We start from the raw sequence: 48420 nt of genomic DNA, 5'->3' as shown, positions 1-48420 counted from the left end.
CGGAGCCGCAACGCCGCCGGTCGTCGTCTGGACCCGCCGCAGGCCGGCCACCCTTTCCAAACAGGCGCTGGGGGGACAGCCGGGCCGGGTGGGGATTCCCACCCGGCCCGGCCGTGTCCGTGTTGCTCCGTGTTGCGCTGTTAGCCGGTTCGGCAGGTGACCGTGGGCCAGGTCCAGTTGCCGTTGGCCATGATCGTGACGCCGAAGTTGTTGCCGCTACCGTTTGGCCTCGCGGTGATCGATCCGCTGGTGCCGCTGACGGAGGCGTTCCAGCTGTTCTGCAGCGTCTGGCCGCCGTTGAGGTTCAACGTGACGATCCAGTTCGTGGCGCCGCTGACCGCGACGTTCAGGTTGAACCGGTCGCCGAACTGCTGGCCGGCCGACAGCGTCGCGTTGCAGTTGCCGCCGCCACCCGGGTTGGTGGGCGTGCCGGGGTTGCCGCTGCCGCCCTCCCACACGGTGAGGTCGGAGCTGCCGCTGCTCTGGTAACCCTCGGTCGCCAGGATCTGGTAGGCGTGGTTGCTGCCCAGGTTCAGGCCGGCGCGGGCCCAGGCGTCGAAGTGGTTGGCGGTGGTGATCGTGCCGCCGGTGCGCTTCTGCTGCCGCACGCTCCAGTACTGGTAGAACGTGGCGGTACCGTCGATCGACGGCTGGTTGACCCGCTGGGTGCGGTAGATGTCGTACGTGCTGCCGTCGGTGCTGACCGAGCCCATCCGGGTGGCGCCCGTGCTCGGGTTGTAGGTGCCGAAGTTCTCGACGACGTAGTACTCGATGAGCGGGTTGCGCGTCCATCCGTACAACGCCAGGTAGCTGTTGCCGTTCGGGTTGTAGCTGCCCGAGTAGCTGACGGTCCGGCGGCTGCCGGTCGCCCAGCCCTTGCCGCCGACCCAGTTGTTGGTGCTGTTGTTCCAGCTGCTGCTGTACCGGCCGTCGGCCCGCAGCGTCACGCTGGCGCTGCCGCTGTCCTTCCAGAAGGAGAAGTAGTAGCCGTTGTGGGTGCCGGTGGTGTTGGAGCTGACGGTCCGGTCGGCCTCGGCGCGGGCGGCGGTGGCCGTCACTGCGCCGACGGTGGCCAGCACGGCGGCGCACGTGGCGCCGACGAGTAGACGCCTGGGGGTGCGTTTCATGTGCGCGCTTCCTCCTCGAAGGACGGGGGCGGGGAGGCACCCGGGCCCGTGGCGGGGAACCCGGATCAACGGTTCGAAGCCCGTCGATGGCGACAACATTGGGGCGCGCGGGCGCCGATGTCAACGACTTTCGAAGAACTTTCGCGTGCTGAATGCGCTGCGGTGCCCGAAACTTTCGCAGAAACCCTATGCGGTGCGCTTGCGAGTCGACCTTGCAGTTGTGTTCGCTTGAAATCGGGACGAATCACTACGAAAGGGCGAACACAACTGCAAGATCGACGGGGGAGGGCGGCCTGGCGGGGTCAGCGGGGGAGGGGGCGGTGCATGGCCACCCGCGGCCAGCGGTCGAGGCCGTGATCGGACTCGGCCCGGATCAGCGCGCGCAGGGCCGGCTCCGGGTCGGGCATCACCCGGAAGCCGCAGCGTTCGTAGTACGGGGCGTTCCAGGGGACGTCGGTGAACGTCGTCAGGGTCAGGGCGGGCAGCGCGTGGTCGCGGGCGTAGGCGGCGGCGTGCTCGATCAGGTCGCGGCCGATGCCCCGACGGGCCGCCCGCGGATGCACGGATACCTGCTCGATGTGCAGGTTGCCGTCGACTACGTCGGCGATCAGGTAGGCGACCGGCCGGTCGTCGGGGTCGACCGCCACCCAGGCGCGTCCGGCCGCGGCGTAGGCCGCCAGCGCGTCCACCGGAAGGGGTTCGTCGTCGGCGATCTCGGGCATGCCGATCTCCCGGAACGCCTCGCCCGCGGCGCGTTCGATCTCTTGCAGGACAAGGAGATCGGCGTCCACGGCCGCCCGGATCACCGGGACGCGCCCACGATCGCGCGGACCGCCGGCGGCAGCGGGTAAGGGCTTTCCGGCGGGAGCGACGCCGTCGCGAGGTCGTCCTTTCCCTGTCGCACAAGCTCGTGGACGCGGTGCGCCCGTTCGGTGACGTCGGTGATGCCCACGGTCCACTCGTCGACGTAGCGCGGCACCGCCGGGCCGGACAGTCCCACCTGCAGCGACCGGTGCGGCAGCGGCGCCAGCCGGATCGACCGCTCCGGATCCCACTGGACGCGCACCGGGCTCACCCGCAGCCGCTCCTGCCACGCCCCCGCGTCGGGGTAGACGTCGCGGTCGTAATGGCTCAGGCAGGCGTTCGCGAGCGCCCACTCGAAACCGGAGCGGGTGATCTCGATTGCGAGCACGTGTTCCTGGCCGGGCTTGGTGCCCCATCCACAGCGGTACATCATCCACCGGAACGACGGCTTGATCCACGTCATGCGGTCGGGCTTGAACGGCGGCACGAACCGCTGGGCCGCCACGGCCGGCAGCGCGATCTCGGCCGGATACGCCTGGTACACGGTGACCGTCCGGACGGTATACGCCGCGCGCACCTGACGCTGGGGAACACTCACGGCCGCGATGATCCCCTATGCTGCCCCGCCGTGACCGCTGAATTTCCACCCGGCTACCGGGTCATCACCGCCGACGAGGCCGAAGAGCGTTTCTCCGTCTCGGACGCGATCTGGTACCCGTACCAGGAGTTCACCGACGAGCAGGAGATCCGCCTGTACGAGGGCGGCCTCCGGACCCCGGACGGCGTGAAGTCGTACCCGGACGCCGACTGGTCCCCGTTCAACGTCATCGTCGACGGCGACCTCGTGACCGACGGCGACGTCGAGCTGTTCGACTACTCCGGCGGGCACTTCCTCGTGGTGACCGGCGACCTGTGGGCCCGCAACGTGCTGCTGGAAGGCTGCCCGAACGTCGTGGTCAACGGCGACCTGACCGTCACCGGTGGCGTGCTCGGGCGCCGCGGCGAGGACGGTGGCGTGCTCGTCGTCCACGGGCGGACGCGCGCGCCGCTCGTCATGAACTTCCTGTACTTCAACATGGAGTTCGGGCAGCCGCCGGAGGCGGTGGTGTGCGGCGACCCCCACCGCATGAACTGCCCCGTCGACTTCGAGGACGACGACGACCTGGTCGCGGCCGCCCGGCCCGAGGTGGTCGGCGCCGACGGGTCGGTCGACGACGGGCTGGTCGACCAGGCGTTGACGGAGGGCCGGCCGGTGCTGCGTCCCGACGCGCTGCCGCCGCACCTCGCCGCCGAGGCGGAACTCGACGCGTTGCTGGCGCGCGCCGACGAGGTCACCGAGCTCGATCTGAGCGAACGGCGGCTGCGCGCGTTCCCGGAGAAGGTACTGCGGTTCCCGAACCTGCGCCGGCTGTCGCTCGCCGGCAACGACGAGATCGGCACGGTGCCGGCGGACATCGCGACGCTCACCGCGCTGGAGGAGCTCGACCTTAGCCGCACCGGGCTGACCGCGCTCCCGGCGACGATCGGCGCCCTGCAACGGCTGCGCGTGCTCGACATCTCCCGCAACAGGTTCACCGAGCTGCCCGACGCGCTCGGCGACCTGGCCCGGTTGAGCGAGTTCCGGGCGCATCACCTCGGCACCGGTTTCCCGACGATGGTGACGCGGCTGCCCGAACTGCGCTCGCTCGACCTCAGCATGTCGGTGCTCGACGAGCTGCCCGACGACCTCCTCCAACTGTCCACACTGGAGGAACTGCGGCTCAACGGTTCGCTGGGCGAGGTCGACCGGCTGCCCGATCTGGCGAAGCTGCCCCGGTTGCGGGTGCTGCACGTGGACGGGCGCAGCGGCAACGCCGGCCGCTACCCGAAGCGGGAACTGCTCGCCGGGATCTGGGACATCACGACGCTGGAGGACCTCGGCATCGACCGCTGGGGCGAGCAGAAGGGCCGGCCCGCGCTGGCATTGCCGGCCGACGCGTTCGCGCGGCTGCCCCGCCTGACGCACGTCGACCTGTCGTTCAACGCCTTCACGACGCTGCCCGAGCCGTTCTACCGCCTGGCGGACCTGGAGTTCGTCGACCTGCGGTACACCAAGCTCACCGGCGAGACGCTCGACCGCATCGGCGCCACGTTCCCGCGGGTGCGGATGGACCTGCGCAACATCGACGCACGGTCCGATGTGGACGATCCGGGCTTCCAGCGGATCCACACGATGGTGAAGGACGGCGCGCGCACGGCGGCGGACGGCGACTACGAGCAGTCGGTGGAGACGCTACGCGAGGCGCTGGCCCTGTGCACGCCGGGCGCCCGGTACGCCGAGTACGACCGGCTGTACGCGCTCTACTCCATTGTGGACTCGCTGGGTCGGCTCGCCAACGATGCCACCGGCGACCGGTGGACCGCGCTGTCCGACCAGCTGGTCGGGTACGCGGAGGCGGCGCTCGTCGAGGTGCCCGACCAGATCTGGCACTTCACCGATTTCGGCGCGTTCCAGGAGGAGGTCGTGCGCCGCTGCGGCAACGCGCTCGCGTGGCACCTCATGCAACGCGGCGACCTCGGCCGGGCACTGTCCATTGTGGAGCGAGCGCTCACCGTCGCGGAGAGCGGCGACCACGACTACATCCGCGACACGAAGGTCCGCATCCTGTTGAAGGCCGGCCGCGACCACGACGCGTACGTGATCGTCGACCAGGTGCTGGCCCGCGCCCCCGGCTTCGGTGACTTCGCCGATCTGCGGGACGCGCCGGAATACCTTCGGTGGAAGGAGACAGCCTCAGCCGAAGGCGGCGTCGCGTAGGTCGCGGGGGAGGGCGCGCGTCAGGTAGGTGCTGGTGCCTGCGTCGAGCAACTCACGCGCCGCCGTCACCAGCGCCCCGTACGCGGCCCACGCCAGCGCGCCACCGGTCGACACGCGGCGCACGCCCGCGCCGGCGAGTTCGGGCACCGACGGACCCTTCGGCAGCGCGAGGACGTTCACCGGCGCGCCGGTCTCGTCGACGACCCGGGCGATGTCGGCGAGGTCGGTGAGGCCCGGCGCGTACACGCACCCCGCGCCGGCGTCGCGGTACGCGTTCAGACGCGCGATCGTGTCGCCGAGATCGGTGACGCCGTACAGGTGGTTCTCCGCGCGCCCGGTGAGCACGATGCCGTGCTTCACGCAGACCTCGGCGGCGGCGGCGATCCGTTCCGCGGCCGCGTCGAGCGGATAGAGCGCGCCGTTGTCCGGGTCGTAGTCCTCGATGGACAGTCCGCTCGCGCCCGCATCGGCGAGCAACGACACCGTTTCGGCGACCCCGGCCGGGTCGGCGGCGTAGCCGCTCTCCGCGTCGACGTTCACCGGCACCGTCACCGCGGCCGTGAGCGCGGCGACGTGCGCGACCAGCTCCTCCCGCGTCACCTCCTGATCCTTGCGGCCGAAGGTTGCCGCGAAGCCGGAACTGGTCGTGGCGAGCGCGACCGCACCGACGTGTTCGAGCAGCTTGGCGGAGCCGACGTCCCACGGGTTGGGGAGCAGGAACGTGCCGGACTCGTGCAGGGCGCGGAACGTGCGGCGGGCATCAGTGGTCACGGAAGGATCCTAGCTAGGATGATCCTCATGCTTCAGCGCTACGACGAGCGCAATGCCGACATCCGGTACTGGGTCAACGGTGTGCTCCGGCACCGCGAGGAGCCCGGTATCTCCCCGTTCGACTCCGTGGTGCAGGGCGGTGACGGAGTGTGGGAGGGGCTGCGGGTGTACGCGGGCCGCATCTACGGCCTGCACGAGCACCTGGCCCGGCTGCGGCGGTCGGCGGTGGCGCTCGGGTTCGCCGGGGTCCCGTCCGATCAACATCTTGTTGACGCGATCAGCGCGACCCTGCGCGCGAACGCCATGGAGGACGGCGTCCACATCCGCCTCACGCTCACGCGCGGCGTCAAGGTGACCAGCGGCATGGACCCGCGCCTCAACCAGGCCGGGTGCACGCTGATCGTGCTCGCCGAGCACAAGGCACCGGTCTACGACACCTCCGGGCTGAAGCTGGTGACGTCGAGCGTGCGCCGGCCGGGGCCCGACGTGCTCGACCCGAAGATCCACCACAACAATCTGTTGAACTCGATCCTGGCCAAGATGGAGGCCAACGTCGCCGGCGCCGACGACGCGCTGATGCTCGACGGGCGTGGCTTCGTGGCCGAGACCAACGCCACCCACCTGTTCGCGGTCGTGGGCGAGACGCTGCACACGCCGTTCACCGTCGCCTGCCCGGAGGGGATCACCCGGCAGACGGTGCTGGAGCTGGCCGCCACCAACGGGATCCGGGCGGAGGTGCGCGACATCTCGTTGACCGAGATGTACACGGCCGACGAGGTGTTCTGCACCGGGACGATGGGCGAGATCGCCGGGGTCACCGAGATCGACGGCCGGCCGATCGGCACGGGGAAGGTCGGCCCGCTGACGCTGCGGGTGGCGACGCTGTACCGGGAGCACGCGTCCGCTTCGGGAGTGCCCGTTCTCTAAAGTTTGGCGGCGGCGAGCTCGTCGTAGTACGGCTGCGCCTGCTCGACCAGGTGGCGCAGCCGGTCCGGGACCACCGCCGGGGTGGGGTCGTACGGGGCGAACCCGGTCGACTTCTCCACCGACGCGTACCAGTGCGGCGCCCACACGCCGTCGGTGGCGCGGCGGCCGGGCGGCCACGACAGCATCACCGGATCGAACGGGATGCCGACCGCGGCGCAGAGCCGTTCGAGCACACCGGGCGGATCGCGCAACAGGTCGGCGGCGTCGACCACCGGGCCGCCGTAGGCGCGGAAGATCTCGACCTGCTGGGCGTAGCCGAGATCGGCGAGGGTCGGCTCGCCGCGCACCTTCGAGTAGGACGCCACCACGCTCTCGGGCGCGCGGATCAGGAACGCGTTGCACAGCTTGCCGATCCAGTCGCGTCCGATCTCCGGCAGCAGGTGGTGCGTCATGTGCTTCTGGTAGTACACCGCGACGCCCGCCGGCAGCGGACCGGTGAGCCCGGCGGCGACGGCCTGCCACCGCGTGGGCTGGCTGGCCATGATCTGCTCGCGGCCGGGGTGGTCGAGGCCGGTGACCGCGAGATAGTGCGCGTAGAGGGGCTCGTCGACGACGAGCGTGTCGGCGCGGGCGCCGAAGCTGCGCAGCAGCGCGGTGGACACGTTGCGGGGCCCCGACCACATCGCCACCCGTACCGGTTCCACGCACGGATACTAATGCACGGGTAGCCGTGCCCGGTGGTTCGGCGACACCGCGACGGCGCCGGCAAGCAACGCGATCGAGACGACGAGCAGCGTGCGGACCGCCTGATCGTGGAACAGCCGCACCGGTTGCAGCGGCAGCAGGGCCGCTCCGGCGGTCGCGACGACGATAGCGGTCGCCCAGAACCTGGCCGGCCTTCTCCGCACCGGCACCGGCGCGCCGTGCCACCGCCGCAGGAGCCGCGACCGTCCGATGTGGACGGCGAGCACGGCCGCGAGCACGAACCCGATGAGGTCGGACAGCCGCGAGATCACCAGCCACCACGGCCGGCCCGCCAGCGCCTCCGACGTGAGCGGCGGGAACGGGACGCGGCCGCCGTCGACGGTCGGGTGCGTCACCGCGTCCCACAAAATGTGGGTGACCGCGCCGAGCGCCGCCGACCACGCGGTGACCCACCACCGGTGCGTCGACCGCGACAGGACCCCGTAGTCGCGCAGCGCCAGCGGTCCGCCGTGCGGAAGGTGGGCGGCGACGGGCGCGGCCGCCCATCGCACGAGCGGCGCGAGGACGAGCGTCAGCGGCACCGCCCACCACAACGGCGCGTGCCACGCGTGGCTGTGGATGGTGACGCCGTAACCGTCCGCGGCGTAGGCGAGATCCGGCGCGATCGCGCCGAGCGTGAGCCCGACGCCGTCGAACCACCGCGGGCGCCAGAGTTTCAACGGGGCCACGGCGAGCGGATGGGTGGGAAGCGTCAACGGCACACCACCGACCGTACGAACGCGCTCCGGACAACCGGTGGTGGTGCTGTGAAGATTTATCCCACCGGCAGCAGGCGGTTCGGGTTCGGCAGCTCCACGCCCGGCAGCCAGCCGTTCGGGATGTCGGTGACGCGCCACGTGTTGACGCACAGCCGCACCACCTCGACCGGCGTGGCCAGGAAAGGGCTTGCCTGGGGCACTTTCGCGAGCAGGAGGTCGCGGGAGTAGTTCGCGGCGGCGCCGGAGAGCTCCTCGGCGTCGGCGGTGGCCTGGAGGAACGGGTCGCCCGGCGAACCGGTCGACACGATCACCGCCACGCGGGGCTGTGACCGGACCGCGGCGATCGTCCGGCCGTCCCGTTCCAGCACGAGCGAGAGCGTGAACAGGTCGTCCTCGGCGAAGTAGACCCCGTTGACCCACGGCCCCGCCTCACCGGCGGTGGCGAGGAACAGCGAGGCGTGTGCCGCGAGGGTGTCACGGACGAGGCGTTCGACGTCGGCCTGGCGCATGGCGACGATCATTCCGGGCGGTGACGCGCCGTGTGAACACGCGGTGGCGTTGTCCACCCGTACGTGTTTCTAGTTCCTTCAGGGAACTTGGCCGGGTACATTTGACGCATGCAGCGCACCCGGTTCTCCGACATGGCGTGTTCCATCGCCCGGACCCTCGACGTGATCGGCGAACCGTGGTCGCCGCTGATCCTGCGCGACGTCTACGTGGGGATCTCCCGCTTCGACCAGATCCAGCAGGATCTGGGGATCTCCCGCAAGGTGCTGGCGGAACGGTTGGCCTGGCTGTGCGAGCAGGGCGTGCTGGAGCGGCGGGAACCGCGCGGCGCCGGGTATGCGCTTACCTCAAAGGGTTTGGAGCTGTGCGACCTGCTGCTGGTGATGGTCCGCTGGGGCGACCGCTGGACGGCGGGCGAGGCCGGCCCGCCGGTCCTGCACCGGCACCGGGCGTGCGGCGAGACCGGCCACGTCGACCTGCGCTGCCCGACCTGCGGCGAGCCCATGCGCGCGGCCGACGTCGACGTGCTACCGGGACCCGGTGCGCGTCTTTGATTTTTCTTAAGTCGACATTGAGGGCGTGGCGGGCATTCCGGCGTCGTTGCTAGCGTGCCCCGATGATCACCGGACGCCCCAACCACATGCCTGACCACGTGCCGTCCGACCGCCGGTCGAACGTGCAGTCCGCGATGGCGTCGGCGTCCGAACACAGTCGGTCCCGTACGTACGGCGCGCGTTAGTCACTTTTCGAGCGCGCGTCAGTCGCCTTTCGAATAGGCCGCGCGCGCCGCCGCTATCTCCGGGACAGCGCTTTCCAGCAACTCCACCAGGTCGCGGACCTTCGCCGCGACCTGGATGCCGAGCGGCGTGAGCGTGTACTCCACCCGGGGCGGGATCGCGGTGACCACCTCGCGGTGCACGATGCCGTCGCGCTCGAGCGCCTGCAGCGTCTGCGACAGCATTTTCTCGCTGACCCCCGACACCCGGCGGCGCAGCGCGTTGAACCGGTAGGCACCCTCGCCGAGCGCGAGCAGCGCCAGCAGCCCCCACTTGCCCGCGACATCCTCCAGCGCCGCGCGTGACGTGCAGCCGCGCGCGAAAACGTCTGCGATCAGCTCGTCGGTGGGCCCGGTGTGATCCGTCACCCCTTGATCATACGGCACTACCTGTTATGTTGGCGCTGTGGAATAGTTAGTGCCTGCAAATCGACAGCATCGCGGAGGACTGCACATGACCACCATCGGCGTCACCGGCGTTACCGGACACCTCGGCCGGTTCGCGGCCGAACAGCTCATCGCGGCCGGCACCGACAGGATCGTGGGCCTCGCCCGCAGCCCGGAGAAGGCGACCGTTTCCGGCCTCGACGTGCGCACCGGCGACTACGACCGGCCCGAGACGCTGGTCGAGGCGCTCAAGGGCGTCGACGTGCTGCTGTTCGTCTCGGGCAACGAGGTGGGCCGGCGGATCGGGCAGCACACCAACGTGGTCGAGGCGGCGAAGGCGGCCGGGGTCGGCCGGGTCGTCTACACGAGCGCGCCGCGGGCCGACGCCACCGAGCTCGTCGTCGCTCCCGACCACAAGGCCACCGAGGAGCTCCTCCGTGCGTCGGGCCTCGAGTGGACGATCCTGCGCAACAACTGGTACGTCGAGCTCTACACCGGCCAGCTCACGCGGTACCTGGCCGACGGGGCGATCGTCAGCGCCGCCGGCGCCGGGCGCGTGGGCGTCGTTCCCCGCGCCGACCTCGCCGCCGGTGCGGTGGCCGCGGTCACCGGCGACGGCCACGCCGGCCGGATCTACGAACTGGGCGGCCCGCCGATCACCCTCGACGACCTGGCCGCGACGATCACCGAGGTCACCGGCACGACCGTCACGCACCGGTCGGTGAGCCCGGCCGAGCTCGTGGCCGCGCTGCGGGCGGGCGGCCTCGACGAGGGCACGGCCGGATTCGTGGCCGCCATCGACGAGGCGATCGCGCGGGGCGACCTCGACGTGCCGAGCGAGGACCTGCCGAACCTGCTCGGTCGCCCGGTCACCCCGCTCGCCTACTCGATCCGCGCCGCGCTCACGCCGTGAGTGTCGGGGCACATGTTGTGAGCGCGGGGCTCTCGGTTGAGCGCGGGGCTCTCGGTTGAGCGCGGGGCTCTCGGTTGAGCGCGGGGCTCACGGTTGAGCGCGGGGCTCACGCCGTGAGCCACCAGGGGCTCGTGTAGGCGACGCCCCAGTCGTTGCACGGGTGTCCGGCCGGGCCTGGGCTGGCGTTCGCCTGGGTCGGGTCGGAGATCCGCAACACCACCCACGGTCCGTCGTCCAGGCTGAGCGGCACCGTGAACTCGGCGACCTGCCCGGCGAGCGTGTCGACCACGAGCGGCACCGTTGGCGCGTTCGAGCCCGGGCGCAGCACCTGGATCTTCAACGGTTTGTTGAGCCACTCCGGACCCCGGTCGAGGTCAACCCGGAACCGTACGTCGCCGCCGACCGTGGTGCCGCCCATGCGGACGCCGTTCGCTGTCGCGTCCAGTCGAAGCCCCGACACGCGTGTCGCGAAGAAACACCGCGACCGCATCGCGGCCTGGACCTGCCCCCGCGTGTTCTCGGTGACCCACACTCCCGTGCGGCCCTTGCCCTCCGGGAAACCCCAGTCGGTGCCGTGCTCGTCGGAGACGCCGGTGAGCCCGGTGCGCCAGCCGGCGTTGAGGCAGCGGTTCAGCGGCGAGGACTGGCCGTTGCTCCAGCCGTCGAAGAGGTAGTCGTCGCCGCGGTTGAAGATCTCCATCCCGACCATCGGGTCGCGGGCCGCGGCGTTGAACCGGAAGTCCTCGAAGCGGACGAGTTCGCGGCCGGGGTGGTTGAACCCGGCGATGCCGCCGGAGCCGGTGATCCAGCTGTAGAGGCGGCTCATGCTCGACGACCCGCCGAGGTCGGTGAAGCCGGGCGTGAACCAGACGTTCACGTGGCCCAGCAAGGGATGCGACCACTCGAAGCCGCGGATCGCGGTGTAGTTGCCCGGGTCGTCGGCGGCGTCGGCGAGCGCGCCCACACGGTCCCACTCCCGGCTGCTGAGGCCCTCGATCGCGAACAGCGTGGTGTGATCGGTGATCGCGGCGACGTCGAGGCCGGCGGAGCGCATCGACGCGAACGCGAGCGCGGGATCGCCGTCGCCGTCCGAGAGGAGCGTGTGGTTGTGCAGATCGGCGTGTACCAGCGTGGTGCCCTGCGTGATCCGGGACGCGCGTGCCGCGCCGGTTGCCGCGTCCGCGGTCGTCGTGCGCCTGGCCCGAGCGGTGCCGGGCGCCGCCGCGAGCATGAGCAGACCACCGCTCACACCTGCGAGCAGTGCTCTCCGTCCGACATTTCCGTGAGCGTGATCCGTCATCCCGTCAGTTGACCCGACCGGGGGCAACGTGTCGAGACATCGACATTAATTGCGGGTGTACCAGACCGCACCGGAGACGGTCTCGAACCCGAGCGACTCGTAGAGCGGACGGCCGGCGTCCGTCGCGACGAGCGTCCACGGCCGGTCCGGCCCGGTCGCGAGGGCGGTGGCCAGGACCGCGCGACCCAGGCCGGCCGATCGGTGCTCGGCCTGCGTGGAAAGCCAGTAGACGCCCACCGCGTCGCCGTCGTCGAACGTGTACCCGGCCGCCGCCGGCTGCCCGTTCCGGTAGCCCAGCCAGACGTCCCACCCGGGCGTGTCGAGGAGGCGGGGCGGCAGGGCGGCGCCCCGGGTGAGCGGCTGGAACGAGCGCAGCGGGAACCCGTCCACCATCACCCGTTCCGCCGCGGCGAGTTCATCGGCGTCACCGACCCTGACGACGCGGACGCCGGGCCGCCCGACCACCTCGACCGGACCGGGCCGACGCACCATGAGCGGCATCCGCAACACGTCGAACCCGTTGAGCGGCAACGCTTCCGCGCCCCACGAGTCCTCGACCGTGACCCGCGTGCCGGCCGGCACCGACGCTGCCAGTTCGCCCACGACGGCGATCGCGCCCGGCTCGGTGAGGATGATCCGGGTGGCTGTCGGCAGGTCGGCCCGGAGGTGGGTCGGCGCTTGCTCCGAGGCGGGAGCGAGGCCGGCCCACATCGCGACGGCGTTCGTGACGTAGGTGCCGGGGTTCATCACGGGTCGAGTCTAACGATCTTGCGCCTTGTCCTACGTGCTCGGCGTCTTTTACGCGCTCGGCACCTTGTCGAGGAAGCCGAGCACCCTCGCGATCCGCCCGTCGGGGGCGAACTCGACGACGTCGAAGCCGACGACCAACGGCTCGTCGCCGGGCCGGCCCAGATGCCAGGTGAACCGCGCCTGTTCGTGGTGCGCGTCCGTGGCCCCGCCCGGCGTGAACGTGAGGCCGGCGAACTGTTGCTGCACCGCGCCGATCAGCCCGTCGACCGCGTCCCGTCCGGTGACCGCGGCAAGCGGGTCGACGTACCGGACATCCGGCGCGCACACCTCCTCGACGAGCGCCCGCCGCGCGGCGGCGTCGGTCTCGTTCCACATGTCCAGGTACCGCGCCACGGTGGTGTCGGCGTCACTCATGACCACTCCCTCAGTCGATTGCTGGTTGCGGGAGTAACTCTGGCGCGCGCCGCGCACCGCGTCGATTACGCCGGAGGTAATGCCGTTCGCTTCAGGTCGCTTCAGGTGATGAGCGGCAGGCGGACGTGCGCGTCGGCGAGGCCGGCCTCCGGCCAGCCGACCACCAGGTCGAGGAAAGCGCTTGCCGGGCGGTCGAACGCATACTCGGCGCGGCCGGAGAACGTGTCCTCGCCACCGGCGGTGGTGCCCTTGGCCGGCATCAGCCAACTCGCCCCACCGCCGCCGATCGCGGCCCGGTCCGCCGTCTCGCCGATTGCGGCCCGGTCCGCGGTGTCGCCGATTGCGGCTCCGTCTGTCGCGCCGTCGGTGTCGGATCCGTCCGTCGCGTCGCCAGTGTCGGATCCGTCTGTCGCGGCGGGGTGGAGGAGGGCGATCGACGCGCCGACGCCCGGATCGCGGGGGTGCTCCGGCTCGATCCGGCCCGTTCGGGTCGGACCTTCCGGCGGGTTCTCCGCGTGCGAACGGTGGCGCGGGCCGTACATCGCGGCCATCGTCGCGACGCCGCCCGGCCGGCCGCGGGCGATGCTGTGGATATCCAGGGACAGCGCCGGGCCGACCAGCGTCAGCCGGGTCAGTACCACCACCGCGTGGTCGCCGCGGTGCAGGACGCGCGGGCCCGACAGGATCAGGCCCGCCTCGGCGTCGACGTCGAGTGAGTGCAGGGTGGTCGGACGGAAGGCGAGTCCGGTCGGGACGGGCCGGGCGTCGACCGGCGCGGTCCAGACCGAGACCTCGGCGTCGGTGACGGCTTCGCGGTCGGGCAGCGGCAGCGTGACCACGGCCTCCGGGAAACCGATTTCCGGCCACGCCAGCACGATCCGGGCCCGGTCGAACATCGGCGGGAGGAGCATTCTGGTCTGCAGGACGGTGCCGTTGAACGGGTAGCCGGTGCTCACGTCGACCGAGCCGTACTCCCAGTGCGGGCGGTCGTCGGCGTCGAGCCAGGCGACGCGCAGGTTCATGCCCTCCTCGTAGCGGGGGAGCAGGACGCGCGGGGCCGGCGGATCGGTCATCGAGTCGGGGTTGCGCGGGCTGCGGGCGACGAGTTCCAGTTCCAGGCCGTCGCGTCGGCTGATCGCCGCGACCACACCGACCCGCAGCCTCGGGTGGTCGACCAGGATGCCGCCGGGGTGACCGAGGAGGCCAAGTGTCTCGTCCACAACGTGCCGTCCGTTCATCGACGTCGATCCGCCGCTCACCGTACCGGAGCCGGGATCGTGTTCCGTTTTGTCCGCGATCGTGCTTGCGTTGTCAACGATCGTGTTTGCGATCGCCGTCGATGTGGTAGTTGGCCTGCGGGTTCTCACCGGCTCAAGGAGGTCGGTCGTGTCGATTCTCTCCGCCCTTGATCGACAGCACACCGTCGCCCCACCGGGATACAGCCGGTGGCTGATCCCGCCCGCCGCTCTGTCGGTACACCTGTGCATCGGCCAGGCGTACGCCACGAGCGTCTACAAGAACTCGCTGATCGCGCACTTCGACGTCAGCCAGACCGCGATCGGCATCATCTTCAGCATTGCGATCGTCATGCTCGGCCTGTCGGCCGCCCTCGGCGGCACGTGGGTGGAGTCGAACGGACCGCGCAAGGCGATGTTCGTGTCGGCCGTGTTCTGGGCAAGCGGTTTCCTGGTCGCCGCGCTCGGCATCGCGACGAAGCAGCTGTGGTTGGTGTACTTCGGCTACGGCTTCCTCGGCGGCATCGGGCTCGGCATCGGCTACATCTCGCCGGTGTCGACGCTCATCAAGTGGTTCCCCGACCGCCCGGGTCTGGCCACGGGACTGGCCATCATGGGCTTCGGTGGCGGCGCGCTGATCGCCAGCCCGCTGTCGCGCCAACTGATGTCGTTCTACGACTCCGGCTACGACCCGAACAACGCGGCGTCCGTCGCCGACGGGCACGCGTTGGTGCTCCTGTTCGTGACGCTCGGCGTCCTCTACTTCATCATCATGATGTTCGGTGTCGTCAACGTGCGGGTGCCGGCCGAGGGCTGGAAGCCGGAAGGATTCGACCCCGCCACGGTGGCGGCGAAGCCCTTGGTGACGACCGCGAACGTGTCGGCCGCCAACGCCATCAAGACCCCCTCGTTCTGGCTACTGTGGACGGTGCTTTTCTGCAACGTCACCGCCGGCATCGGAATCCTGGAACAGGCCAGCCCGATGATCCAGGACTTCTTCCGGGAGGGCGGCACGTCGACCGTCACGGTGGCGGCGGCCGGTGGTTTCGTCGGTGTGCTGTCGTTGTTCAACATGGCCGGCCGCTTCGTGTGGTCGTCCACATCGGACGTTGTCGGCCGCAAGCCGATCTACATGCTGTACCTCGGCGGCGGCATGGTGCTGTACACGTTGGTGGCCACCGTCGGATCCGCCGCGACCGCGCTGTTCGTCGTGATGACAGGCGTGATCCTGTCGTTCTACGGCGGCGGGTTCGCGACCGTTCCGGCGTACCTGCGCGACCTGTTCGGCACGTTCCAGGTCGGCGCGATCCACGGCCGTCTGCTCACGGCGTGGTCGGCGGCCGGCGTCGCCGGCCCGCTCATCATCAACGGCTTCCTGGACGCGCAGGGCAAGCCCGGAACGCTCACCGCCGAGGCGTACCGGCCGGCCCTGTTCACGATGGTCGGCGTGCTCGCCGTCGGTTTCGTCGCGAACCTGTTGATCCGGCCGGTGGCGGAGAAGTACCACGAGGAGCACGGGCAGGAACTGTTGGAAGGGAGCCCGCGATGAACCAGACGATGCGGTTGGTCGTGTCGTGGCTGTTGGTCACGGTGCTGCTCGGGTACGGCGTGATCCAGACGGTCAGGACGGCGGCTAAGCTCTTCACGTGAAATTCTCGTTCTGGCCCGGTGCGGCGCAGTCGTTCGACGAATTCCTCGACGCCGCACGGCATGCCGAGGCCGGCGGGTGGGACGGCGTGTACGTCGCCGACCATTTCATGCCGAACAACGGCGCGGGTCCGGTGCTGGAGGCGGGCGCCGTGGTCGCGGCGCTCGCCGCGCTGGTGCCCCGCGTCCGGATCGGAACGCTGGTGCTGGGCAACACGTACCGGCACCCGGCGGTCGTCGCGAACATGGCGGCGACCGTCGACCGGATCAGCGGCGGCCGCCTGGTGCTCGGTGTCGGGGCCGGCTGGCAGGTCAACGAGCACGAGCAGTACGGCATCACGCTGCCGCCGGTACGCGAACGGCTCGACCGGTTCGAGGAGGCCGTGCAGGTGCTGCGCGGTCTCCTCACCCAGCAGCGGTTCAGCTTCGCCGGCGAGCACTACACGCTCACCGACGCGACCTGCGAGCCGAAACCGGTGCAGTCGCCGCTGCCGATCCTCATCGGCGGTGGCGGCGAGAAGCGCACGCTGCGGATCGTGGCGCGGCACGCCGACGAGTGGAACACGTGGGGCACGCCGGAGACGTTCGAGCACAAGAGCGCGGTGCTCGCCGAGCACTGTGCGGCGGTCGGCCGCGACCCGTCCACGATCGTCCGGAGCGCGCAGGCGGTGGTGTTCCTCGGCACCGAAGCCCCGGAGGAAAGCCGTTTCCCGGTGATCGCGGGCGAGCCGTCGCGTCTGGTGGAGACGCTGCGACGGTACGAGGCGGCCGGGCTCGACGAGTTCATCGTCCCCGGCTTCGGGCTCACGGAGCGGGACGAACGCCGTCGCTGGATGGACACGTTCGTCGAGAAGGTGATTCAGCGCCTCGCCGAGTAGCGCGGCAGCCACACGGCCATGATGACGGCGGACAGCCCGGACACCACGCCGAGCGACGCCACTGCGGGTGCCAGTGCGACCGCCGCGATCCCGCCGACGAGCAGCGGCCCGAGCCCGTTGCCGATGTCGCTGAGCAACCGCCACACGCCGAGGAACGTGGGCCGGTTGTCCGGCGGTGAGACGTCGGCGCTGATGGTCATGTTGATGCCGCTGCCCATGCCGTTGAACAGACCCATCACCGCGCCGACGCACATCAGCGCGACGAAGCCGTTGGTGAACGGCAGCAGCAGGTACGCCGCCGCGAGTCCGATCGTCGACATCAGCACGGTGAACAGCCGCCCGTACCGGTCCATGAGGAAGCCGGCCGGGTAGAACACCAGCGCCTCGATGCCGCCGGACACGCCGAAGATGAGGCTGGTCTGCGCCGCGTCGAGGCCGAGATGCTCGGCCCACAACGGGATCGCGACCGGACGGCCGGCACGTACCGCGCTGAGCAGCAGTGCGCCCATGGCGAGCGTCCGCAGCACGGGGAGGTGCCGCCGGACCGTGTCGAGCGTCCCGGACGGCGTCTCCGGCGTGCGGCTGGCGCGTCCCGTCGGCGGCTCCGGAAGCGCGAGCATGACCGCACCCGCGATCACCACGACCACGACGTGGATCCCGTACGCCGCGCCGATTCCCCACACGCTGACCGCGCCCGCGGACAGGAACGGGCCCACGAACAGGCCGATCCGCTGGGTGCCGCCGAGTGTGGACAGCGCGCGGGCGCGCAGGTGGTACGGCATCACGTCGGTCAGGTACGCCTGGCGGGCCAGTCCCCAGACGGCCTGCGCCAGCCCGAGCCCGGTGACGCCGGCGCCGAGCACCCACACGGCCGGCGCGAACGCGCACACCACGAGCGAGGCCAGGGCGATGACGATCGCGACGAGCATCGCCCGCCGCTCGCCGACGCGGTCGGCCAGGATGCCCGCCGGCACGTCGGCGACGATCTTTCCGATGCCCATGAGCGCGACCACGAACCCGGCCACGGCCAGCGAGGCGCCCAGCTCACGGGCCGACACGACGAGCACCGGGACGACCGCGCCCTGCCCGATGCCGAACAGCAGCGACGGAAGGTAGACGGTCGATCCGACCGACCGCAGGCTCGTGACCTGACCTGTCATGTCGGTCGACTGACCTGTCACGCCGGGTCACCTGACCTTTCGCCACCATCAATCCGGCCGACCGCGAACATAGCAAACCGTACGTCCGTCTTGCTAGAGGGGAGTGATGTTCGTGCGGCTGTGGGTAGACACACATCTATGACGACCGGTGTCGCGCCCACCGCCCCTCGTGAACGCACGTTCTTCGGACAGCCGCCGGCGCTGGCCAACCTGTTCGGCGTCGAGCTCTGGGAACGGTTCTCGTTCTACGGCATGCAGGGGATCCTGCTGATCTACCTGTACTACTCGGCGGCCGAGGGTGGCCTCGGCATCGACAAGGCGACGGCGACCAGCATCGTCGGCGCCTACGGCGGCCTCGTGTACCTGTCGACCGTGCTCGGCGCCTGGCTCGCCGACCGCGTGTGGGGCGCCGAGCGCGTCCTGTTCTACAGCGCGGTGACGGTGATGGCGGGTCACATCGCGCTCGCGCTGCTGCCCGGCCTCGCCGGCGTCGGGGTCGGCCTGGTGCTGGTGGCGTTCGGCAGCGGCGGGGTCAAGGCGAACGCGACGTCGCTCGTCGGCTCGCTCTACGCGCCGGACGATCAGCGCCGCGATGCCGGGTTCTCGCTGTTCTACATGGGCATCAACATCGGCGCGCTCATGGGTCCGCTGCTCACCGGGCTGCTTCAACAGAATGTTGGCTTCCACTACGGGTTCGGGCTCGCGGCGGTCGGCATGGCCCTCGGGCTGACCCAGTACACCCTCGGCCGGCGCCGGCTCGGCGACGTCGGCCGCGACGTGCCGAACCCGTTGCCGGAGAACCGCCGGCTCATGGCGGTGGGGATCGGCGTGCTCATCGTGGTGGCCGTCGCGCTGCTCGCGATCGCCGGGCTGCTGCCGGCGCGGCGGCTGTCGACGATCGTCGTCGTGGTCAGCGCGGTCGCGGCGGTCGCGTACCTCGCGGTGATCCTGGCCGACCGGCACCTGAGCCGGGTCGAGCGGCAGCGCGTGGTGGCGTTCATCCCGCTGTTCGTGACCAGCGCCGTGTTCTGGTCGCTGTACCAGCAGCAGTTCACGGTCGTCACGATCTACTCCGACACCCGCCTCGACCGCGACCTGTTCGGGTGGGAGATGCCGGTGTCGTGGGTCCAGTCGATCAACCCGGTGTTCATCATCGTGCTCGCGGGCGTGTTCGCCGCCCTGTGGACACGGCTCGGCGACCGTCAACCGTCGACCCCGGTCAAGTTCGCGGCCGGAACGATCATCATGGGGCTGGCGTTCCTGCTGTTCCTGCCGCTGGCCGGTGGCGGGGAGAACAGCGCGCCGCTGCTCGCGCTGGTCGGGATCCTGCTGGTGTTCACCGTCGCCGAGCTGCTGATCTCGCCGGTCGGCCTGTCGGTGACCACGAAACTGGCGCCGGACCGCTTCCGCACCCAGATGGTCGCCCTGTTCTTCCTGTCGATCGCGCTGGGTACGGCGATGAGCGGGACGCTGGCCCGCTACTACAGCGAGGATCGGGAAAGCGCTTACTTCGGGGTGCTCGGCGCGGTGGCGATCGCGTTCGGCATCGCTCTGTTGGCGCTGATCCCCGTGATCCGCCGGCTCATGCACGGGGTGCGGTGATCGTCGGCTGTTGTACGACGCGGCGCGGATCCGGCCCGACCTCTGGTAGGAATCAGGTACCGCTGTCTTCAGCCAGAGGAGCCTGGAGTCCCATGACGACCCTTAGCCCGGCCGACCTGTACGAGCGCCACCGCGAACTGCTGGATCGCGCCCGCACGGCACTCGACACCCGCGAGTACTGGAGTCCGTTCCCCGAATCGCCGAGCAAGTCCGTGTACGGCGAAACGGCCGCCGCCGACGGCGAGGCCGCGTTCCGTGCCCTGCTGGGAAAGCCCTTTCCGGTCGAGGTGCCCGGCGCCACCGGTCAGGTGAGCACCGAGCGCTCCCCGTACGGGCTCGACCTCGGCGTCAGCTACCCGCGGGCGAACGCCGAGGCGCTGCTCGCCGCCGCGGAGAAGGCCCTGCCGCAGTGGCGGGCCGTCGGTCCGCAGGGGCGGGCCGGCGTCGCCGTGGAGATCCTGCGCCGCATCAACGCCCGCAGTTTCGAGCTGGCGCACGCGGTGCAGCACACCACCGGACAGGCGTTCGTGATGGCGTTCCAGGCCGGCGGCCCGCACGCGCAGGACCGCGCGCTCGAGGCGACCGTCCAGGCGTTCACCGAGTCGGTCCGCATCCCCGGCGCGGCCCGCTGGGAGAAGCCGCAGCGCGGTGGCGACCCGCTCGCGATGGACAAGACGTTCACCGTCGTGCCGCGCGGGGTGGCGCTGGTGATCGGCTGCACCACGTTCCCCACCTGGAACGGCTACCCGGGACTGTTCGCGAGCCTCGTCACCGGCAACCCGGTGATCGTCAAGCCGCACCCGGGCGCGGTGCTGCCGCTGGCGATCAGCGTTCAGGTGGCCCGCGAGGTGCTGGCGGAGGTGGGCGTCGACCCGAACGTCGTCACGCTCGCCGCCGAGGAACCGGGTGACGCGATCGCGGCGACCCTCGCCACCGACCCGCGCGTGCGCGTCATCGACTTCACCGGATCGAGCGAGTTCGGCAACTGGCTGGAGCACAACGCCCGCCAGGCCGTCGTGTACACGGAGAAGTCCGGCCTCAACACGGTGATCGTCGACTCCACCGACGACTACAAGGGCCTGCTTCGCAACCTCGCGTTCTCGCTGTCCCTCTACAGTGGACAGATGTGCACCACGCCGCAGAACCTGCTGGTGCCGTCCGGCGGCATCGGCACCGACGCCGGTCACAAGAGCCCCGACGAGTTCGGCACCGACCTGTCGGCCGCGCTGGGCAAGCTGTTGGGCGATCCGGTCAGGGCAGCGGGCACGCTCGGCGCGATCGTCAACGACGGTGTGAAGTCACGCCTGGAGGAGGCGCCGTCGTACGGGACGGTGGTGCGTGCGTCCGAAAAGGTCGAGGACCCCGCCAACCCCGACGCCACGATCCGCACGCCGTTGGTGGTGAACCTGTCGGCGGGCGACGAGAAGGTGTTCACCAGCGAATGGTTCGGCCCGGTCAGCTTCCTCATCACCACCGGGTCCACCGAGGAGAGCCTGCGCATCTTCCGGGACACGGTGCGCCGGCACGGCGCGCTCACCGCGTCGGTCTACTCCACCGACGACGCCGTGATCGGCGCGGCACGCGAGGCCGCTCTCGACGCCGGCGTGCACCTGTCGGAGAACCTGACCGGCGGCGTGTTCGTCAACCAGACGGCCGCGTTCAGCGACCTGCACGGCACCGGCGCCAACCCGGCCGCGACGGCGGCCTATGCCGACGCCGCGTTCGTCACCGGTCGGTTCTTCGTTCTGCAGTCGCGCCGCCACGCGTGATTTCCGCGGCGGTCCCGGCAGCCGGGACCGCCGCGGCCTACGCGCTCCAGGCCACCGGACGCACGGGATCCGGTGTGTAGACACACGTCGTCCCGGTCGCGACGGTCTCGTCGAGCAGGGCCGCCAGGGCGGGTTCGGACTCGCCGATCTCGGTGATCGCGCGCTTGATCGCCTTACGGACGGCGGTGCGGGCCCGCTCGCCGGCGTCGGCGAAGCGCCGGCTGCGCCCGCCCCGGCCGGTGCTGCGGCGCAACTCGTCGAGCAGGGTGTCCAGCTCCTTGCGCAGCGCGGCCGCGGCGGTCGTGTCGCCGGCCGCCTCCGCCGCGCTTTCCCGTGTCGTGAGGTCGGCGACCCGCCGCCGGTATTCGGTCTGGGCGCGCTCGTCGATGACCGGTTGGGCCGGTGCGCCGATGGCGTCGTCGACGCCGGTGAGCCGCAGCGCGGAGATCGGCCGGCCGGGACTCGTCAGCAGTTGGGCCAGGTACCGCACACCGACCCGATCGGCGACCACGGCCCGCTTCCCGTCGAGAGTGAGAACCCACTGCCGGCCGGTCCGCACGATCGTCGCCGCGGTCTCGGTGAGGTCGGCCAGCGCGTCACCCCATTGCGCCGCGCGTCGATCGAGCCCCATCGCCACGGCCTCGCCGTGGGCCGACGCGAGGAGCCCGGCGGCACGGGCGCGATCGCCGGGCGCGTTCCGGGCGACCAGCGCGAGGGCGAGATCAGCCGTGTTGACCGCGGTCATGGGACGGTTTCCGAGCAGCCGCGTCGCGTCGACCGCACGCTCGAAGGCGGCCACCGCGCCGTCCTGATCGCCACGGGTCAGCCCGGTGAGCGCGAGGATCCGTTCGGCGGAGCCGAGACACGTCACGGCGAGCGACGGCGTGATCGGCAGGCCGGCGAACGGTTCCACGAGTTCCTCGACCTGCCGGGCGAGGCCGGCGTCGCCGATCCCGTACGCCGCGTCGGCGAGCGAGAGCATCCCGATCAGCCACGTGCTCGACTGCGGCAGCGCGGCGAGCCCCGGCGCCGTCACCTGATCGAGCATCGTGCGGGCGCGGCCCGGGTCGCCGGCGCGCACCGCGAGGCAGGCGGCCGTCGCCTGGAACGAGAACTCGGCCGGGTTCAGCGTCGGCGAATCCGCGATCTCCGCCGCGGTGTCCACCAGTTCGGCGTCGCGGCCCTGAATGAACCGGATCGTCAACAGGTGTGCGCCGTAGAAGCCGAGCGCGTCGGCGTCGCCCACCTCGTCGCCGAGGCTGAGACAGGCGCCCGCCATCTTCTCCGCCTCGTCGAGGCGGCCGGCGCGGATCAGCAGCATCACCTCGATCGAATCGACGACGTAACGGATGCTCCGGCAACCCAGCACGTCGCACCGGTCGCGCAGTTCCGCGAGCAGTTGTGTGGCATGGGAATCGCCGACGTGGAAGGCGTCGACGGTCCGCCAGCACAGACCCACCAACGCGAGCATTCCCGCGCCGGCCGCCGACGCGACCGCGATCTGCTCGTCGGCCAGCGCCGGCCGGTCGTACGTGTGCGGCGGCGACAGCAACGCGTGGTGGCACAACGACAACGCCTCCGCGAGCGCGACGCCGTCGTCGAGCCGCCGGGTGGCGGCCAGGGCCGCGACCACCGGACCGATCGGGCCGCCGCGGTACACGTCCTCGACGGCCAGCCGGGTCACGAGCCGTTGCCGTAGAACGGTTTCGGAGTCGGGCAGGCCGGCCAGCGCTCGGCGCTGCAGGCCCACGACCCGTTCCCACTCCAGGCGGGTCCGGTGCTCGTTGACCCACACGCCGCCGATGCCGATGGCCGCGTGTGCCAGCGTCACCGGGTCGTTCTCGGCGTCGGCGGTGGTCGCGGTCCGCTCGTAGAGGCGGCGGGCCTCCGTCAACAGTCCACATTGGAGGACGGCGTCGGCGTGCTCGGCCAGCAACGGCGCCAACGGGGACGAGAGGCGGGCGACCTCGTGCGCGTCACAGGCCGACGCGAGGAGCGCCGCCGCCTGCTCGTAGGCGAACGCGGCGACCAGCGCGCGGGCGGCGTCGCGGCACGCGGTCACCGCGTGTTCGGCGTCCGCTGTGGACCGTGACGCGGCCTGCAACGCGTGGTAGGTGTACCGGGTCAGCCGGTCCGGACGCACGGAAGCCGTGGACCGCAACGCCTGCGCGGCCCGCGCGTGCGCGTCGACCCGCTCCTGCACCGGCATCTCTCCGAGCAGCACCTCGCGCACCAGTTCGTGGCTGAACGCGAAGCGCTCGACGTCCTCGATGTCGACCAGACCGGCGGCCGTCGCCGACGCGAGGGCCGTACGCACGACAGCGGCCGGGACCACGGCCACGGTCGACACGTCGGCGACGGCCGGACCGGCGCCGAGAACCGCGGCACAGCGCAGAATCCGGCTGGTCTCGGGTGCGAGCCCGGCCAGCGCGCGGTCGATCACCGCGCGGAGGCTCGTGTGCGCCGCGCCCGCCCGCACGGTGTGGTGCAGGTGCAGCGGATGCCCGCCGGTCAACCGGTGCAGGGCGCGGGCCTCGGTGTCGGCGGGTGCCGGAGAACCGCGCGACCGGAGGAACTCCGCGGTCTCCGCGACGTCGAACGGGCCGAGTGTGACGAGTGTCGCGTCGCTCCCGTCCCAGACGGGACGGTCAACTATCCGACTGCTCAGCAGGAGCAGCAAGGGTTGCCGGATCAGCGAGCGGGCGACGAACCGGGCGAGCAGCATTGCGCCGGGGTCGGCTGCATGCGCGTCATCGATCATGAGGAGAACGGGGGAGCGGACGCACGCGGCCGCGACCAGATCGGCCACGGCGGAGAACCGCGCGAACCGTTCCGGGCCGGCGCCGGTGCTCTGCGGATCGGGCGGAAGCTCGGCATCGAGGCTGCTCAACATGGGTTGCCACGGCCACAACGGCGGCGCGCCACCGTCGGGCCAACATGATCCCCAGGCGACCGCGAAGCCGGCCGCCTCGGCGCGGGCGGCCGCTTCGCGGCACAGCCGCGTCTTGCCGATGCCGGGTTCTCCGGTGACGAGTACCACACAGGACTCGCCGTTCCGGGCGACCGTTCGGGCCGTCTCCAGCATGGCGAGTTCCCTTGTACGACCGACGAATCCACCGATCACCCGTCGAGTGTGCCATCACGTGGCACACAGATGCCCCACGATGTCACGCCTTTGACGGTGGAGGGGGGATCGATGACGGAAGTGTGTGTGCGGCTGGTGGGCCCTGTGGCAATCTGCCGTGACGGGCGTCGATACGCGGGCGGGGATCTGGGCAGTCGCAAGGCCCGGACGTTGATCGCGTTGCTGAGTGTGGAACCCGGCCGGTTGGTGAGTATGGACCGCATCGTCGAGATGTTGTGGGGCGACTGTCCGCCGCGGCGTCCACCGGCGAACGTGGCGACGTTGGTGAGCCGGTTGCGGTCGACGTTCGGCCCCGACCTGATCGTCGGCGGCCGGGCGGGTTACCGGCTCGGCGACGAGGTCACCACGGATCTCGACGAGGCGGCGGAACTGTTGGTGGCGGCCGGAACCCGGTTGGCGGCGGGGTATCCGGTGCGTGCGCTCGGCGCCGCGACCGCGGCGCTGGGCCTGATCGGCGCGGAGTCGGTGCTCGCCGACGAGCCGGACGCGACGTGGACCGAGGTGGCCCGCGTCGCGCACCGGGAACTTCTGCGGCGGAGCCGCCACATGGTTGCCCAGGCGGCGATCCGTGCCGGCGATCTCACGACGGCGGTGACGGCGGCGAGAGCCGGGGTGGCCGCCGATCCGCTCGACGAGGCGGCGTGCCGGTTGTTGATGTCGGCGTACTGCGCGCTCGACGAACCGGGACGGGCGCTGCGGGTGTACGAGAATCTGCGCGCGACGCTGGCGGGGGAGTTGGGGTGTGACCCGGCCCGCGTGACGCGGGAGATGCATCTGGCCATCCTGCGCGACGATCAGAGTTCCCTGACGGCTTGACGACTCTCATTCTCTCCGGTGGCGCGGGATCTGCGCGGCCGCGACGCAGGCAACGGCGCCGAGCAGCGGCGGGGCCCAGCCGGGCACGTACTGGATGGTGAGGACCATGAGCCAGCCGAGGGCGGCCACCAGCACAAGAGTGGCCGCCCGGCGACGTTCCACCCGGCGGACGGTGGCCGCGACAACGACGCACTCCGAGAGCGGCACCAGCGCGACGGCCGTGGCGACCGCGGCGGTGTGGCCGAAGTCGTGCCAGGAACCGACGGTCCAGTCGTTCACGTACACGGCGACGAGCCAGGTCGCGGCGCCGGTGCCGGTGAACGCGGTGAGGAGCGGTCGCCAGGCGCCGGCCGGCGAACCGGTGACACCCGCCGCGAGCCCGACGACGATCAGCACGGCCATCGTCGCCAGCACGTACGGCGGCGGACCGGTGCCGGCGCTTGGGGACGGGCCGGTGATACCCAGGTAGGAAAGCGCTATCCAGGACGCCAGACCGGCGGCCGTCCCGATGGCGTGCCAGCCGGCGCGGGCGAGCGAGGCACCGGGAGCGGTGATCGTCCCTTGTGGACGCTGCGGGTGCGGATGGCGGGCCAGCCGGTGCATCACCGCGACGGTCACGCACGTGGCGAGCAGCACCTGGGCGAACCGGCCGAAGTGCGGTGCGTGCGGCGACGCCACCGCGGTGCCGGTGAACGGGCCGAGCCATCCGGCCGGCAGGCCGAGCAGGGCGGCGGCCCAGAGGCGATCGTGCGCAGGGCGTCCATGGAACAGGTGGAACGCCGCGATCACCGCGAGGGCCGCGACCGCACCGACCACGACGGCGCCGACCCGCGCGATCGTGGCACCGTAGTAGCCGGCGGGGTTGACGACCCAGGACTGCGCGAGCGTCGAGGTGCAGACCGCCACCGCGACCGCGCCGGCCGCCCCGCACAGGCGGGCTTCGGCGGTGGGCGGCCCGGCGCCGAGACCCGGTGCGGTGCCGAGCAGGGCGACGATTCCGAACCCGGCAAGCGCCATCAGCACCCAGAGCGGTGGACGTTCGCCGAGCGGCGTCGATGCGAGCACCGGCACGACGACGACCGTGGTGACCAACGCGACCGCGATCGCGAACCGGCCCAGGGCGGCGGGGAGCACGGCCCGCGCACCGGCCGCGAGCAACCAGGCAGCATAGGCGATCGGCCCGAGCGTGCCGGGACCACCGACGGGAGTCGCCGCCGTCGACGGGCCCGCCGCGGCGTCGACCGCCGACGCGCCCTCGACGCGCCACCACAGGAACGCGGCGATGCCGGCGGCGAGGGCCAGCCCGGTCGGCGCGGCCGCGATCAGCCCGCCGGCGAGGCCCGGCACCCGACCGACACGGCACCGTTCGAGCAGACCGGCCTGGACGAGATCGACCACCTCGGCCAGCCGGGGAAAGCGCTGTCCCGGGGCGGCCTCGGCCAGCAGCGTGTCGACGATCTCGTCCCCGCGCCGGGCCCGGTACCGCGGCGGGTAGGCGAGGAGCAGGTGGCGGTAAGCGCTTTCCAGCCCGCTGCGGTGTTCCCGCTCGCTGTTGTGCGCTTGGCCGCTGCCGCGCGTTGGCTCGCGGGTGTGCGTTGGCTCGCAGGCGTGCGCCTGGCCGCTGACAGGTGGCGAATCGCTCGCCGTGGGCTCAGGCATTCGCGGCTCCCGGCTTCGTTGCCCGGCTTCGTCGCCGAAGCCCCGCCATCGCGACCTTCGCGTTACCTGCCAGCCGTTGCGCCTCCTCGGTGAGGAGCGTGGCACCGGAATCGGTGAGGCGGTAGTAGCGGCGCAGCCGGCCGTCGACCACCTCCTCGCGGTCGGGCTCCACGAGGCCCTGCTCCGTCAACCGGTCGAGCGCGCCGTACAGCGTGCCCGGACGCAGCCTGACCCGGTTGTCCGACATGGCAGCGACGGACTGGGTGATGCCGTAGCCGTGGGCCGGCTCCTCGGCGAGCGCGGCGAGGATCAGGAACGTGGGCTCCTGCAGCGGACCGGTCACGGGTCAATACTACGGCCACCGTTATAACTCGGCAAGCGTTGCGTCCTCGTGTACATTGCCCGGCATATATCGGCGACCGATGTATGGAGGGATGTCATGGACGACGGCGAGGTTCGCCCGGGATGGCGCGGGTTGGGCTGGTGGGTGTTGGGAGCCGGGGTGGTCGGGGCAATCGCTTTCCCCGGCGTCCACACCGGGATCGGCTGGGTGATCGGGGGCCTTGCGGTAGCGGTGATCGCGCTGGTGGCCCGCCGGCATCGTGACGGGAAAGCGCTTGCTGTACCGATGGGCGGCAAACGGCCGGGGTCGGTCGTGGAGGTGGGTGCGCGGGCGGGGAAAGCGCTTGCCGTAAGGGCGGGCGATGCGCAGGTCGGGTTGGTCGTGGCGGCGGATGCGCGGGAGGATGACGAGCCGGCGGGGGGCGACGCGGAGTCGGGGTCGGTCGTGGCGGCGGGCGTAGGGGCCGACGGCACGCCCGGAGCGGAGGCCGGCGGGCGCGGCGTGGCCGGGGGCGGCGTGGTCGGGGGCGGCGTGGTCGGGGGTGGCGTGGTCGGGGGCGGCGTGGCCAGCCGAGCCGGTCGGGTCGATCGGGCGTGGCAGGGTGCGGCGGGACTCGCGGCGCTGGTGCTGCTCGCCATCCCGGGGATTCGGGCGGCGGTTTGGCTGGACGTGCTGTGCGTGCTCGCCGCAGGGGCGCTCGGGTCCTACTCGCTCGCCGGTGGGCGGAGCTGGGCGGGCATCGGGCTGGGAGTGCTCGCGGTGCCGCGCGCCGTTCCGGCGGGCGTCGGCCTGGTGGCCCGGACGACCACCGACGACGGGGACGGGCGGCGGTGGCGGGTTCTTGCCGCGGCGGGGGTGGGGTTGGTGCTCGTGATGGTGTTCGGCGCGATGTTCCGGGCAGCCGACGAGCGGTTCGAACGGCTGATCAGCAGCTGGGTTCCTGACCTGTCGGCCGGAACGGTGGTCCGATGGTTGTTCGGGTTCGTGCTCGTGGGGGCGGTCGCGGCGGGGGTCGCCCGCGTCGCGCGGTGCGGAGCGCCGACCGTCCACGATGGAGAGACGAAGATGCTGGCGCCCGACGAACGTACCCGGCTGCGGACGGCGGAGTGGGCGGTGCCGTTGGGGATGTTGGTGGCGCTGTTCGCCGTGTTCGTCGGCACCCAGCTTGGCACGCTCTTCGGCGGGCGGGAGCACGTGCTGGACCCGCGCGGACCCGACTTCGCGGAGTATGCGCGCACCGGGTTCGGGCTTCTGTTCCTGGTGACGGTGCTGACGCTCGGCGTGGTGGCAGCGCTTTCCCGGTTCGCGGGGCGGACCGATCGGCGCGACCGGATGCTGCTGCGGGGGCTCGGCGGGGCGCTGTGCGGGCTGACGCTCGTGATCGTGGCCTCCGCACTGGAGCGGATACACCTGTACGCGGGCGCGTACGGGTTCTCCCATGAGCGGCTGCTCGGGTACGCGGTGGAAGTGTGGCTGGGGCTGCTGTTCGTCCTCGTGCTCGTCGCGGGACGGCGGCTGCGCGCGAACTGGCTGCCGCGGGCCGTCACCGCGTCGGCGGTGGTCATGCAGATCGGAGTGGCGGCGGTCAATCCGGAGGCGTTGATGGCGCGGACGCACATCGATCGTCTGGAGCACGGATACCCGCTGGACACCGCTTTCCTGGACAGCCTGTCGGCGGACGCGGCGGAAGAGATCGAGAAGGTGCCGCCGGTGTGGCGGACGTGCGATGAGGCGGCGCGGCCGGCTCAGCCGGATCCGTGGTACCGGTTCAATCTGAGCCGGCACCGGGCCCACAGGATCGACGACGACACGCGTTGCTGACGGGTCGCACGCCGGTAGGTCCGTCACCGGGTGACAGACCTACCGGTGGGACCGATCTACGCGAAGCCGAACTTCTCGTGGTGGATCTGGCGCTTCGGCACCCGCAGCGCCCGTAGCGTTTGCAGCACCGCGTTCGTCATCGCCGGTGGGCCGCACACGAACACGTCGCGGTGGACGATGTCCGGCACCAGGTGCAACAGGTTCGGCGGCTCGAACGGGGTGTTCGGCGGGTTGCCGGCGCCGGTGCGTCCGGTCAGGAGGTGCAACCGTGCGCCGCGGGCCTGTGCCAGCGCCTGCAACTCCTGCCACAGCACGGCGTCGGCGGGGGTGGCGGCGCGGTAGAGGACCACGATGTTGCCGCCGCACTCCTCCAGTAGCGACCGGATCGGCGTGATCCCGACGCCGCCGGCGATCAGCAGCGTCGCGTCTGAATTGCGGTGCATCGCGGTGAACGCTCCGTACGGACCCTCGGCGAACACGCGGGTGCCGACGGGCACGTGACGCAGCCCGGCGCTGGTCTTGCCGACCGCCTTCGCGGTGAGACGCAGGGTGCGGCCGTTCGGGGCGGCCGACAGCGAGAACGGGTTGGCCTGCCACCAGCGGTTGTGGCCCAGGAACCGCCAGATCATGAACTGACCGGCGTGGCCCGGGAACTTGTCCATGTTTCGCCCGGTGACGTGCACCGAGACCACGTTGTCCGACTCCGGCACCACGGCGGCGACCCGGAACTGGTGATACATGTTGCGGTACAAGGGAAGCACGAAGCGTCCCATCGCGAGCGCGGTGAGCACCAGCGCCCACAGCGTCCACCAGTAGACGGTCGACCACGTCGTGGACTGGTACGTGGCCGGTTCGAGGAACTGGTGGATCAGACCCAAGAGCAGCGCGGCGTACAACAGGAAGTGGATCGCGTGCCAGGTCTCGTACGAGATCTTGCGACGCGCGTAACGCACCGACGCGACCGCGACCACCACGATGATCGTGGCCGCCGACATGCCGAACAGCGTGTCGGGAACCGAGGCGAGCGCGAAGAACGTGCGCCACGGCGGGTCGCCGTCGAGGGTGGCGTAGCCGAGGACGATGAACGTCGCGTGCGCGACCACGAACCACAGCAACGTGAAGCCGGTCCAGCGGTGCCAGACGGTCAACCGGTCCATGCCGATGCGCCGGTCGAGCCACGGGAGGCGGGAGATCAGGAGCAACTGGAACATCATGATCAGGGCGACGTGCATTCCGAAGAACTTGGCGATCGTGAGAATCGTGTTCTTGCCGCCGTCGGACATCGCGAACAGCGTCCACAGGACGAGCAGGTTCACGACCACGATGGTCCACAGGACCGCCTGCGCGAGCGTCGCCGGTGGGACGGCCGGCCTGGCCCGGGTGAGTGGTTGACTCGTTGCGGTCATCGTTGTACTCCTCGTTCCACGGGCCGCCGTTGCAGTGGTTATACGGGACCAGGTGGGCAACGGTTCGAACTGTCGCCCACCTGATACAACCCGACGTCAGGCGGTCAGCCGGTAGCGCAGACGGTACCGCGCGTCACCGTCGTCGTAGACGACCTCCCGCAGCGTATCCGTGCAGGTGATCTTCCGGCCCTCGATCCGGTAGTTGGTCGGGAACCGGTCGAAGATCAGCCAGTTGCGCATGCCGGTGGAGTCGACGCCCTGCACCGGGTTCCCGAACACGCTCGCCGGTCGCGGCACGAACTTGTCGCCCTCCCCGAACGGCACCCCGTCGTTGCCGGCCGGGTAGAAGTCGTTGTTGAACCGCAGGAACACGAAGTCGATTCCGCCGTCGTTCAGCAGGTTCTCGGCGGTGAGCGAGTCCATCCGGAACACGCAGCTCGTCGCCGCCTCGGCGGGCGCGGTCGCGATGAACAGGCCGGTGCTCGCGATGAACGTCGCGAGCAGTGCGCCGGCGGCGCGGCGCAGTCGTGTGGTCATGGGTGACTCCTTTGTGGACGGTCGACCACCGGGCGGGTCGAGGTGCTGACAGCCTCGGTGCGTACGACGATCGGCCGACAGTCGGGAAATCCCCTATCCCGTTCCCGTCGCACCCTGACGCCGCCACCATCGCCGGATGCCGCTGGTGGGCCGTGCGGTGGAGACAGCCGCCCTCGACGCCGCGCTCGACCTGCTCGAACGCGGCGTCGGTGGCACCATGCTGATCACCGGCGAACCGGGAATCGGCAAGACCGCACTGCTCGCCGAGCTCGGTCGCCGGGCCGGTGCGGCGGGCTGTCGGGTACGCGACGGGCGGGCGACCGAGTTCGAGCGCGACGACCCCTACGCCGTCTTCCGGCCGATCATCGGTGCGGCGACCGGTGACCGGATGGGCGCGCTGCGCACCGTGCGGTCGCTGCTCGCCGAGCTCGCGCCCGTCGTCCTCGCGCTCGACGACCTGCACTGGGCCGATGCCGCATCGATCGATCTTCTTGGATACCTGTTGCGACACCCGCCGGACGGCCCGGTGCTGATCGCGGCGGCGCTGCGTGCCGGCGGCTGCCCGGCCCGCCTCGCGGTCGCGCTCGACACCTGTCGCCACACCGAACTGCGGCCGTCGGCGCTCACGCGGGCCGAGGCCGCGCAACTGCTCACCGACGTCGATCCGGCCCGGCTCGACGATCTGCACGCCGACAGCGGCGGCAACCCGTTCTATCTACGGGTGCTGGCCGCGTCCGTCCGGACGGCGCCGAACGGCCCGGCGCCCGCGGTGGTCCCGGCCGCGGTCGGCGCGGCGCTCGCGGCGGAACTTCGTGAGCTGACCGCGAGAGCACGCCGAGCCGCCCGCGCCGCCGCGGTGGCCGGTGACCCGTTCGACGCCGGACTGGCCCGCGCCGTCGCCGAACTCGACGACGACCGGTTCGCGGTCGCCCTGGACGAACTGGTGGCCGCCGGACTCGTCGCGCCGACCGGCGAACCGTGGCTGTTCCGGTTCCGCCACCCGATCGTCCGCCGGGGGGTGTACGAGTCGGCCGGGCCGGGCTGGCGACGCGCGGCCCACGCCCGGGCGGCGGCGACCCTGGCCCGGCGCGGTGCCGGCCCGCTGGCGCGGGCGCATCATGTGGAGCGCAGTGCGGAGGTCGGTGACCGGGCGGCGGTCGAATTGCTGACCGCGGCGGGCCACGCCGCGTCCGCGACCGCGCCGGCGGAGGCCGCGCACTGGTTCGGCGTGGCCCTGGCCCTGCTTCCGGGCGACGGCGTCGTCGAACGCGGCGGCGGCATCGAGCGCGGCATCGAGCGCGGCGGCGGCGTCTTCGAGGGCGGCGGCGGCGTCTTCGAGCGCGGCGTCTTCGAGCGCGGCGTCTCCGAGCGCGGCGGGGACGAACGCGGCGCCGGTGAATCGCGGGCGGTCGCGCCGGACGGTGCCGACGAACGGCGTGCGGAACTGTTGCAGGCGTTGGCACTCGCGGCGGGCGCGGCCGGGCGGCTGGCCGACAGCGCGACGGCGGTGGACCATCTGCTCCGCCTCGTGCCGGCGACGCGGGCGGCGGACCGGGTCCGGCTCGTGGCGCTGCGCATGTACCTCGACCACGCGGTTGGCCGGCTCGAGCCGGCCCGGGTCCTCGCCCACCGGGAACTCGGCGCGTTGCCGCCCGGCGCCCGGGCGGGCCGGGCCGCGCTGCACGCCGAACTCGCCCTCAACGCCTTTCTCCGGGCCGACTACGCGGCGATCCGCGGCCACGCCGGCGCCGCGCACACGCACGCGGTGGCGGCCGGCGACAGCGCGGCGCGGGCGTACGCCGCGGCGTTGATGGCCCTCGGCGAACACGCGGCCGGCCGGACCGGTCGCGCGGTGGCGCATCTGGTGGAGGCCGCCGCCATCGTCGACGCGTTGCCGGACGGGGTGCTGGCCGGCGCGCTGCCCGCCGTCGTCGCGTTGGCACTGGCCGGGTACCACCTGGACCGGCATGCCGACGCGATCCGGCACGCCCGCCGCGGTCTCGACCTCGCCGAGGCGACGGGGCAGGTGCTCGTCATGCCGGGCCTGCACGTCACCCGGGCGGGCGCGGAGGCGTTCTCGGGCCGGTTGGCGGCCGGCCTGGCGAGCGCCACCGCCGCGTACGACGTCGCCGTGCTGACCGGCGGCGACCACGCCGCGTCCCTCGCCCTCGGCCTGAGTGTCTGGATCCACACCTGGCGCGGAGACGTCGCCGTCGCGCTGGCGCGGGCCGAGGACGCGCGGCGCCGGTGCGGCGGTTCGGCGATGGGTGCGGGCAACATCGGCCTGTTCCACGCCGAGGCGTTGCTGGAGGCCGGTCGGGCGGACAGCGCGGCGTCCACTCTGCTCGCGGCCGCGGGCGGGCCGGACCTGCCGCGGTTGGAACGGCCCTGGCGGACGCGCGCGGGCCAGACCCTGGTACGGGCGGCGATCGCCACCGGGGACCGGCATGCCGCGCTAGGGTGGCTGGAGCAGGCCAGGATGGACGCGGCAGGGGTGACGTCTCCGGCGTGTGTGGCCAACCTCCGATACGCGGAGGCTGTGGTCCATTTCGACGGCGGCGCGTTGCAGGAAGCGGCCGGTGTGGCGGGGGAGTCGGCGACCGCCGCCGACCGGGCCGGCCGTCGCGTGGATGCGGCCCGCGCCCGCGTGCTGGCCGGGCGGGCGTTGGCGGCGGCGGGTCGGCGGGCAGACGCCGTCACCGAACTGCGCCGCGCCGAACGCGACGCCGTTGCGATCGGCGCGGGTCGATGCCGCGAGCAGGCCGCCCGGGAACTGCGCCGCCTCGGCCTGCGCGCCGCGCCGCACGATGGGCCGCACGATGCGCCGGCCGGGCCGGTGTCCATTGTGCTCAGTGCGCGGGAGCGTGAGGTCGCCGACCTCGTGGCCGCCGGGCACACCAACCGGCAGATCGCCAGCCGGCTGGTCATCAGTGACAAGACCGTCGAGGCGCACGTGTCGCGGATTCTGCGCAAGTTGCGGGTGCCGTCGCGGTCGGCGGTCGGGCGGGTGCTGCCGACCGGTTCATGATTAGGTCGATCTCCATCTATCGCTGATCCATCGATGTTCGTTAGCGTGGAACCAGAACAGGCGGCGTTCGCCGCCGTAACGGGGGAGACACGCGATGCCCGATCCGATCACTCGCCGGGCGGCCCTCGCCGGCCTGGCCGCAGGTGCCGTGACACTGCTGGGAACCGCCGGGATCGCCCGGGCCGACGTCGGTCCGGACGACACGCCCTGGGCCGGTTACGAACCCGGGTCCGCTCGAAGCGGTGGCGACGTCGGCGTCGCCGCGGTGGCGTACGCCGGATTCCGGGTCGTACGTGCGGTTCCGGGGCCGCCGTCCGTTCCCGAGGTGACGCTGCCGGACGGCTACTCGCTCGTGCCGGGCGCCACCTACAACGTCGCCAGCCGCGCGGAGTTCTACGCGTTCGTGCAGGGCGAGCAGAACGACGCCGGCGTCACCGTTTCGGTGCGGTGGCCGGGCATCCGGATCGCCACCGTCGTCGCGGGGGACAACCGGTTGGCGCTCACCACCGACCCCGCCGACCCGGACCGGGTGTCGTTCACGCTGCCGGTGTTCCGCGCGTCGGCGGGTGCCGATCAGGGGACGATCCAGGTGTGGAGTCACATCACCGGCGCCGCCACCGGCGAGTACATGAAGTACGAGCACAACGACCCCGACCGGGTCGCCGGGCCGTGGACGACGGTCGCCTGGCCGGCCGGCGCCGTGCGGGCGGCGAGCACGTGGGTGCTCGTGACGCACGAGATCCTGCAGGACTCCGGGCTCTCGGCGCGGGCGAAGGCGCGCGGGCACTTCTTCGCGCTGATGGGCTTCGAGACCAACAACACCCTGCACGCCGACAACCCGCCGCACTGGCACATGGCGTACTACCCGGGGCCCGACATGAACGCGCCGAAACAGACCATCCCGCACTACTGGATCAACAGTCGGGGCCAGGTCTTCTACAACGGGCAGGACCGGCAGGGCGAAGGCCGCACCCAGTACCGCCTCGACAACCCCGCGCCGATCCTCGACGCCGAGGGCGGGCTCATCATCACGACGACGATCCGCGCGCACGGCGGTCTCGACTTCGACACCCCCGAGGGTGTGCGGTACACCGTCTACTCGCCGGACGGCGACTACACCGGACCGGTGCAGATCCTCAAGGCCGGCAAGCTGTGGCGGTACGCGGCGACCGACGACGACGTGAAGGCCGGCATCCTCCGCACCGACGTGCGCGGCGCGGGCCGGGATCCGGTGCGGGAGAGCATCGAGTACCGCTACGACGAACTCACCGGGTTGGTGCGGAGCACACGCCGGTTCTAACCTTGCGACCCATGGCTGAACTGCTGCTCACCGGTGGCCGCCCGTGGGGCCGGAACGAACGGGCGGACATCCACGTCCGCGACGGTGTCATCGCCGCGATCGGTGACGGACTCGATGTGCCCGGCGCGGAGCGGATCGACGTCGCCGGGAAGCTCGTGCTGCCCGGCCTCGTCGACGCGCACACGCATCTGGACAAGACCCTTTTCGGACGCGACTGGGTGCCGCACTCGGCCGGCGACACCCTCGCCGACCGCATCGGCAACGAACGCCGCCGCCGCGGCGAACTGGGCCTGCCCGACGTCGACGCGATGGTCGCGCTGCTCGAGACGATGGTCGTCAACGGGACGACGCACGTGCGCACCCATACCGACATCGATCCCGAGGTGGGTACGAGCCACGTCGACGCCGTGGCGGAGGCGGTCGCGCGCCTCGACGGCCGCATCGGCGTCACCCAGGTGGCGTTCCCGCAGCACGGCCTGCTGACCAATCCCGGCACCGCGGAACTGTTGGAGCAAGCGCTTTCCCGAGGCGTGGAGGCGATCGGCGGCATCGATCCGGCGGGGGTCGACGGCGACCCGGTGCGTCACCTCGACGTCGTGTTCGGGTTGGCCGAGCGGTACGGCGCGTTCGTCGACATCCACCTGCACGACGGCGGGACCCTCGGCGCGTGGCAGCTCGGCCTGATCGCCGACCGCACGACGGCGACCGGGCTGGCCGGCCGGGTCGCGGTGAGCCATGCCTACGCGCTCGGCCAGATCGACGCCGGTCACCAGGACCGCCTCGCCGCGCAACTCGCCGCCGCCGGCGTCACCATCACCACCGCGGCGGTGTACGACTTCCCCGTGCCGCCGATCCGTCGGCTCGTCGCGGCGGGCGTGAACGTCGCCACGGGACACGACGGCATCCGCGATCTGTGGGGACCGTACGGCACCGGGGACATGCTCGACCGCGCTCACCACGTCGCCTACCGCAGTCTCTTCCGCCGCGACGACGACATCGAACTGGCGCTGCGGGCCGCGACCCACGGCGGCGCCGCGGCCCTCGGGCTGACCGGATACGGCCTTGTCGAGGGCGCGGGAGCCGACCTCGTCGTGGTCGAGGCCGCGACACCGGCGGCCGCCGTGGTGACCCGTCCGACGCGTGACGTTGTGCTGAAAGCTGGACGCGTGGTCGCCCGGGCTGGGACGCTGACCTGATGTGTACCGGTACGCCAAGTGTGAGCCGCCGTGCCGCCCTGCTGGGCGGAGCGGCCGTAACCGCGACCGCGGCGCTGGGTCTCGCCGACCCCGCGCCGGCCGCAGCCTCGCGCATCGCGAAGCACGGCCTCGAAGATCTCACGTACACGTTGACGACCACGTTCCCCGCGTACTCGCCGGGCGAGGAGGCGGTGCGGCGGACCGTCGTCAACATCGATCCGGACGGGTACTACCTCCAGGAATGGCGGATCATCGAACACATCGGCACGCACGTCGACGCGCCCGGGCATTTCGTCACCGGCGGTCGGTTGGCGCCCGAGCTGCGGCCCGCCGAGCTGATCGTGCCCGCCGTGGTCGTCGATATTTCGGGACGCGCGAAGCGTGACCCGGACGCGACCGTGACCGTCGGCGACCTCCAGGCGTTCGAGCGCCGGTACGGGCGGATCCCGCGCGACGCGGCGGTGCTCATGCACTCCGGGTGGGGCGCGAAGGTCGGCGACCCGGACGCCTACCGGGGCACCGACGCCGCGGGAACCCTGCATTTTCCCGGGTTCAGCGCCGACGCCGTCGACTATCTGGTGCGGCGACGGGCGATCCGCGCCATCGGCGTCGACACGCTGAGCACCGACCCGGGCATTTCGGCGAACTTCGAGGTGCACCACGTGCTCGGCGGCGCCGACCGGTACGGGCTGGAGAACCTGGCGAACCTGCACCGGATCCCGCCGACCGGTGCCCGCATCACGGTCGGGCTCATCCCGTACCAGGAGGGTTCGGGCGGGCAGGCGCGGGTGTTCGCGTCCTGGTGAGCGACCTGCTCTCGCTGGCGGACTTCCGGGCCCGCACCGCCGCGATCTATCTGTCCGATGTGGACGTCCACGGGTTCCGCGCGGCGCGGGCGGAGTTGTTCCGCACCCATCCGCAGTCGGCCGCGCGGGGGACGTTGAAGTACTTCGACCATTCCCGGGACTTCGTAGCGGACGTGCCGCTGTGGCCCGCCGACGGGCACATCGACGTCGACACCGGCGGGCCCGACGGCGTGCTGCGGTACGAGCGCGTCGGCATCCTCGGGACGCCATGGGGTGAGCTGACGCTGTGGTGGTTCCGCGCGTACGGCGGCGGGTTGTTCCTGCCGTTCCGCGACGGCACGTGTGGGCGCGGGTCGTACGGCGGCGGCCGGTACCTCACCGACACGGTCAAGGGGACGCACGGGCGCGGGGTGGTGCCGCTCGCGGACGGGCGGGTGCGGCTGGACTTCAACTACGCGTACAACCCGTCGTGCGCGTACGACGCGCGATGGGCGTGCCCGCTTGCGCCGCCGGAGAACCGGGTGGCGGCCGAGATCCGCGCGGGGGAGATGGCGTATTAGGCGACCCGCGGCCGGTCGCGCGTTGGCCGTGGACGACCGGCCGCGGGTCTCTACGACAGCCGGTGTGGGTGTCCGGCTGTCGGTCTTCACGACGACCGGCTGTCCACGGAGTGGGCTGTGGCCGGTCGTCGGTCTTGACGACGACCGGCCGCGGGGGGCTGCGGCCGGCCGTCGGTCCTTGTGGGTGGGGTTCAGTCCCAGTCGGCCTGGGGAACCGCGACCACCACCCGTTTGTTCGGGTACTCGCCGAGCGACCACAGCATGTCAGCCTGGTCCGGATGTGGATAGTAGGACAGGTCCTCGGCGCCGACCAGCCACCGGTAGCTTCGCACGGCGGTCGTGCCGCGGTCCCAGACCCTCAGGTACCCCGGGGACTGCCCGTTGCTGCTGGAGAACCAGAACCGGCCGTTGCGGGCCGTGGCACCCTGCAGCTGCGGGATGTGCGTGTCGTACGCCTCCGACGCGTACGTGCGTCCGTCGGCTTCGACCGAGGGCCACTTCGTCGTGGCGTTCAGCGGGTACCGCATGACGCGGGCGTTCTCGTCGGGCACCCCGTTGCCGTCGGCGTCGGGGGAGTACTCGCCGACGATGAAGCTCGGCGGCGACGTGGCCTGGTCGAGCGCGACGAACGAGTGCCGGAACGCCGCACCCGCCGACCGGACCCAGCCCACCTGCACGAGCACGTAGGCGTAGTCGAAGGCGTGGAACGTGCCGTCGGACTGCTTGCCGATCTTCGTGCCGTCGCCGGTGTTCACCGAGTAGATCCGGTTCAGGTCGAACACCCGGAACCCGCGTGAGGTGTCGGCGACGTACAGCAGGTTGCCGTACCACATGATGCCGCCCGCGTGTACCGACACCGCCTTGAAGTTTCCGCCGGCCGTCGGCTCCACCGCGATGACGTGCCGGTAGGTGTTCGGCCAGTCGGCGTCCCAGTCCACGAAGGACAGTCGGAACCCCTTGTCGGGGGCGGTGGCGCTCTCGTTCTCCGGGATGTGGTACCAGCTCGTCACGACGATCTGGTGGTCGTCGACGTGTCCGGACGCGACCGCGTCACGGCTCGTGGTGATGCCCTGCGGGTACCAGTAGTCGACGGCGTCGTCGCCGTCGTTCCAGCAGAAACCCTCCACTGTGGACCGCGCCGACAGCTGCGCGTACGTCGCCGAGTTGCACAGCCCGGTGCGCTCGCGGTTCGCCGCGGTCATCACCTGGCCGACGGTCCGCTTGCGGCCGGTGCCGAGCGCGGTGTCCAGCGCCGCCACGTTGGCCGCGAGGCCCGCGGTGTCGGTGGTGGTGAAGAACTGGCGCGCGTTGATGGCGGCGGGCGCCGCTGCCGCGGCCGCCGGCGAGGCCGGAATGAACGCGACGGCACAGGAGGCCGCCGCCACACCGAGCGCGGTCAGGATCTTCATCAGTATGTCTGCGTCCCGCTACCGAACCGGAGCGACGCCCGGTTGAACGCCAACCAGTTCGACTGGGTGTCGAGCGTCCCGCTGACACCGATCCGGCCGAGTGCCCGGCCGGCCGCGGCAATGGACTTCGGACCCCAGGAACCGTCGACGACGAGCGCCTCGCCCCAGATGGCGTTGAGCGTCGCCTGGGCGCTGAAGATCTGCGCCGACGCCCGGTTGAACGAGCTGTTGCCGCTGCCCGACACCCCGTTGTCGAAGTGGATGTGGTTGTCGTGATCGGCGCGCCACGGGTAGGTCAGCATGTGCTGGAAGTGGTAGTTCAGGCTGGCCGCGGTCGTCCAGTACTGCCGGTTCGCGGTGGTGAAGGCGCTGCCGGTCCAGGACTTCCAGATGTCGTGCCGGGAGTTGAAGACCTGGCTCTTGATGCCGGTGGCCGGGTCGGTGGCATAGATGCGGCTGATGTCGAAGGCCCGCCCCACCTTGTGGAACGAGTCGCCGCAGTCGCCCTTGTCGACGAAGACGCCCCAGCACCAGATCTCGAACGGCGGGCCCACCGCGATCGGCGTGTTCGCCCGGAAGAACTGGAACCAGGTCTCGACCCGGCTGTAGAACGTGTCGTCGTACGAGAAGTTGCGCTGCTTTCCGTCACCCTCGTACGGGGTGGGGAAGCCGAGGATCTCGTTGTGCGGCCAAACCGTGGAGCCGCAGCCGCCCGGGTCGAGGCCGTCCGGCGGCACCAGCTCCTCGGGCGTCACCTGGGTGACGTCGTGGTGCGGGAGCGGCTCGGCAGGCGGCTCGGGTGCTGCCTGCGTCGCCCACGCCGCCGCCGACGGAACGAAGATGAGGCCACCTGCAGTGGCGACGGCGGCTAGCACCGACCGCCTCGATGTGATCCCCCGTGGAATGTCCATCATTGCTCCTCATCAATGGGTCCGCCCGGAAGGGACGGTATGAGTGCGCGTAGACACGCGTCAATGATGGGATATCGGTGACGGATCGATGGCGGATCTGTGAGCGCTGCTCGCTTCAAAAGAGCGCAGTGCAGGCAGTAGGATTTTGAAGTGTGAACCGCCGTTCCTACAACCAGTACTGTGCCACCGCCCGGGCGCTCGACGTGGTCGGCGAACGCTGGACGCTGCTGCTGGTGCGCGAGCTGCTCACCGGTCCCAAACGTTTCGGTGACCTGCAGGCGAACCTGCCCGGCATGGGCACCGGCCTGCTCGCCGCGCGGCTCCGCATGCTGCAGGACACCGGCCTGGTGTGCCCGGTGACGCTGCCGCCACCGGCGCGCACGGCGGCGTACGCGCTCACCGTGGTCGGTCGGGACCTCGAACCGGTGGTGCTGGCGCTAGCCGGCTGGGGCATGCGGTGGGCGTATGCGGAGCGGATCCAGGGCGAGGTGTTCCGGCCGGGCTGGGCGGTGCTCGGTATGCAGGCGATGTTCGACCCGGCGGCGGCCGCCGACGTGAGCGCCGTCTACGAGTTCCGCGTCGACGACGACGTTTTCCACACCCGAGTGCACCACGGCACGATCGAATCGGTGCACGGCCCGGCCCAGCGTCCCGACGTGGTGATCGAGACCAGCGGCGACGTGTTCGCCGAGCTCGCGGCCGGCCGGATCACCGCCGCCGAGGCGGTGCGGGCGGGCGGTACCACCGTGACCGGTGACCAGCGCGCCGCCCGCCGGCTGCGGGCCATGTTCCGCCCACCCGGAACCGAGTGATCCGGAGCGGTTCACCGTTGGCGGGTCAGAGCCACCTCCACGGTGCCGCGGATCGCGTTCGAGTACGCGCGTAGCAGGTGCGCTGCGCGTTCCGGGTGCGCCGCGCGTTCCGGGTCGGGCGGCGTCGGCAGGGTCATGTCGAGTTCGCCGCCTGGCGCGAGCGTGCCGTCGGCCGGTAGTAGCGAGACCCCGCGCCGCCACCCGGTCTACAGCGACACTGCTACCTATTTACATGGTTGGCACTTCAAAAATAGGAAGTCAGACGTATAAGATCCGGGCGATGGAAGGTAAGGGAGGGGGACCGGTGACCACATTCGTGCTCGTCCACGGGGCTTGGCACGGCGGCTGGGCATGGGACCGGGTGGCAGGGTTGCTCGCTGCCGCCGGCGCCCGGGTTGTGACGCCCGATTTGGCGGTGGGGCCGGACGTCGGCCTCGGTGGGCACGCCGACGAGGTAGTCGCGGCCATCGACAGCACCGGCGACGACGTCGCGGCTGTCCACACCCGCGACGGCGCGGCGGCCATCGGCAGCGGCGGCAACGGTGGCGCGGCTGTCCACAGCGGCGACGGCGTGGCGACTGTCCACAGCGGCGGTGGCGCGGCGACTGTCCACAGGGGCGGCCATGGTGGCACGACCGTCCACAGCGGCGGTGGTGCGGCCGTCCACAGGGGTGGCGATGTCGTGCTGGTCGGGCACAGCTATGCGGGGATGGTGGTGCGGCAGGCCGCCGATCGGCGTCCTGACCGGGTCGGCCGGATCGTGCTCGTCGACGGATGGGCGGCCGGCGACGGCGCGAGCCTGGTGGACGTGGCGCCACCCTGGTTCGGCGAAGCCGTGCGGAGCGCGGCCCGGGACGGGCTCGTTCCGTCACCGGGGCCCGACGCGTTCGGAATCACCGATCCGGTCGACGCCGACCTGCTCCGCGGGCGCCTGCGTCCGCATCCGCTGCGAGCGTTCACCGAGCCGACCCGCCTCACCGGCGCGGTCGACCGGATACCGGGCCTCGGCATCTGCTGCCGTCCGGAGCAGATGCCGTTCGCCGCGATCGCGGAGGACCTCGGCTACGCGACGGTGGCGATCGACGGTCCGCACGACGTGATGCTCAGCCACCCCGAACGGCTGGCCGAGCTGCTGCTGTAAGGCTGGAATCTTGGACTCCCAGACACGCCACGGCGCCATGGCGTGTGCTCGAGTTGACTGAAATAGCGTTCGCAGAACGCGGCAAAAGGCGTATGCAAGGCCGCCCGAGTTGGCTGATTCCGCGATACGCGCTCCTATTTCCTGCCTCCAGGGCGGCCGGGCACATCCCGGCCCTGGTGGTTTCGGAGTACTCCCGTGAGGTGGTCGACGGGGCGACGAATGCGTATTTTGTCGGATTCGAGTTCGCCGCTTTCCGGATCTTGGACTGCAAGAGGTGTCATAACCCCTACGGGAGTCCAAGATCCGCAAAACAGGCCCACAAGATCGCGGCGCGGCGGGACAGCGGCGCGCAGCTTTAGAGGACGACTTTGCGGCCCCATGCTCGGGCGCGGCGGGTCGTCGGCATGTGGGAGTGGAACAGCCAGGCCTCGGCCTGGCAGTTCCGGCACATCCGGACCGCGCCGACCGTGTGACGCAGGCCGTCGCTGAGGCGGCTGACCAGGTGACGCTCGGCCAGCAGTGTCCCGCAGCGGCGGCACTGCACCGGGTCGACCTGGATCACCGTGTACGACAGGTGGTGATCGGCGTAGCGGACGACCGAGTAGTCCTTGCGGCCGATTCTCAGCACGGGGCGGCGTGGCGCGCCGCCGAGCGGGCCCAGTTCCGCGTTCGACATCGCCTCGGCGAGGCCGCCCATCAGGCGGGTGCGGCGGCGCAGCCGTTGGAACGTGTCGGAGCTGTGGGCGGCCAGCCAATCGTCATCGGCTTCGATGCGCCACTCGTTGGCCATGGCCCGCCTCCTTATGCCCGCGCCGTCTCGACCGGGTCGGCCGGTAGGCGGCGCCAGGCCCGGCGGGTCCACAGTGCCACGGGCAGCCCGGCCACGGCCACGGCCGCGATCTCGACGAGGCCGGCGACCAGGACCGGGGTGTGGTGGGCGGCCGTCGCGGCGTCGACGGACTCGGGCAGGGTGACCAGGCGCTGGGCGAGCACGACCGTACCCAGCATGACCAGTGCGAGCGACCACTCCGGGCCCCCGCGCCGCACCAGGTGCACCGCGAGTCCCACCGCGACGAGTGTGCAGGCGATCGCCGGCCAGTCAACCAGCCACCACGTCACCGGCACCGACACGGTCAGGACGAACGTCGCCACCGCGACCGCGATCGCCGCCGGCAGCGCCAGCAGCCAGGGGCGGCGGGGGACCGGTGGGGCATCGGCGTGATGTGCCCACAGCGTCGCGAAGACCAGCACGTCGAGCAGGAGCGACAGCCAGCGGCCGGCCATGAGCGGGTAGCCGGCGAACAGGTCTCCGACCGCGGTGATCAGGACGGCGCCGAGGGAGACCGAGGCGAGCACCCGTGCGGCCGGCTGGTGCCCGGTGACCAGCAGCAGGTAGGCCGGCAGGGCGGCGGCGACCAGCAGCACCCGCGTCGTCGGCAGCACCCCGAGCGTCGGCGGGACGCCCAGGTCGGGCGGGGCCACCCCGGGCAGCTTTCCGATTAGCCACAGGTGCGTGCCCGTTCCGACGACGCCGGCCGCGGCGCTGACCAGCAGTCCGATCAGGGCGACGAGGCGGACGGCATTACCGAGAAGCGGATCGCGACCGGAGCCGCCGGCCGGCAGCCGCAGCCGCACGGCGAGCCCGACCACGCTGGCCACCTCGGCGAGCCCGGGCCGGCCGAACTCGGCCTGGTACTCGGCGTCCTCCGGGTCGTCGGACAGCTCGGCGGTGAGGAACGTGGCGACCATCTCCTCTTCCCAGGCGGCCCGGTAGTCGGCCGGCAGGATCCGGAGCAGCGAGCGGTAGCGGTCCTCCAGCACCGACGTCACGACGTGCCACCCAGCGCCGCGAGCCGGCCGGACGCGAGCCGGGCGTTGGCGGCCATCCGCTCGGCCTCGGCGGCGAGGTAGCGGCGGCCGTCGTCGGTGATCGCGAAGTAGCGCCGCAGCCGGCCCTGCCACACCTCCTCGCGGTCGAGCTCGACCAGACCCTCCTTGACCAGCCGGTCGAGGACGCCGTACAGCGTGCCGACCTTCAACCGCGTGCGCCCACCGGACAACCGCCCGACCTCCTCGACGATGCCGTACCCGTGCCGGGACGCACCGACCAGTGCGGTGAGGACGAAGAAAGCGGGCTCCGTCGCCGTGCTCATGCGTCCAATATATCGCCTGCCTGAATATTATGGAAGACAGGCGGGTTCCGATCAGGCGGATCGGGTTCACCCACTTCGTCGATGTGACTACATGGGTGGCAACTGGGAAACTTGCATCCATCGTCCCGTGGTGGGAGAGCCACCCGTCCGAAGGAGTGCGGCGACCCTGCGCGAGAGGCCCGAGCCGAGCGCGGCCGAACCACCGCATACGCGCTGGTGCCGCGCCTGCGGAGCCGTCCCCAGGGCCAGGACCCAACGGGACGAGTGTGAGACCTGCGGTACCCCGCTCGATCCACCGGAGCCCGGCCCGGTGCGGGTCGGCCGGGTCGTGCTGGTCGGCAACCGGCTGCTGCCGCGGTACGCGCTCGCGGTGGCCGAGACATGGAACGGGGAGGCCGCCGACGCGGTGCTGATCCTCGACCGCGGCGACACGCCGGTGGCGGTGTCGATCGAGCGGTTCGACGGGTTGCCCGAGGTCACCCTGCCGACACCCGGCGTGGAGAGTGCGGCCGGGCGGGTCTGGGCGGCGATCCGGGCCCGGGGCGACGGCGCGTTCAAGGCCCGGTGGTCGGACGCCGCCGCCGACTCGGCCGCCGTCGACGCCGCGCTGATCAGCCTGGGGACGCGGCGGGCCGCCGCGGTCGACCTGGTGACGCTCGGCCTCGCGGCGCGGCCGGAGTTGGGGCTGAGCCGTTTCGAGACGGCCTGGTACCAGGCCCGCGGCGTGGCGTTCCCGGCAACCGATGCCAGGGCGGGCGACCCGCGCAGCGCGGGCGGGGACGGGGCGCGTGGGGACGGGGCGCGTGGGGACGGGGCGCGGGGAGACGGGGCGCGGGGAGACGGGGCGCGGGGAGACGGGGCGCGGGGAGACGGGGCGCGCGGAGACGCGCCGCGCGGGGACAGGCCGCGTGGAGACGCGCCGCGTGGAGACGCGCCGCGTGGAGACGCGCCGCGTGGAGACGCGCCGCGTGGGGACAGGCCGCGTGGGGACGGGGCGCGTGGGGACAGGCCGCGTGGGGTGGGTGACCCGCGCAGGCTGGTCCGGCTGTTGCAGGAGCTTCCGTCGGGAGGCTACCCGGACCGGGTGCGGCTGCTGATGCCGTGGCTCGACGAGCTCTGCGCCGATCCCCGCCTCCGGGGGGCCGCGGCAGAGCTGGTCGCGCCGTTCGTGAACGCATCCGAAGACGCACAGGCGTTGGCGGCGGCGCTCATGGCGTCACCTGATCTTGAGATCTTGGGGACGCTCGGCGCCTACGTCGGCGTGGCCGGGACCGGCGCGGAGGCCGCGGTCGCCGCCGCGATCGCCGGCGGCGGGCGGCTGCCCGACGACGCGCCGCGCGGGCCGGCGCTGGCCGAGCTGGACCGGCACGCGACCGCGCTGGCCCGCTGCCTGGCCGACCCGGGCGCGGCAGGCGACGACGAGTTGCGGCTGGTCGGGTTCGTGGCGGAAAGGGCCCGGCGAGCGTACCTGGCCGGTACGACAAATGATCTTGATGGGGACCACGAGGCGGTGCGGCACTACCGGGCGTTGGCCGCGTACCTCGCCGGTGAGCCGGTCGACGCCGGCGATCTCCGGCCGGCCGCGCGTGCCGTGATCGCCCAGCTGGACGGGCAGGTGGCGGGCGCGGAGGTCGCGGCCGATCCGTCGGCCTGGCCGCGGCTCTGGGCGGCCGCCGTGGAGGGCAGGCTGGTCGCGGACGCCCGGATCCGCGCGGACCGACCGGGGTTCGGGCATTGGGTGGACCTCGGGGCCGTGCACCGATTTTTACGGGACGCGGACTGGGCGCGCGCCGCGGCGGACGCCGACCGGATCGCGGCGGAGAGCGACCTGGCGCCGGTGCGGGCCGAGGCGCTCAACCTGGCCGCGTACGCGTGGTGGCAGCTCGGCCGCGCCGACGACGCGGTGCGCCGGCTCGACGAGGCGCTCGCCGTGCACCCGGTGGAGGGCGTGGCGGTGAACGCGGCGTTGGTGGCCGACGGGCCGGCCGTGCTGCCGTACCTGGCCCGGGTGATGGGTCTGACCAAGTCGCCGACGGTGCGGGCGGGCGCGCTGAACCGGGCCATCGACCTGTGGACGGCCGGCATGTGCGGGTCGGGGTATCCGGCGGCGCTCGCGGCGATGGTCCGGGGTGGGTTGGCGGTGCCGCAGGCCGACAACGACCTGCACCGGACGCTGCTCACGCTGTCGTTCCGCAACGACCGGGCGTGGCTCGCGTCGGCGTCGGTGGTGGCGACCGGTCCGCTGCAGGAGCGCACCGCCCGGTACGTGCAGCGGCGGGCCGCGTACGAGACCCGGCCGTCGAAGGTGTCGCTGCGGGCGGTGACGGTCGCGCTGATCGGGGTGTGGCGGCTGCATCCGCGTCCGGCGTGGGCTGTTGCCGAGTTGAACTGGCTGGTGGAGGTGTTCGAGCGGCTGCTCGACGCGCCGTTCGATCCGGCGACTAACCCGGTGCCGGCGGTGGAGACGCTGCTCGGAACCGAGGTCCTCGACCTCGCCCCCTCGTTGATCCTCGGCGTGCGGGCCGGTGCCCACCTGGCCCGGGAGGCGGAGCGGCGGGGCCGGTCGCTGCCGGCGGAGACCGAGCGCAAGCTGGTGCTCACCCCGGTGCGGATGTTCCGGCTGCGCCGCGACGAACTCGACGAGCAGGACCGCAAGGCGGTCTCGGCGGCGCTGGCCGCCGGGCTGGAGGCGGCGACGGGCGCGATCGTCAACGTGACGGTGACGCGCAACCAGCAGCTCGTGCGGCGCTGGCGGCAACTGGAGATGGAGCCGGTGCAGGATTACGCCGACGGCCGGCGGGTCGTGGCCCAGCGGAGGTACGTGCTGGACCGGTTCGACGGACACGTCCGGCGCTGCCGCGCGTACCTCAAGGCGATGGACGGGTTACCGGTGAACGAAGGGTTCGTCAGGCACGTGCGCGACGCGATAGACGGGTGGACGGGGATCAGCTCACGGGTGCGTAGATCGGGGGCTGTGTGATGGAGCGGCGCAATCCTTACCTGGTGCTCGGGCTGCCGTTCGGCGCGTCCCGCGACGAGGCGGTGCGGGCGTTCGCCCGGCGGACCAAGTTCCTGCGCCGGGAGGGGCCCGCGGGCCGGACGCGGCACACGGATCTCACCGGTGCGCTGCACGAGATCGAGACGGCGCCGCCGGACGCTCCGGCGCGGATGGCGCCGTACCGGATCCCGGTCGATCCCGGGTCGGCGTCGTTGTCCTCGGCGGGCCTTCTCGGGGAAGGCGTGTTCGCGCCGCCGCCGGAGGTTCTCGAGGTTTCGCCGGATTTGGGTGATTTGCGGCGTGATGCGGCCTTCGAGTACCTGCGGCACGTGGTGCGCGCGCGGGGTCAACGGCTCGGGCCCCCCGCGCCATGACCGAGCGTAGCGAGGTCATCATTTGGCTCAGTGGAGCCGATTCGCGCGCGGAGCGCGCGGAGCGGCGGCATGACCGCACCTCGCGGAGCGAGGCGCGGTCATGACCTCTTATGGGATTGACTTCGGGACGACGAACAGCGTGCTCGCCTGTGTGAGCGGCGGACGGGTGGCGACGCTGCCGCTCGTCGACGAGATCCCGATCGAGTGGGCCGACCTCGGCTTCGACCGGGTGCTGCCGTCGTCGTTCACGGTGACGAACGGGGTGCCGGAGTTCGGCTGGCCGGCCAAGACCCGCGTCGGCCACCGGGTCGAGGCGGTCAAGCGCATGATGGCGACCGACGACGTGGTGCCCGTCGGCACGGCGTTGGTGCCGGTGGAGGTCGCCGGCGCGCTGGTGCTGCGGCAGGTGCGGCGACGGGTCGACGAGCTCGGGGCGGCGCCGCTGTCGAAGGCGGTCGTCACGATCCCCGCGAACAGCCGCGGCCTGGCCCGCGCCCGCACGAAGCTCGCCGCCGACCTCGCCGGCATCGAGGTGCTCGCGCTCATCAACGAACCCACGGCGGCGGCGCTCGCGCACGCCCGGGCCATCGCCGCGGACCAGCGGATCCTGGTGTTCGACTGGGGCGGCGGCACGCTCGACGTCACGGTCCTGCAGGCGGTCGAGGGCGCGTTCATCGAGCAGGCGTCGATGGGCATCCAGCGGCTCGGCGGCCTCGACCTCGACGCCGCCCTGCTCGCCGCGCTGGAACCGTTCGTGCCCGGCTCCGCCTCGTGGTCGC

At 71.7% G+C, this 48420-nt stretch carries 45 protein-coding genes (1 of these 45 running past the window's edge); 21 read left to right on the top strand and 24 right to left on the bottom strand.

Annotated elements, in window-relative coordinates; translation table 11 throughout:
* Positions 1–140: 140 nt before the first annotated feature.
* From Vau01_RS13030 to Vau01_RS13020, 3 genes are all read right to left on the bottom strand, one after another.
* Positions 141–1127: a glycoside hydrolase family 11 protein gene (locus Vau01_RS13030; RefSeq protein WP_203991419.1), complete on the bottom strand. Its 987-nt coding sequence runs from the start codon at positions 1125–1127 to the stop codon at positions 141–143.
* Between the two features lie 302 nt (positions 1128–1429).
* Positions 1430–1918 (bottom strand): GNAT family N-acetyltransferase, encoded by a 489-nt coding sequence (locus Vau01_RS13025; protein ID WP_239151549.1) that lies wholly within the window; start codon positions 1916–1918, stop codon positions 1430–1432.
* 11 nt (positions 1919–1929) lie between these two features.
* Positions 1930–2529, bottom strand: coding sequence for a DUF4291 domain-containing protein (locus tag Vau01_RS13020; RefSeq protein WP_203991417.1), 600 nt, complete (start codon positions 2527–2529; stop codon positions 1930–1932).
* Positions 2530–2559: 30 nt separating this feature from the next.
* Between Vau01_RS13020 and Vau01_RS13015 the strand changes: the two genes are divergently transcribed.
* A complete protein-coding gene (locus Vau01_RS13015; RefSeq protein ID WP_203991415.1) occupies positions 2560–4728 on the top strand; it encodes a leucine-rich repeat domain-containing protein in 2169 nt (722 codons plus the stop codon).
* On the opposite strand, the gene Vau01_RS13010 is transcribed toward Vau01_RS13015, so the two are convergent.
* Entirely contained in the window at positions 4705–5499 is a 795-nt protein-coding gene (locus tag Vau01_RS13010; RefSeq protein ID WP_203991412.1) for an isocitrate lyase/PEP mutase family protein, read from the bottom strand. The genes Vau01_RS13015 and Vau01_RS13010 overlap by 24 nt on opposite strands.
* A 27-nt stretch (positions 5500–5526) precedes the next feature.
* On the opposite strand from Vau01_RS13010, the gene Vau01_RS13005 reads away from it, so the two are divergent.
* Positions 5527–6426, top strand: coding sequence for an aminotransferase class IV (locus tag Vau01_RS13005; RefSeq protein WP_203991410.1), 900 nt, complete (start codon positions 5527–5529; stop codon positions 6424–6426).
* Here the strand turns inward: Vau01_RS13005 and Vau01_RS13000 are convergent.
* Genes Vau01_RS13000 through Vau01_RS12990 form a run of 3 tightly spaced genes read right to left on the bottom strand, consistent with a single transcriptional unit; the run spans position 6423 to position 8398 of the window.
* Complete coding sequence (locus Vau01_RS13000) at positions 6423–7130, bottom strand: sulfotransferase-like domain-containing protein (protein ID WP_239151548.1); 708 nt, start codon at positions 7128–7130, stop codon at positions 6423–6425. The genes Vau01_RS13005 and Vau01_RS13000 overlap by 4 nt on opposite strands.
* A 9-nt stretch (positions 7131–7139) precedes the next feature.
* The gene (locus tag Vau01_RS12995) at positions 7140–7892 is read right to left on the bottom strand and encodes a DUF4184 family protein (RefSeq protein WP_203991408.1); all 753 of its coding nucleotides are present in this window, start codon (positions 7890–7892) and stop codon (positions 7140–7142) included.
* A gap of 53 nt (positions 7893–7945) precedes the next feature.
* On the bottom strand, positions 7946–8398 hold the full coding sequence (locus tag Vau01_RS12990; protein WP_203991406.1) for a pyridoxamine 5'-phosphate oxidase family protein: 453 nt from the start codon (positions 8396–8398) through the stop codon (positions 7946–7948).
* Between the two features lie 108 nt (positions 8399–8506).
* On the opposite strand from Vau01_RS12990, the gene Vau01_RS12985 reads away from it, so the two are divergent.
* Positions 8507–8950, top strand: a complete 444-nt coding sequence (locus Vau01_RS12985) for a winged helix-turn-helix transcriptional regulator (protein ID WP_203991404.1) — start codon at positions 8507–8509, stop codon at positions 8948–8950.
* 203 nt (positions 8951–9153) lie between these two features.
* Here the strand turns inward: Vau01_RS12985 and Vau01_RS12980 are convergent, their stop codons facing one another.
* Positions 9154–9540: a winged helix-turn-helix transcriptional regulator gene (locus tag Vau01_RS12980; protein ID WP_203991401.1), complete on the bottom strand. Its 387-nt coding sequence runs from the start codon at positions 9538–9540 to the stop codon at positions 9154–9156.
* Between the two features lie 85 nt (positions 9541–9625).
* Between Vau01_RS12980 and Vau01_RS12975 the strand changes: the two genes are divergently transcribed.
* Complete coding sequence (locus Vau01_RS12975) at positions 9626–10471, top strand: SDR family oxidoreductase (RefSeq protein ID WP_203991398.1); 846 nt, start codon at positions 9626–9628, stop codon at positions 10469–10471.
* 106 nt (positions 10472–10577) lie between these two features.
* Here Vau01_RS12975 and Vau01_RS12970 read toward each other — a convergent pair whose 3' ends face one another.
* The 4 genes from Vau01_RS12970 to Vau01_RS12955 all read right to left on the bottom strand — a co-directional run bounded on the left by Vau01_RS12970 (position 10578) and on the right by Vau01_RS12955 (position 14155).
* On the bottom strand, positions 10578–11720 hold the full coding sequence (locus tag Vau01_RS12970) for a CehA/McbA family metallohydrolase (RefSeq protein WP_239151547.1): 1143 nt from the start codon (positions 11718–11720) through the stop codon (positions 10578–10580).
* 96 nt (positions 11721–11816) lie between these two features.
* Entirely contained in the window at positions 11817–12518 is a 702-nt protein-coding gene (locus Vau01_RS12965) for a GNAT family N-acetyltransferase (protein WP_373320231.1), read from the bottom strand.
* Between the two features lie 51 nt (positions 12519–12569).
* Complete coding sequence (locus tag Vau01_RS12960; RefSeq protein WP_203991391.1) at positions 12570–12935, bottom strand: nuclear transport factor 2 family protein; 366 nt, start codon at positions 12933–12935, stop codon at positions 12570–12572.
* A 101-nt stretch (positions 12936–13036) separates the two neighbouring features.
* Complete coding sequence (locus Vau01_RS12955; protein ID WP_203991389.1) at positions 13037–14155, bottom strand: hypothetical protein; 1119 nt, start codon at positions 14153–14155, stop codon at positions 13037–13039.
* A 172-nt stretch (positions 14156–14327) separates the two neighbouring features.
* Here Vau01_RS12955 and Vau01_RS12950 point away from each other — a divergent pair, with 172 nt between their 5' ends.
* From Vau01_RS12950 to Vau01_RS12945, 3 genes are read left to right on the top strand one after another with little or no spacing between them, the layout of a single operon-like run.
* A complete protein-coding gene (locus tag Vau01_RS12950; RefSeq protein WP_203991443.1) occupies positions 14328–15719 on the top strand; it encodes an OFA family MFS transporter in 1392 nt (463 codons plus the stop codon).
* The gene (locus tag Vau01_RS65675) at positions 15716–15820 is read left to right on the top strand and encodes an MFS transporter small subunit (RefSeq protein ID WP_444546028.1); all 105 of its coding nucleotides are present in this window, start codon (positions 15716–15718) and stop codon (positions 15818–15820) included. Before Vau01_RS12950 ends, Vau01_RS65675 begins: the two co-directional genes overlap by 4 nt.
* The gene (locus Vau01_RS12945) at positions 15817–16695 is read left to right on the top strand and encodes a TIGR03560 family F420-dependent LLM class oxidoreductase (RefSeq protein ID WP_203991387.1); all 879 of its coding nucleotides are present in this window, start codon (positions 15817–15819) and stop codon (positions 16693–16695) included. The genes Vau01_RS65675 and Vau01_RS12945 overlap by 4 nt, the downstream gene beginning before the upstream one ends.
* Here Vau01_RS12945 and Vau01_RS12940 read toward each other — a convergent pair.
* Entirely contained in the window at positions 16677–17876 is a 1200-nt protein-coding gene (locus tag Vau01_RS12940; RefSeq protein ID WP_203991385.1) for an MFS transporter, read from the bottom strand. The two genes, Vau01_RS12945 and Vau01_RS12940, sit on opposite strands and share 19 nt — an antisense overlap.
* A 117-nt stretch (positions 17877–17993) precedes the next feature.
* On the opposite strand from Vau01_RS12940, the gene Vau01_RS12935 reads away from it, so the two are divergent.
* A complete protein-coding gene (locus Vau01_RS12935) occupies positions 17994–19457 on the top strand; it encodes a peptide MFS transporter (protein WP_203991383.1) in 1464 nt (487 codons plus the stop codon).
* Between the two features lie 92 nt (positions 19458–19549).
* Entirely contained in the window at positions 19550–21226 is a 1677-nt protein-coding gene (paaN, locus tag Vau01_RS12930) for a phenylacetic acid degradation protein PaaN (protein ID WP_203991381.1), read from the top strand.
* A 37-nt stretch (positions 21227–21263) separates the two neighbouring features.
* On the opposite strand, the gene Vau01_RS12925 is transcribed toward paaN, so the two are convergent.
* Positions 21264–24350: an AAA family ATPase gene (locus tag Vau01_RS12925; RefSeq protein WP_203991378.1), complete on the bottom strand. Its 3087-nt coding sequence runs from the start codon at positions 24348–24350 to the stop codon at positions 21264–21266.
* A gap of 72 nt (positions 24351–24422) precedes the next feature.
* Here Vau01_RS12925 and Vau01_RS12920 point away from each other — a divergent pair, with 72 nt between their 5' ends.
* Positions 24423–25187 carry an AfsR/SARP family transcriptional regulator gene (locus Vau01_RS12920; RefSeq protein WP_203991375.1) on the top strand — a complete coding sequence of 255 codons (765 nt, stop codon included), beginning with the start codon at positions 24423–24425 and terminating at the stop codon, positions 25185–25187.
* A gap of 6 nt (positions 25188–25193) precedes the next feature.
* Here the strand turns inward: Vau01_RS12920 and Vau01_RS12915 are convergent, their stop codons facing one another.
* Both Vau01_RS12915 and Vau01_RS12910 read right to left on the bottom strand, forming a co-directional pair.
* A complete protein-coding gene (locus Vau01_RS12915) occupies positions 25194–26846 on the bottom strand; it encodes a serine/threonine-protein kinase (RefSeq protein ID WP_203991373.1) in 1653 nt (550 codons plus the stop codon).
* Complete coding sequence (locus Vau01_RS12910; RefSeq protein WP_203991370.1) at positions 26839–27189, bottom strand: PadR family transcriptional regulator; 351 nt, start codon at positions 27187–27189, stop codon at positions 26839–26841. The genes Vau01_RS12915 and Vau01_RS12910 overlap by 8 nt, the downstream gene beginning before the upstream one ends.
* Before the next feature lie 96 nt (positions 27190–27285).
* Here Vau01_RS12910 and Vau01_RS12905 point away from each other — a divergent pair, with 96 nt between their 5' ends.
* Positions 27286–29010, top strand: a complete 1725-nt coding sequence (locus Vau01_RS12905; RefSeq protein ID WP_203991367.1) for a DUF4153 domain-containing protein — start codon at positions 27286–27288, stop codon at positions 29008–29010.
* A 56-nt stretch (positions 29011–29066) separates the two neighbouring features.
* On the opposite strand, the gene Vau01_RS12900 is transcribed toward Vau01_RS12905, so the two are convergent.
* Positions 29067–30416: a ferredoxin reductase family protein gene (locus tag Vau01_RS12900; protein WP_203991364.1), complete on the bottom strand. Its 1350-nt coding sequence runs from the start codon at positions 30414–30416 to the stop codon at positions 29067–29069.
* 96 nt (positions 30417–30512) lie between these two features.
* A complete protein-coding gene (locus Vau01_RS12895; RefSeq protein ID WP_203991361.1) occupies positions 30513–30953 on the bottom strand; it encodes a hypothetical protein in 441 nt (146 codons plus the stop codon).
* Between the two features lie 136 nt (positions 30954–31089).
* Here Vau01_RS12895 and Vau01_RS12890 point away from each other — a divergent pair, with 136 nt between their 5' ends.
* The 5 genes from Vau01_RS12890 (at position 31090) to Vau01_RS12870 (ending at position 37843) form a co-directional block, all read left to right on the top strand.
* Positions 31090–33981: a helix-turn-helix transcriptional regulator gene (locus tag Vau01_RS12890; protein ID WP_203991358.1), complete on the top strand. Its 2892-nt coding sequence runs from the start codon at positions 31090–31092 to the stop codon at positions 33979–33981.
* Between the two features lie 94 nt (positions 33982–34075).
* On the top strand, positions 34076–35281 hold the full coding sequence (locus tag Vau01_RS12885; RefSeq protein ID WP_203991355.1) for a hypothetical protein: 1206 nt from the start codon (positions 34076–34078) through the stop codon (positions 35279–35281).
* Between the two features lie 11 nt (positions 35282–35292).
* Entirely contained in the window at positions 35293–36477 is a 1185-nt protein-coding gene (locus tag Vau01_RS12880; RefSeq protein WP_203991352.1) for an amidohydrolase, read from the top strand.
* A 20-nt stretch (positions 36478–36497) separates the two neighbouring features.
* Positions 36498–37283, top strand: a complete 786-nt coding sequence (locus tag Vau01_RS12875; RefSeq protein WP_239151545.1) for a cyclase family protein — start codon at positions 36498–36500, stop codon at positions 37281–37283.
* Positions 37280–37843 (top strand): DUF1684 domain-containing protein, encoded by a 564-nt coding sequence (locus tag Vau01_RS12870; RefSeq protein ID WP_308440456.1) that lies wholly within the window; start codon positions 37280–37282, stop codon positions 37841–37843. Before Vau01_RS12875 ends, Vau01_RS12870 begins: the two co-directional genes overlap by 4 nt.
* A gap of 191 nt (positions 37844–38034) precedes the next feature.
* On the opposite strand, the gene Vau01_RS12865 is transcribed toward Vau01_RS12870, so the two are convergent.
* Both Vau01_RS12865 and Vau01_RS12860 read right to left on the bottom strand, forming a co-directional pair.
* On the bottom strand, positions 38035–39252 hold the full coding sequence (locus Vau01_RS12865) for a hypothetical protein (RefSeq protein ID WP_203991347.1): 1218 nt from the start codon (positions 39250–39252) through the stop codon (positions 38035–38037).
* The gene (locus Vau01_RS12860; RefSeq protein ID WP_203991345.1) at positions 39252–40163 is read right to left on the bottom strand and encodes a hypothetical protein; all 912 of its coding nucleotides are present in this window, start codon (positions 40161–40163) and stop codon (positions 39252–39254) included. The genes Vau01_RS12865 and Vau01_RS12860 overlap by 1 nt, the downstream gene beginning before the upstream one ends.
* A 152-nt stretch (positions 40164–40315) precedes the next feature.
* Between Vau01_RS12860 and Vau01_RS12855 the strand changes: the two genes are divergently transcribed.
* The gene (locus Vau01_RS12855) at positions 40316–40975 is read left to right on the top strand and encodes a winged helix-turn-helix transcriptional regulator (protein ID WP_203991343.1); all 660 of its coding nucleotides are present in this window, start codon (positions 40316–40318) and stop codon (positions 40973–40975) included.
* Positions 40976–40986: 11 nt separating this feature from the next.
* On the opposite strand, the gene Vau01_RS64595 is transcribed toward Vau01_RS12855, so the two are convergent.
* Positions 40987–41112, bottom strand: coding sequence for a hypothetical protein (locus Vau01_RS64595; RefSeq protein ID WP_275423936.1), 126 nt, complete (start codon positions 41110–41112; stop codon positions 40987–40989).
* A gap of 167 nt (positions 41113–41279) precedes the next feature.
* Between Vau01_RS64595 and Vau01_RS12850 the strand changes: the two genes are divergently transcribed.
* On the top strand, positions 41280–42116 hold the full coding sequence (locus Vau01_RS12850) for an alpha/beta fold hydrolase (protein WP_203991341.1): 837 nt from the start codon (positions 41280–41282) through the stop codon (positions 42114–42116).
* A gap of 355 nt (positions 42117–42471) precedes the next feature.
* On the opposite strand, the gene Vau01_RS12845 is transcribed toward Vau01_RS12850, so the two are convergent.
* From Vau01_RS12845 to Vau01_RS12835, 3 genes are read right to left on the bottom strand one after another with little or no spacing between them, the layout of a single operon-like run.
* Complete coding sequence (locus Vau01_RS12845) at positions 42472–42906, bottom strand: hypothetical protein (protein WP_203991339.1); 435 nt, start codon at positions 42904–42906, stop codon at positions 42472–42474.
* Positions 42907–42917: 11 nt separating this feature from the next.
* Positions 42918–43946, bottom strand: a complete 1029-nt coding sequence (locus Vau01_RS12840) for a hypothetical protein (RefSeq protein WP_203991337.1) — start codon at positions 43944–43946, stop codon at positions 42918–42920.
* Positions 43943–44269, bottom strand: coding sequence for a PadR family transcriptional regulator (locus Vau01_RS12835; protein WP_203991335.1), 327 nt, complete (start codon positions 44267–44269; stop codon positions 43943–43945). The genes Vau01_RS12840 and Vau01_RS12835 overlap by 4 nt, the downstream gene beginning before the upstream one ends.
* A gap of 310 nt (positions 44270–44579) precedes the next feature.
* On the opposite strand from Vau01_RS12835, the gene Vau01_RS12830 reads away from it, so the two are divergent.
* The 3 genes from Vau01_RS12830 to Vau01_RS12820 form a co-directional block, all read left to right on the top strand.
* On the top strand, positions 44580–47249 hold the full coding sequence (locus tag Vau01_RS12830; RefSeq protein WP_203991332.1) for a hypothetical protein: 2670 nt from the start codon (positions 44580–44582) through the stop codon (positions 47247–47249).
* Positions 47249–47641, top strand: a complete 393-nt coding sequence (locus tag Vau01_RS12825) for a hypothetical protein (RefSeq protein WP_203991329.1) — start codon at positions 47249–47251, stop codon at positions 47639–47641. The genes Vau01_RS12830 and Vau01_RS12825 overlap by 1 nt, the downstream gene beginning before the upstream one ends.
* A gap of 100 nt (positions 47642–47741) precedes the next feature.
* On the top strand, positions 47742–48420 hold the beginning of the coding sequence (locus tag Vau01_RS12820) for an Hsp70 family protein (RefSeq protein ID WP_203991326.1). 803 nt of this gene lie beyond the right edge of the window; the window shows 679 of its 1482 coding nt (coding positions 1–679); it begins with the start codon at positions 47742–47744; the stop codon falls past the right edge of the window.

The organism is Virgisporangium aurantiacum (assembly GCF_016863635.1).
Lineage (GTDB): Bacteria > Actinomycetota > Actinomycetes > Mycobacteriales > Micromonosporaceae > Virgisporangium > Virgisporangium aurantiacum.
This window is presented reverse-complemented; position numbering and strand designations above follow the sequence as displayed.

Excerpts from the sequence above, each read along its gene's own strand:
- Vau01_RS13030 (WP_203991419.1), bottom strand. The coding sequence starts at position 1,127 with ATGAAACGCACCCCCAGGCGTCTACTCGTCGGCGCCACGTGCGCCGCC.
- Vau01_RS13005 (WP_203991410.1), top strand. The coding sequence starts at position 5,527 with ATGCTTCAGCGCTACGACGAGCGCAATGCCGACATCCGGTACTGGGTC.
- Vau01_RS12990 (WP_203991406.1), bottom strand. The coding sequence starts at position 8,398 with ATGCGCCAGGCCGACGTCGAACGCCTCGTCCGTGACACCCTCGCGGCA.
- Vau01_RS12985 (WP_203991404.1), top strand. The coding sequence starts at position 8,507 with ATGCAGCGCACCCGGTTCTCCGACATGGCGTGTTCCATCGCCCGGACC.
- Vau01_RS12975 (WP_203991398.1), top strand. The coding sequence starts at position 9,626 with ATGACCACCATCGGCGTCACCGGCGTTACCGGACACCTCGGCCGGTTC.
- Vau01_RS12965 (WP_373320231.1), bottom strand. The coding sequence starts at position 12,518 with ATGAACCCCGGCACCTACGTCACGAACGCCGTCGCGATGTGGGCCGGC.
- Vau01_RS12960 (WP_203991391.1), bottom strand. The coding sequence starts at position 12,935 with ATGAGTGACGCCGACACCACCGTGGCGCGGTACCTGGACATGTGGAAC.
- Vau01_RS65675 (WP_444546028.1), top strand. The coding sequence starts at position 15,716 with ATGAACCAGACGATGCGGTTGGTCGTGTCGTGGCTGTTGGTCACGGTG.
- Vau01_RS12935 (WP_203991383.1), top strand. The coding sequence starts at position 17,994 with ATGACGACCGGTGTCGCGCCCACCGCCCCTCGTGAACGCACGTTCTTC.
- paaN (WP_203991381.1), top strand. The coding sequence starts at position 19,550 with ATGACGACCCTTAGCCCGGCCGACCTGTACGAGCGCCACCGCGAACTG.
- Vau01_RS12920 (WP_203991375.1), top strand. The coding sequence starts at position 24,423 with ATGACGGAAGTGTGTGTGCGGCTGGTGGGCCCTGTGGCAATCTGCCGT.
- Vau01_RS12915 (WP_203991373.1), bottom strand. The coding sequence starts at position 26,846 with ATGCCTGAGCCCACGGCGAGCGATTCGCCACCTGTCAGCGGCCAGGCG.
- Vau01_RS12905 (WP_203991367.1), top strand. The coding sequence starts at position 27,286 with ATGGACGACGGCGAGGTTCGCCCGGGATGGCGCGGGTTGGGCTGGTGG.
- Vau01_RS12900 (WP_203991364.1), bottom strand. The coding sequence starts at position 30,416 with ATGACCGCAACGAGTCAACCACTCACCCGGGCCAGGCCGGCCGTCCCA.
- Vau01_RS12895 (WP_203991361.1), bottom strand. The coding sequence starts at position 30,953 with ATGACCACACGACTGCGCCGCGCCGCCGGCGCACTGCTCGCGACGTTC.
- Vau01_RS12890 (WP_203991358.1), top strand. The coding sequence starts at position 31,090 with ATGCCGCTGGTGGGCCGTGCGGTGGAGACAGCCGCCCTCGACGCCGCG.
- Vau01_RS12885 (WP_203991355.1), top strand. The coding sequence starts at position 34,076 with ATGCCCGATCCGATCACTCGCCGGGCGGCCCTCGCCGGCCTGGCCGCA.
- Vau01_RS12880 (WP_203991352.1), top strand. The coding sequence starts at position 35,293 with ATGGCTGAACTGCTGCTCACCGGTGGCCGCCCGTGGGGCCGGAACGAA.
- Vau01_RS12865 (WP_203991347.1), bottom strand. The coding sequence starts at position 39,252 with ATGAAGATCCTGACCGCGCTCGGTGTGGCGGCGGCCTCCTGTGCCGTC.
- Vau01_RS12860 (WP_203991345.1), bottom strand. The coding sequence starts at position 40,163 with ATGGACATTCCACGGGGGATCACATCGAGGCGGTCGGTGCTAGCCGCC.
- Vau01_RS64595 (WP_275423936.1), bottom strand. The coding sequence starts at position 41,112 with ATGACCCTGCCGACGCCGCCCGACCCGGAACGCGCGGCGCACCCGGAA.
- Vau01_RS12845 (WP_203991339.1), bottom strand. The coding sequence starts at position 42,906 with ATGGCCAACGAGTGGCGCATCGAAGCCGATGACGATTGGCTGGCCGCC.
- Vau01_RS12835 (WP_203991335.1), bottom strand. The coding sequence starts at position 44,269 with ATGAGCACGGCGACGGAGCCCGCTTTCTTCGTCCTCACCGCACTGGTC.
- Vau01_RS12825 (WP_203991329.1), top strand. The coding sequence starts at position 47,249 with ATGGAGCGGCGCAATCCTTACCTGGTGCTCGGGCTGCCGTTCGGCGCG.